The organism is Sphingomonas glacialis, assembly GCF_014653575.1.
GTDB classification, from domain to species: Bacteria; Pseudomonadota; Alphaproteobacteria; order Sphingomonadales; family Sphingomonadaceae; genus Sphingomonas; species Sphingomonas glacialis.
Genome location: NZ_BNAQ01000001.1, coordinates 735,625 through 793,295, shown reverse-complemented (window position 1 = coordinate 793,295; position 57,671 = coordinate 735,625). Strand labels below are relative to the sequence as shown.

46 protein-coding genes and 2 pseudogenes (2 of these 48 only partly in view) are annotated in these 57,671 nt (G+C 65.5%); 16 read left to right on the top strand and 32 right to left on the bottom strand.

What is annotated here, in order from left to right:
• On the top strand, nucleotides 1-160 hold the end of the coding sequence (locus IE187_RS03755) for a PilZ domain-containing protein (protein WP_189675149.1). The gene continues 179 nt to the left of window position 1, outside the view; the window shows 160 of its 339 coding nt (coding positions 180-339); the start codon falls outside the window, past its left edge; its stop codon occupies nucleotides 158-160.
• Nucleotides 161-169: 9 nt separating this feature from the next.
• On the opposite strand, the gene IE187_RS03750 is transcribed toward IE187_RS03755, so the two are convergent.
• The 5 genes from IE187_RS03750 to yaaA all read right to left on the bottom strand — a co-directional run bounded on the left by IE187_RS03750 (nucleotide 170) and on the right by yaaA (nucleotide 5,390).
• Nucleotides 170-526: a DUF952 domain-containing protein gene (locus tag IE187_RS03750; RefSeq protein ID WP_133189074.1), complete on the bottom strand. Its 357-nt coding sequence runs from the start codon at nucleotides 524-526 to the stop codon at nucleotides 170-172.
• On the bottom strand, nucleotides 523-3,294 hold the full coding sequence (gyrA, locus tag IE187_RS03745) for a DNA gyrase subunit A (RefSeq protein WP_133189073.1): 2,772 nt from the start codon (nucleotides 3,292-3,294) through the stop codon (nucleotides 523-525). Before gyrA ends, IE187_RS03750 begins: the two co-directional genes overlap by 4 nt.
• A gap of 110 nt (nucleotides 3,295-3,404) precedes the next feature.
• Nucleotides 3,405-3,722 (bottom strand): hypothetical protein, encoded by a 318-nt coding sequence (locus tag IE187_RS03740; RefSeq protein ID WP_189675148.1) that lies wholly within the window; start codon nucleotides 3,720-3,722, stop codon nucleotides 3,405-3,407.
• 220 nt (nucleotides 3,723-3,942) lie between these two features.
• Nucleotides 3,943-4,641, bottom strand: a complete 699-nt coding sequence (locus IE187_RS03735) for an SDR family NAD(P)-dependent oxidoreductase (RefSeq protein ID WP_133189071.1) — start codon at nucleotides 4,639-4,641, stop codon at nucleotides 3,943-3,945.
• Nucleotides 4,638-5,390: a peroxide stress protein YaaA gene (gene yaaA / locus IE187_RS03730; RefSeq protein ID WP_189675147.1), complete on the bottom strand. Its 753-nt coding sequence runs from the start codon at nucleotides 5,388-5,390 to the stop codon at nucleotides 4,638-4,640. Before yaaA ends, IE187_RS03735 begins: the two co-directional genes overlap by 4 nt.
• Before the next feature lie 182 nt (nucleotides 5,391-5,572).
• On the opposite strand from yaaA, the gene IE187_RS03725 reads away from it, so the two are divergent.
• Nucleotides 5,573-6,862 carry a tetratricopeptide repeat protein gene (locus IE187_RS03725; RefSeq protein ID WP_133189069.1) on the top strand — a complete coding sequence of 430 codons (1,290 nt, stop codon included), beginning with the start codon at nucleotides 5,573-5,575 and terminating at the stop codon, nucleotides 6,860-6,862.
• A 67-nt stretch (nucleotides 6,863-6,929) separates the two neighbouring features.
• On the opposite strand, the gene IE187_RS03720 is transcribed toward IE187_RS03725, so the two are convergent.
• Complete coding sequence (locus IE187_RS03720; protein ID WP_189675146.1) at nucleotides 6,930-7,838, bottom strand: LysR family transcriptional regulator; 909 nt, start codon at nucleotides 7,836-7,838, stop codon at nucleotides 6,930-6,932.
• 101 nt (nucleotides 7,839-7,939) lie between these two features.
• Between IE187_RS03720 and IE187_RS03715 the strand changes: the two genes are divergently transcribed.
• Both IE187_RS03715 and IE187_RS03710 read left to right on the top strand, forming a co-directional pair.
• A complete protein-coding gene (locus IE187_RS03715; RefSeq protein ID WP_189675145.1) occupies nucleotides 7,940-9,148 on the top strand; it encodes an MFS transporter in 1,209 nt (402 codons plus the stop codon).
• A gap of 29 nt (nucleotides 9,149-9,177) precedes the next feature.
• Nucleotides 9,178-10,095, top strand: a complete 918-nt coding sequence (locus tag IE187_RS03710; protein WP_189675144.1) for an EthD domain-containing protein — start codon at nucleotides 9,178-9,180, stop codon at nucleotides 10,093-10,095.
• A 39-nt stretch (nucleotides 10,096-10,134) separates the two neighbouring features.
• On the opposite strand, the gene IE187_RS03705 is transcribed toward IE187_RS03710, so the two are convergent.
• Both IE187_RS03705 and IE187_RS03700 read right to left on the bottom strand, forming a co-directional pair.
• Nucleotides 10,135-11,220: an alkene reductase gene (locus tag IE187_RS03705; protein ID WP_189675143.1), complete on the bottom strand. Its 1,086-nt coding sequence runs from the start codon at nucleotides 11,218-11,220 to the stop codon at nucleotides 10,135-10,137.
• 28 nt (nucleotides 11,221-11,248) lie between these two features.
• Nucleotides 11,249-11,893 (bottom strand): DsbA family oxidoreductase, encoded by a 645-nt coding sequence (locus IE187_RS03700; RefSeq protein WP_189675142.1) that lies wholly within the window; start codon nucleotides 11,891-11,893, stop codon nucleotides 11,249-11,251.
• Nucleotides 11,894-12,032: 139 nt separating this feature from the next.
• On the opposite strand from IE187_RS03700, the gene IE187_RS03695 reads away from it, so the two are divergent.
• The gene (locus IE187_RS03695) at nucleotides 12,033-12,458 is read left to right on the top strand and encodes an organic hydroperoxide resistance protein (protein WP_189675141.1); all 426 of its coding nucleotides are present in this window, start codon (nucleotides 12,033-12,035) and stop codon (nucleotides 12,456-12,458) included.
• A 17-nt stretch (nucleotides 12,459-12,475) separates the two neighbouring features.
• Nucleotides 12,476-12,931 carry a MarR family winged helix-turn-helix transcriptional regulator gene (locus tag IE187_RS03690; RefSeq protein WP_189675140.1) on the top strand — a complete coding sequence of 152 codons (456 nt, stop codon included), beginning with the start codon at nucleotides 12,476-12,478 and terminating at the stop codon, nucleotides 12,929-12,931.
• Between the two features lie 4 nt (nucleotides 12,932-12,935).
• Here IE187_RS03690 and IE187_RS03685 read toward each other — a convergent pair whose 3' ends face one another.
• The gene (locus IE187_RS03685; RefSeq protein WP_189675139.1) at nucleotides 12,936-14,978 is read right to left on the bottom strand and encodes a putative bifunctional diguanylate cyclase/phosphodiesterase; all 2,043 of its coding nucleotides are present in this window, start codon (nucleotides 14,976-14,978) and stop codon (nucleotides 12,936-12,938) included.
• A 232-nt stretch (nucleotides 14,979-15,210) separates the two neighbouring features.
• On the opposite strand from IE187_RS03685, the gene IE187_RS03680 reads away from it, so the two are divergent.
• Complete coding sequence (locus IE187_RS03680; protein WP_189675580.1) at nucleotides 15,211-15,846, top strand: SOS response-associated peptidase; 636 nt, start codon at nucleotides 15,211-15,213, stop codon at nucleotides 15,844-15,846.
• Nucleotides 15,847-15,967: 121 nt separating this feature from the next.
• Here IE187_RS03680 and IE187_RS03675 read toward each other — a convergent pair whose 3' ends face one another.
• A complete protein-coding gene (locus IE187_RS03675) occupies nucleotides 15,968-19,147 on the bottom strand; it encodes an efflux RND transporter permease subunit (protein WP_189675138.1) in 3,180 nt (1,059 codons plus the stop codon).
• The gene (locus IE187_RS03670; protein WP_189675137.1) at nucleotides 19,144-20,400 is read right to left on the bottom strand and encodes a TolC family protein; all 1,257 of its coding nucleotides are present in this window, start codon (nucleotides 20,398-20,400) and stop codon (nucleotides 19,144-19,146) included. The genes IE187_RS03675 and IE187_RS03670 overlap by 4 nt, the downstream gene beginning before the upstream one ends.
• Nucleotides 20,401-20,608: 208 nt before the next feature.
• On the opposite strand from IE187_RS03670, the gene IE187_RS03665 reads away from it, so the two are divergent.
• Complete coding sequence (locus IE187_RS03665; protein WP_189675136.1) at nucleotides 20,609-21,265, top strand: Dps family protein; 657 nt, start codon at nucleotides 20,609-20,611, stop codon at nucleotides 21,263-21,265.
• Nucleotides 21,266-21,312: 47 nt separating this feature from the next.
• On the opposite strand, the gene IE187_RS03660 is transcribed toward IE187_RS03665, so the two are convergent.
• Nucleotides 21,313-22,593 carry a DEAD/DEAH box helicase gene (locus IE187_RS03660; protein WP_189675135.1) on the bottom strand — a complete coding sequence of 427 codons (1,281 nt, stop codon included), beginning with the start codon at nucleotides 22,591-22,593 and terminating at the stop codon, nucleotides 21,313-21,315.
• A 148-nt stretch (nucleotides 22,594-22,741) separates the two neighbouring features.
• A complete protein-coding gene (locus IE187_RS03655) occupies nucleotides 22,742-22,972 on the bottom strand; it encodes a hypothetical protein (protein WP_133189044.1) in 231 nt (76 codons plus the stop codon).
• Between the two features lie 289 nt (nucleotides 22,973-23,261).
• Between IE187_RS03655 and IE187_RS03650 the strand changes: the two genes are divergently transcribed.
• The 4 genes from IE187_RS03650 to IE187_RS03635 are packed head-to-tail and all read left to right on the top strand — an operon-like array spanning nucleotide 23,262 to nucleotide 27,491.
• Nucleotides 23,262-24,326: a DUF47 family protein gene (locus IE187_RS03650; RefSeq protein WP_133191998.1), complete on the top strand. Its 1,065-nt coding sequence runs from the start codon at nucleotides 23,262-23,264 to the stop codon at nucleotides 24,324-24,326.
• Between the two features lie 8 nt (nucleotides 24,327-24,334).
• Complete coding sequence (locus IE187_RS03645) at nucleotides 24,335-25,348, top strand: inorganic phosphate transporter (protein ID WP_133189042.1); 1,014 nt, start codon at nucleotides 24,335-24,337, stop codon at nucleotides 25,346-25,348.
• A 53-nt stretch (nucleotides 25,349-25,401) separates the two neighbouring features.
• Nucleotides 25,402-26,973 carry a cryptochrome/photolyase family protein gene (locus IE187_RS03640; protein WP_189675134.1) on the top strand — a complete coding sequence of 524 codons (1,572 nt, stop codon included), beginning with the start codon at nucleotides 25,402-25,404 and terminating at the stop codon, nucleotides 26,971-26,973.
• On the top strand, nucleotides 26,970-27,491 hold the full coding sequence (locus IE187_RS03635; RefSeq protein WP_189675133.1) for a YdcF family protein: 522 nt from the start codon (nucleotides 26,970-26,972) through the stop codon (nucleotides 27,489-27,491). The genes IE187_RS03640 and IE187_RS03635 overlap by 4 nt, the downstream gene beginning before the upstream one ends.
• A 101-nt stretch (nucleotides 27,492-27,592) precedes the next feature.
• On the opposite strand, the gene IE187_RS03630 is transcribed toward IE187_RS03635, so the two are convergent.
• The 8 genes and pseudogenes from IE187_RS03630 to IE187_RS03595 all read right to left on the bottom strand — a co-directional run bounded on the left by IE187_RS03630 (nucleotide 27,593) and on the right by IE187_RS03595 (nucleotide 36,968).
• A complete protein-coding gene (locus IE187_RS03630; RefSeq protein ID WP_189675132.1) occupies nucleotides 27,593-28,012 on the bottom strand; it encodes a globin domain-containing protein in 420 nt (139 codons plus the stop codon).
• Between the two features lie 363 nt (nucleotides 28,013-28,375).
• Nucleotides 28,376-29,266, bottom strand: a pseudogene (locus IE187_RS03625) (integrase core domain-containing protein).
• Nucleotides 29,267-29,349: 83 nt separating this feature from the next.
• The gene (locus tag IE187_RS03620) at nucleotides 29,350-30,102 is read right to left on the bottom strand and encodes a LacI family DNA-binding transcriptional regulator (protein WP_229839212.1); all 753 of its coding nucleotides are present in this window, start codon (nucleotides 30,100-30,102) and stop codon (nucleotides 29,350-29,352) included.
• A gap of 87 nt (nucleotides 30,103-30,189) precedes the next feature.
• The gene (locus tag IE187_RS03615; RefSeq protein ID WP_189675131.1) at nucleotides 30,190-30,912 is read right to left on the bottom strand and encodes an IS6 family transposase; all 723 of its coding nucleotides are present in this window, start codon (nucleotides 30,910-30,912) and stop codon (nucleotides 30,190-30,192) included.
• A 112-nt stretch (nucleotides 30,913-31,024) separates the two neighbouring features.
• Nucleotides 31,025-31,747 (bottom strand): IS6 family transposase, encoded by a 723-nt coding sequence (locus IE187_RS03610; RefSeq protein WP_189675130.1) that lies wholly within the window; start codon nucleotides 31,745-31,747, stop codon nucleotides 31,025-31,027.
• A gap of 59 nt (nucleotides 31,748-31,806) precedes the next feature.
• A complete protein-coding gene (locus tag IE187_RS03605; protein WP_229839211.1) occupies nucleotides 31,807-34,080 on the bottom strand; it encodes a beta propeller repeat protein in 2,274 nt (757 codons plus the stop codon).
• A gap of 25 nt (nucleotides 34,081-34,105) precedes the next feature.
• Entirely contained in the window at nucleotides 34,106-35,668 is a 1,563-nt protein-coding gene (locus IE187_RS03600) for a GH39 family glycosyl hydrolase (protein WP_189675129.1), read from the bottom strand.
• A 150-nt stretch (nucleotides 35,669-35,818) separates the two neighbouring features.
• A pseudogene (locus IE187_RS03595) lies at nucleotides 35,819-36,968 on the bottom strand (L-lactate dehydrogenase).
• A gap of 404 nt (nucleotides 36,969-37,372) precedes the next feature.
• On the opposite strand from IE187_RS03595, the gene IE187_RS03590 reads away from it, so the two are divergent.
• Together IE187_RS03590 and IE187_RS03585 are read left to right on the top strand one after the other, a co-directional pair.
• Nucleotides 37,373-38,233, top strand: a complete 861-nt coding sequence (locus IE187_RS03590; RefSeq protein ID WP_189675128.1) for a 2,4-didehydro-3-deoxy-L-rhamnonate hydrolase — start codon at nucleotides 37,373-37,375, stop codon at nucleotides 38,231-38,233.
• A 171-nt stretch (nucleotides 38,234-38,404) separates the two neighbouring features.
• On the top strand, nucleotides 38,405-40,666 hold the full coding sequence (locus IE187_RS03585; RefSeq protein WP_189675127.1) for a glycoside hydrolase family 3 C-terminal domain-containing protein: 2,262 nt from the start codon (nucleotides 38,405-38,407) through the stop codon (nucleotides 40,664-40,666).
• Between the two features lie 153 nt (nucleotides 40,667-40,819).
• On the opposite strand, the gene IE187_RS03580 is transcribed toward IE187_RS03585, so the two are convergent.
• Both IE187_RS03580 and IE187_RS03575 read right to left on the bottom strand, forming a co-directional pair.
• Nucleotides 40,820-41,599 carry an IclR family transcriptional regulator gene (locus tag IE187_RS03580; protein ID WP_189675126.1) on the bottom strand — a complete coding sequence of 260 codons (780 nt, stop codon included), beginning with the start codon at nucleotides 41,597-41,599 and terminating at the stop codon, nucleotides 40,820-40,822.
• A 64-nt stretch (nucleotides 41,600-41,663) separates the two neighbouring features.
• A complete protein-coding gene (locus tag IE187_RS03575; protein WP_189675125.1) occupies nucleotides 41,664-44,000 on the bottom strand; it encodes a glycoside hydrolase family 31 protein in 2,337 nt (778 codons plus the stop codon).
• A gap of 124 nt (nucleotides 44,001-44,124) precedes the next feature.
• On the opposite strand from IE187_RS03575, the gene IE187_RS03570 reads away from it, so the two are divergent.
• Nucleotides 44,125-45,735, top strand: coding sequence for a DUF5597 domain-containing protein (locus tag IE187_RS03570; protein WP_189675124.1), 1,611 nt, complete (start codon nucleotides 44,125-44,127; stop codon nucleotides 45,733-45,735).
• A gap of 31 nt (nucleotides 45,736-45,766) precedes the next feature.
• On the opposite strand, the gene IE187_RS03565 is transcribed toward IE187_RS03570, so the two are convergent.
• Nucleotides 45,767-47,296 (bottom strand): tryptophan halogenase family protein, encoded by a 1,530-nt coding sequence (locus tag IE187_RS03565; protein WP_189675123.1) that lies wholly within the window; start codon nucleotides 47,294-47,296, stop codon nucleotides 45,767-45,769.
• A 267-nt stretch (nucleotides 47,297-47,563) separates the two neighbouring features.
• Here IE187_RS03565 and IE187_RS03560 point away from each other — a divergent pair, with 267 nt between their 5' ends.
• Complete coding sequence (locus tag IE187_RS03560) at nucleotides 47,564-50,497, top strand: TonB-dependent receptor (RefSeq protein ID WP_189675122.1); 2,934 nt, start codon at nucleotides 47,564-47,566, stop codon at nucleotides 50,495-50,497.
• Nucleotides 50,498-50,643: 146 nt separating this feature from the next.
• On the opposite strand, the gene IE187_RS03555 is transcribed toward IE187_RS03560, so the two are convergent.
• The 8 genes in view from IE187_RS03555 to IE187_RS03525 are tightly spaced (at most 14 nt apart) and all read right to left on the bottom strand, a layout consistent with a single transcriptional unit that may run on beyond the window.
• The gene (locus IE187_RS03555) at nucleotides 50,644-51,000 is read right to left on the bottom strand and encodes an L-rhamnose mutarotase (protein ID WP_189675121.1); all 357 of its coding nucleotides are present in this window, start codon (nucleotides 50,998-51,000) and stop codon (nucleotides 50,644-50,646) included.
• A 14-nt stretch (nucleotides 51,001-51,014) separates the two neighbouring features.
• Nucleotides 51,015-51,743, bottom strand: coding sequence for an SDR family oxidoreductase (locus tag IE187_RS03550; RefSeq protein ID WP_308435268.1), 729 nt, complete (start codon nucleotides 51,741-51,743; stop codon nucleotides 51,015-51,017).
• Complete coding sequence (locus tag IE187_RS21255; RefSeq protein ID WP_229839210.1) at nucleotides 51,740-52,942, bottom strand: UxaA family hydrolase; 1,203 nt, start codon at nucleotides 52,940-52,942, stop codon at nucleotides 51,740-51,742. Before IE187_RS21255 ends, IE187_RS03550 begins: the two co-directional genes overlap by 4 nt.
• Entirely contained in the window at nucleotides 52,939-53,235 is a 297-nt protein-coding gene (locus IE187_RS03545) for a UxaA family hydrolase (protein WP_189675119.1), read from the bottom strand. Before IE187_RS03545 ends, IE187_RS21255 begins: the two co-directional genes overlap by 4 nt.
• Nucleotides 53,232-54,203, bottom strand: coding sequence for an aldo/keto reductase (locus tag IE187_RS03540; protein WP_189675118.1), 972 nt, complete (start codon nucleotides 54,201-54,203; stop codon nucleotides 53,232-53,234). Before IE187_RS03540 ends, IE187_RS03545 begins: the two co-directional genes overlap by 4 nt.
• A complete protein-coding gene (locus tag IE187_RS03535) occupies nucleotides 54,200-55,003 on the bottom strand; it encodes an amidohydrolase family protein (protein WP_189675117.1) in 804 nt (267 codons plus the stop codon). Before IE187_RS03535 ends, IE187_RS03540 begins: the two co-directional genes overlap by 4 nt.
• Entirely contained in the window at nucleotides 55,000-56,241 is a 1,242-nt protein-coding gene (fucP, locus tag IE187_RS03530; protein WP_229839209.1) for an L-fucose:H+ symporter permease, read from the bottom strand. The genes IE187_RS03535 and fucP overlap by 4 nt, the downstream gene beginning before the upstream one ends.
• Nucleotides 56,238-57,671 carry the 3' portion of an alpha-L-fucosidase gene (locus IE187_RS03525; protein ID WP_189675116.1) on the bottom strand. The gene runs 195 nt beyond the window's last position, so only the last 1,434 of its 1,629 coding nucleotides appear in the window; its start codon lies off the right edge, out of view; the stop codon is at nucleotides 56,238-56,240. The genes fucP and IE187_RS03525 overlap by 4 nt, the downstream gene beginning before the upstream one ends.

The window sequence follows — 57,671 nt, the reverse complement described above, 5'->3', positions numbered from 1 at the left end:
GGCCAAGGATCTCGAAGTCGTCGGTACCGTGGTCTGGAGCGACGGCACCGCGTGCGGCGTCAACTTTCACAAGCCGATCGCGCCGCTCGCCGTCGTTCGCAGCAATCCCTATCTGCCAAACCTCAACACCTTCACCAAAGCGGTGGCGATGCGCGGTTGAGCCTTGCGCTCAGCCGGCGACGGGCAGCTTGACCTTGCCGTCGGCATCGCGCTCGAGCGGGCCGTAGGCGATTACCGTCTCGAGCAGCAGCGGACCGCCGTACAGATGCGGGAAGAGCTGGCCACCGCGCGACTCTTCCCATTTTAGGCCCGCACCGAACGATCCGAGATCGACCGCAGCAACGTGCAGATCGCTCTGCCCGGCGAAATGCTTGTCGACCGTCTCGGTCAACTGCTCGGCGGTCGAGAGGTGGATGTAGCCGTCGGCGAGATCGACCGGCGCGCCGGCGAAGGATTCCTCCTGCTCCAGCGTCGCCATTTGCTCGGCGGTGAGCACCTTGTACGCGGTCAGCGGCAAGTCGCTCATTCGCCATTCTCCGGGCCGGCGGCGAGATCGTCGCCGGTATCGGCGGTGTCGTCAGGCGCGATCTCGACCGCGGTCAGGTCGCGGACGTCGGCCTCGGCATCGCCTTCGGACTCTTCGATCCGCGCGGCCGAGACGACATGCTCGTTCTTGCCGACATCGAACAGCTTCACGCCAGCCGAGTTGCGGCCGATCACGCGCATCGAGCCGAGCGTGGTGCGGATCACCTTCGCCTGGTCGGTGACGAGCATCAGCTGATGGCCCTTGGTCGCAGCGAAGCTCGCAACGACGAGGCCGTTGCGTGGGATGTTGTCGATATTGGTGATGCCCTGGCCACCGCGGCCAGTACGACGATAGTCATAGGCCGAGGACAGCTTGCCATAGCCGTTCTCGCAAACGGTCAGCACGAACTGCTCGCGCTCCATCAACTCCTGATAGCGCGCGGCCTCCATCGTTGGCTCGCCCTCGCGCTCGCCCTTCCACGGCGCGAAACGGAGATAATCCTCGCGCTCGTCGGGCGTCGCGCCGACGCGGTGGAGGATCGACAGCGAGATCACCTTGTCGTCGCCCTTGAGCGCCATGCCGCGAACGCCGGTCGAGTTGCGGCTCTGGAACTCGCGGACCTCGTGGGCGGCAAAGCGGATCGCCTTGCCCGCGCGCGTGGCGAGCAGGACGTCGTCTTCTTCGCTCAGCAAAGCGACGCCGATCAGGCGATCGTCTTCGTCGATCCCCTCGAACTTCATCGCGATCTTGCCCGCGGTCGGGATGTTGGCGAAGGCGTCCATCGAGTTGCGGCGCACGCTGCCGTTCGCGGTCGCGAACATGACGTGGAGCTTGGCCCATTCGGCCTCGTCCTCGGGCAGCGCGAGCACGGTCGAGATGACCTCGCCCTCGGCCAGCGGAAGCAGGTTGATCATCGGCCGGCCGCGTGTCGCAGCACCCCCCTCGGGCAGCTTCCAGACCTTCATCCGGTAGACTTTGCCGAGCGTCGAGAAGAACAGCACCGGCGTGTGGGTCGACGTGACGAACAGATTCGTGATCGCGTCCTCGTCCTTGGTCGCCATACCCGCGCGGCCCTTGCCGCCGCGTGCCTGGGCGCGGAATGTGTCGAGCGTGGTGCGCTTGATGTACCCCTGCATCGTGACGGTGACGACCATGTCCTCGCGCTCGATCAGATCCTCGTCGTCGATGCCGTCGGCGGCAGCGGCGATCTCGGTCTTGCGCGGCGTCGCGAACTCGGCGCGGACCGCGACCAGCTCTTCGCGCATGACGGCGTAGAGCTTCGCGCGGTTGGCGAGGATCTCGAGCAGCTCGGCGATCGAATCGGCCAAACCCTGGAGCTCGTTGCCGATCTCGTCGCGCCCGAGCGCGGTCAGGCGATGTAGGCGCAGGTCGAGGATCGCGCGGACTTGCAGCTCGGACAGGCGATAGGTCGCGCCAGTGACCTCGGTATCGACCGCCTCGACCAGCCGGATGTACGGCGCGATGTCGGCGATCGGCCAGTCGCGCGAGAGCAACGCTTCGCGCGCGGCGGCGGGGCTCGACGAGCCGCGGATGATCTTGACGACTTCATCGAGGTTGCTGACCGCGATGACGAGGCCGAGCAACAGATGCGCCCGCTCGCGCGCCTTGGCGAGCTCGAACTTCGAGCGGCGCGTGATGACTTCCTCGCGGAAGCCGACGAACGCCTCGAGGATATCGCGCAGGTTGAGCAGTTCGGGACGGCCGCCGCGGATCGCGAGCATGTTCGCCGGGAAGCTCGACTGCGCCGGGGTGTGGCGCCACAGCTGGTTGAGCACGACGTCGGGGGTCGCGTCGCGCTTGAGGTCGATGACGATGCGCACGCCCATGCGGCTCGATTCGTCGCGAATGTCGCTGACGCCTTCGATCCGCTTGTCCTTGGCGGCTTCGGCGATCTTCTCGACCAGGCCGTTCTTGCCGGTCTGGTAGGGGATCTCGGTCAGCACGATCGAGCGGCGATCGCCGCGGCCTTCCTCGACGACGTAGCGCGAGCGGATGATCACCGAGCCGCGGCCGGTCTCATAGGCCGAGCGTGCGCCCGAGCGGCCGAGGATGATCGCGCCCGTTGGGAAATCGGGACCGGGGACGATCTCGAGCAGTTCCTCGGTGGTGAGCGCCTCGCGCGCACCGGTCTTGGCGTCGAGCATCGCGAGCGTCGCGTCGATCACTTCGCCGAGATTGTGCGGCGGGATGTTGGTCGCCATGCCGACCGCGATGCCGCCGGCGCCATTTACGAGAAGGTTGGGGAAGCGCGCGGGGAGGACCGAAGGCTCGCGCTCCGAGCCATCGTAGTTCGGCGTGAAATCGACGGTGTCCTTGTCGATGTCCTCCAGCAGCGAATTCGTCACCTTGGCGAGACGCGCCTCGGTGTAGCGCATTGCCGCGGCTTTATCCGGGTCCATCGAGCCGAAATTGCCCTGGCCGTCGATCAGCGTGACGCGCATCGACCAGTCCTGCGCCATGCGGACCAAGGCGTCGTAGATCGAGCTGTCGCCGTGCGGGTGATATTTACCCATCGCATCACCGACGATGCGCGCGCATTTGCGATACGGGCGGTTGTAGACGAAGCCGCTTTCGCTCGCCGACCACAGGATGCGGCGGTGGACGGGCTTCAGGCCGTCACGAACGTCGGGCAACGCGCGCGCGACGATCACGCTCATCGCATAGTCGAGATAGCTCGACTTCATTTCGTCGACGATCGAGATCGGCGCAATATCGGAAGGGTCGGCGAGCACGGTCTCGTCGGTCAATTTTCGGTGCCTTCGGCTGTGTTACGGGATTGCGACAACCCTAGCCCAGCACGGCGACGAATGCCACCCCTGCGCATGTCCCGGATGGGGGCGCAGGGGTGGGGAGAGCGTTATTTGCAGGCGCTCTTGGTCTTGTTGCCCGGCAGCGAGCAATTGTAGGTGACGGTCTTGCCGTTGGCGAGTTTGGCCTGGACCATCCGGCCGCCTGTCGTGGTGGTCTTGGTGGTGCGCGAATGTGCGACGGTGGTGGCCTTGACCGCCGTGGTGGGCGGCGTGGTCTTGGTGGTGGTCACCATCGTCTTGGTCGTCGGCGCGGCGGCTGGCTTGGCGACGGTGGTCTTGGTGGTCGTCTTGGTCGCGACGGGCGTCTGCGCGAGTGCGGCGCTGCCCGACAGCAGGACGATGGCGGCGAATGCGTGTCTGATCATGACGGTCCCCTCAAAAACCTTCGAGCGTTATGCGCGATGGTCGGGAGAATGCGGCCGATTTGCGACCATATCAATGGGTCGACGATGACAAGTTCGTCATGGAGCGGCGGCTCCTATACCGTTCGGGCTGAGCCCGTCGAAGCCCCGCTTGCACCGGCACTTGGGGAGCGGCGCCCTTCGACAGGCTCAGGGCGAACGGGCGGGAGAGCACCCCGTTGGCTTAGAAGGGCACTTCCTTGCCTTCGAAATCGAACAGCTTGCCGGTATCGGGCGCCTTCAATTCCTCGATCACGTCGAGCAGTTGCAGCGCGGCGCGCTCGGTGTCGAACAGCCGGCCGGGCTGGACATTGCCCTGGAACGGCTTGGACAGCGCGGTGTCGACCGTGCCCGGATGCAGCGCGACGACGATGGCTCGGTCGTTGCGGCGCTTTTCCTCGATCGCGATGGTACGCACCAGCATGTTGAGCGCGGCCTTCGACGCACGATACCCGTGCCAGCCGCCCATCTTGTTGTCCGAAATGCTCCCGACGCGCGCCGACAAGGCCGCGAAGACGTTGCGGCCGGTCTTGGGTGTAATCGGCAAGAAATGCTTGGCGACGAGTGCCGGGCCGATCGCGTTGATCGCGTGGACGCGCGCCAGCCATGCCGGATCGAGCTCGCGCAGCGCCTTTTCCGGGCCACGCGCGTCGGCGTGGAGGATACCGGTCGCGACGATCACCAGCGTGGGAGCCGGGCCCTTGGCGACGTGCGCTGCCGCTGCCGCGATGCTCGCCTCGTCGGTCAGATCGAGATGCTGCGCGCCGGTGCGCGACCGCGCGAAACCGTGGACGACGTCGTACGCGCCTTCCTCGATCAGCGCCGCTTCGAACGCTGCGCCGATCCCGCCCGAGGCGCCGATGATGACGGCCGCGCCGCTCATGACCGCGCGAACCGCCAGCGGTCGGCCGTGCTCTCGGCCTTGTCGAAACGATAGCCGTCGGTGTCGAAACCCTTCATGTCGTCGATCTCCGTGATACGATGCTCGCACAGCCAGCGCGCGACGAGTCCACGTGCCTTTTTGGCGTGGAAGCTGACGAAACGCGGGCCATCGGGGCCAGGCTCGCGGAAATCGACGTCGATGACGCGCACGCCGTCGAGCTTGCCGAGCACCGCGCCGAAATATTCCTGGCTGGCGAGATTGAGGACGACGCCCGATCCCTCGTCCGCGACCTCCTCGCGCACCGCGGCGGCAATGCGGTCGCCCCACCATTCGTACAGGCTGTGGCGGCGTGGTGCCCAGCGCGTCCCCATCTCGAGGCGATACGGCTTCATCGCGTCGAGCGGGCGGAGCAGGCCGTACAACCCCGACAGCATCCGCACATGATCCTGCGCAAAGGCGATCGCGGGCTCGTCGAGCGTCTGCGCCTCAAAGCCGGTATAGACGTCGCCGGCGAAGGCGAACAGCGCGGGGCGCTCGGGCGCATCGGCGAAACCGGCGAAGCGGTCGGCGTTGAGCTTGGCGAGCTTGGGCGAGATATGCATCAGCTCGGACAGCCGTTTCTGCGACAGGTTCGCCGCCGATTTGGCGAGCGATTCGGCCTCGGCCACGAAGCGCGGCGTCGTCGGCGTGAGGGCGGGCAGGGGACTCTCGTAATCGAGCGTCTTGGCGGGGGAGAGCAAGGCGATCATCGCCCCGCCGTTAAGCTTCCGCCGCGAATGCGTCAAAGAGTCTCGCGTCAGGGATATATCGGGTTCAAGCGGTGTTCAGTCGCGGTGACACTACTGCCGTCGCTTGACGGTATACCCCGCGGCGTTAGAGCGGCGGCAGCAATCCGCCGCGCGCGGCCGCGCGGCAAGAGGAGAGTTCGACAATGAAGATGGTCTCGAAAATCGCTTTGGCTGCCACGCTTGTCGTCGGCATGAACGGCGCGGCGCTCGTCGCCCCCGCCTTCGCCGCAAAGAAGGAAAAGGCCGCCGATGCGGCCGCGCCGAGCCTGTCGAAGGAAGCGCGCGCTGCCGCGGTCGAAGTGCAGACCGCGATGAACGCGACCCCGAAGGATCTGGTGAAGGCAGCAGCGTCGCTCGACGCGCTCGATGCCGCTGCCAAGAGCGACTATGAAAAGTACCTCGCCTCGGGTCTGCGCCTCGCGCTGATCAATGCGCAGACCGCCGGCCAGCCCGAAACCCAGCGCGTCGCCGCGCTGACCCCGCCGCTCGACGCGATCATCGCCAATCCCGCGACGCCGAAGACCGAACTCGGCATTCGCTATAACGAGCGCGCCGGTTTCGCGTTTGCGACCAAGGATTATAAGCTGGCGGCGCAAGACTATATGAAGGCACGCGAGCTCGGCGCGACCGATGCCGACCTCCAGCTCAACATCGCGCGCTCGAAGGTCGAAGCCGGCGACGTCGCTGGCGGCACCGCCGATCTCGAAGCTGCAGTGAAAGCCGAGAAGGCCGCTGGCCGCAAGGCGCCCGAGGCCTGGTATAAATATGCCTTCACGCGTCTGACCAAGGCCGGCCTGACCGAACAGGCCGATGCCTGGACCGCAGCTTGGCTGACCGAATATGGCACGGCGCCGAACTGGCGCGGTGCGATCTACACCTTCGGCTTCCAGGGCCCGGCGGCGGTCAAGTACAGCAAGAACCGGATCGATCTGTTCCGCTTGCTGTGGGCGACCAAGAGCCAGGCCGGCCAGCGCGAATATATCGACTATGCCGATGCCGCGCTGACGATCGGCCTGCCCAACGAAGCCAAGACCGTGATCGACGAGGGTCTCGCGTCGGGCGTGATCCCCAAGGGCAACATCACCGCGACCGAGCTGCAGACGCGCGCCAAGACCGGGATCGCGGGCAGTTCTTCGCTCGCCATCAAGGAAAAGAACGCGATGGGCGCCCCGAAGGGCGATCTCGCGCAGCAGGCCGGCGACGCCTATTTCGGCACGCGCAACTACGCCAAGGCGATCGAGATGTACCGCCTGTGCGAGACCAAGGGCGCACCCGACGCCGACCGCAACAACCTCCACCTCGGGATGGCGCTCGCGCTGTCGGGAGATCGTGCCGCCGCCAAGACGACGCTCGCCAAGGTCGCGGCCGAGCCCAACAAGGCAATCGCGCGGCTGTGGACGGTGTTCGTCGATGCGCCGCCGACGGCTGCATGAGGATCGTCTGAGACGTGAAGCGAAAAGGGCGGCCCTCGGGTCGCCCTTTTTTTCGCCAGGATGCCGGTCAGGCGATCTCGAGGCCGGCGGTCAGCGCCTCGATCAGCGCATCGACCTTCGGACTGAGCTGGCGGCTGCGCGGCCAGACGAGATGCAGCGGCAGCCCGATCGTCGCCAGTTCGGGGAGGATCTCGATCAGTTCGCCACGCGCGAGCTCGTCCTTGATCAGCCAGGTCGCCAGCTGCGCGACCCCGAAGCCCGCCTTGACCGCGCCGACCTGCGCCTCGGCGCTGCCGAGCACGATCCGCCCGTCCATCGTCCGCTGTTCGATCGCGCCCGCAGTATCGGCGAAGCGCCATGCGATCGTGCTGCCGTCGGCGCGGCCGTAGAGAATGCAGTCGAGCGCGGTGAGCGCCTCGACCGAAGCCGGCGTGCCGCGGCGCGCAAGATACCCGGGCGCCGCGCAGAAGATCACGCGCTCGCGCCCGAGATAGCGGTGCCCGAGATTGTCCGCCCAAACCTCCGAGCCGCCGATCCGGATCGCGACGTCGACGCTTTCCTCGATGATGTCGACCACGCGATCGGTGAAGGTGACGACCGGGCGCACGCCGGGATGCTGTTCTGCGAAGGCGAGCAAGACCGGCATCACTTGCATCCGCCCGAATGCCACCGGCACGTCGAGCTTGAGCCGCCCGACGATCTCGGAGCGCTGCGCGGCGAGCACCGCCTCGGCGTCGGCGAGGTCGCCGAGCACGCGCGCGCAGGTTTCGTAAAAGGCCGCGCCGGCGTCGGTCAAGGCGAGACGGCGCGTCGTACGGTCGAACAAGCGGCTGCCGAGCCGCGCCTCGAGCCGCGCGACGCTCTTGCTGACCGCCGAGTTGGTGAGGTTGAGGCGTGCGCCGGCGGCGGTGAAGCTGCCGGCATCGGCCGCGCAGACAAATGCTTCGATGCCCTTGAGACGTTCGGACGGGATCAAACCTAGCTCCATTCTGGAATTTCTGTCGCACCATAATGGAAAAAACGCCGTGCGACTGAACTTTCCGTCGCGCGTTAGAGGCGGCTGAACAGGAGCTGCCCATGTCGTCCGTCGTCCATCCCCATCTCGCAGCGCCGCCCGCGGTCCCATCGGCGGGGCGCGGGCTCGCGGTGCTGCTGCTTGCCGTCTCGGCGTTCGTGATCGTGACGACCGAATTCATCATCGTCGGGCTGCTGCCGAGCCTGTCGCGCGATCTCGGGATCTCGATCTCGACCGCGGGTCAACTCGTTACGCTGTTCGCTTTCACGGTGATGCTGGCGGGGCCGTTCCTGACGGCACTGCTCTCGCATTTCGAGCGCAAGCGGCTGTTCGTCACGATCCTGGTGATCTTCGCCGGCGCCAACGCGCTTGCCGCGGCCGCGCCCGACATCTGGATCCTCGGGCTCGCGCGCTTCCTTCCAGCGCTCGCACTGCCGGTGTTCTGGGGCACGGCGAGCGAGACTGCGGGCGAGCTCGCCGGGCCCGAAAAGGCCGGCAGAGCCGTCGCCAATGTCTATCTCGGGATTTCGGGCGCGATGGTGCTCGGCATTCCGATCGGCACGCTCGCCTCGACCGCGTTCGGCTGGCGCGGGACGTTCTGGGGGCTGGCGGGGCTGTCGCTGGTGATGGCGGTATTGCTGTTCGTGGTGATGCCGACGCTGGCGCGGCCGGCGCGCGTGAAACTCGCCGAGCAGGCGCGGATCCTCAAGGACCCGTATTTCCTCGGCAATGTCGTGCTGTCGGTGATCGTCTTTACCGCGATGTTCACCGCCTATACCTATCTCGCCGACACGCTCGAGCAGATCGCGAAGATCCCGGTCGGGCAAGTCGGCTGGTGGCTGATGGGCTTCGGCGTCGTCGGGCTGGGTGGCAACTGGCTGGGCGGACAATTCGTCGGGCGTGGGCCGCTGATGGTGACCGCGGTCACGGCGCTCGTGCTCGCGATCGGCATGGCGGCGACGACGCTGGTGGCGGGCTCGCATCTCTGGCTCGCGGTGGCGATTGCGGTGTGGGGGATCGCCAATACGGCGCTCTATCCCATCTGCCAGGTCCGCGTGATGCAGTCGGCGAGCCATGCGCAGGCGCTTGCGGGCACGCTCAACGTGTCGATGGCGAATGCCGGGATCGGGCTCGGCGCGATCATCGGCGGGTCGGTGATCCAGCATCTCGGGCTGGGTACGGTCGGCTATGTCGCAGCGGCCATCGCCGTGCTTGCCGCGATCGTTGCGGCGCTGGTCGGTCGGCTCAGGCCAGCGCGCGCCGCCGCATAAAGCCCCCACCGCTTTTCAGGAGTATCGTCATGCCCAAGGTTTCGATCACCACCGATTATGCCGCGCGCGATGCCGGCATCGCGATCAACAGCTACACCACCGTCCTGCGCCGCCCGCGCGTGCCGCACGACGTGTTTGCGACCTATTGGCGGGACGTCCATGGCCCGCTCTGCTCGCGTATTGCCGGGCTCGGCTGGTACGTTCAGAACCATTTCGACCGCGAGCAGGATGCGCATCTCTGGCCGGAAGTCGACGGGATCGCGCCGTTCCCCGACTATGAACTCGATGGTGGGGTCGAGATCGGCTTCTTGTCGGCGGACGATCAGGGCGTGTTCAACGCAGCGAGCTCGATCCTCTTCGCCGACGAGCAGAACATGTTCGCCGCGACCGTCGCATACGCTCTGCCGGACGGGTCGCGCACTTTGGTCGACCGCTTGCCCGACCCGGTTCCCAATGGCGATGACGGGATCGACCGGATCCACGTCCATTTCGGCGCGGCCGGGACCGACGCGAAGGCGTTCGGCGACTTCATGAGCAATTTTGCCGAAACGCTTGCGGCGGAGCCAGCGGTGCTGAAGCTGCGGCTGCATCTTCCGCAGACCTATGACAATGCCGAGCCGGCACCGCCCGCCCCCAATGTCGACCATCAGGTGCCGCCCGAGCGGACGACGATTGCCGTGGTCGAGATCGCGTTCGAGACGCCGATGACGCGGCGCGCCTTCTTCGAAACCGAAGCGTTCCGCGCGACGATGGACGCGCAGAAGGCGCATATCGCCTATGCGTCGGCGTTCGCGGTGAGCGGGGTCTACACCTATGTCCGCGACAAGACGCTGACCATTGCCGGACTGCGCGGCAGCCGCGCGGCGCAGTTGATCGAGCGGCTCGGCGCGAACAATCAAGTCGCGGACGATGTCTGCGACCTGATCCGGAGCGGCTCGCTCACCTAAATGCAAGCGGGGCCGGCACTGCGCCGGCCCCGCCACCCGTCAGGCGTTTTGCTCGGCGAGCGTCGGATAGTCGGTGTAGCCCTTCGCCCCACCGCCATAGAGCGTGGCCTGATCGATCGTGTTGAGCGGCGCATGCTGCTTGAAGCGCTCGACCAGATCGGGATTGGCGATGTACGGCTGCCCGAATGCGATCAGATCGGCAGTATTCGACTCGACTGCCTTGGTGGCGAGTTCGAGCGTGTAGCCGTTATTCGCCATATAGGTGTTGGCGAAACGGCGGCGCAGCGAGGCGTAATCGAACGGCGCGAAATCGCGATCGCCGCCCGTCGCACCCTCGATCACATGGAGATAGACCAGGTCCAGCGCGCTCAGCGCATCGACGATATAGTCGAACAGCGGCTGCGGGTTGCTGTCCGAAACGCCGCTTGCAGGCGAGACCGGCGAAATGCGGATGCCGGTGCGATCGGCACCGACCTCGGCGACGACCGCCTTGGTCACCTCGAGCATCAGCCGTGCGCGGTTCTCGATGCTGCCGCCATACGCGTCGGTCCGGTGGTTCGCGCCGTCCTTGGCGAACTGGTCGAGCAGATAGCCATTGGCGCCGTGCACCTCGGCGCCGTCGAAACCGGCACGGATCGCGTTGGCAGCCGCGCGGCGGAAGTCCTCGACAATGCCGGGCATCTCGTCGAGCTCGAGCGCGCGCGGCGTCGAGGTGTCGACAAAGGCATTGCCGACGAAGGTCTTCGCCTCCGCGCGGATCGCCGAGGGCGCGACCGGCGCACCGCCGTTGGGCTGGAGGTCGACATGCGAGATGCGCCCGACATGCCACAGCTGGAGGAAGATCTTGCCGCCCGCCGCGTGGACGCGGTCGGTCACGAAGCGCCAGCCTTCGACTTGCGCGTCGGTGTAGATGCCGGGCGTGTCCTGATAGCCCTGGCCTTGCTGCGACACCTGCGTCGCCTCGGCGATGAGCAGGCCGGCGGTGGCGCGCTGCGCATAATAGTCGGCGGCGAACGGGCCGGGGACGAAGCCCGCCGCCGCGCGGTTACGCGTGAGCGGGGCCATCACGATGCGATTGGCAAGCGGGATCGTGCCGAGCGTGTAGCTGTCGAACAGGGTAGCCATTTGTGTGTCTTTCGGTCGGTGAGGGGGATCAGGCGGCAGCGATTTCGCGGATCGCGCGCTCGAACAGTTCGGTCGGCTGGCCGCCCGAGATCAAGTGACGATCGTTGATGATGATCGCGGGGACGGAGGAGATGCCGCGCGATTGCCAGAGCTGCTCGGCGGCGCGGACTTCGCGGGCATAGGCGTCGCTCTCCAGGATTTCCGCGGCGCGTGCCCGATCGAGCCCGACCTTTTCGGCGAGCGCGACCAGGACGGCATGGTCCGAGGGATCCTGCTGATCGGTGAAATACGCTTGGAACAACGCGCGCTTGAGGTCTCCTTGCTTGCCTTCGAGCTCGGCCCAGTGGAGCAAGCGGTGGGCGTCGAAAGTATTGTAGATGCGGCTGTCAGCGCCCATCGCCATCGTGAAACCGAGATCGGCGGCGCGCTCGCGGATCGTCGCGCGGTTGGCGGCGGATTGCTCGGGCGTCGCGCCATATTTCTCGGCGATATGCTCACCGATGTTCTGGCCGTCCTTGCCCATCTGCGGATTGAGTTCGAACGGCTGGAAGGTGATTTCGGCATCGACCACGTCGCTCGTCCGCGCGAGCGCGTCCTCGAGCGCGCGCAACCCGATGATGCACCACGGGCAGGACACGTCTGAAACGAAATCGATCTTCATTGGCTTGGGCATAGGGCACCATCTGCGGTTGGAGTGTTGAAAGGCGATGTGGGGACTGGGCAACGCAAAAACAGGGGCGGAACTCACTTGTATCAAATTATATTGCACACAATATAACTGCTTCCCCGATCCTCACTTCAGGAGACCCACGATGAGCACGCTCTACAGCACCAAGGTAACCGCAGTCGGCGGCCGCAGCGGCACGATTCGCAGCGACGACGGCTTGCTCGACCTTCAGCTTGCGATGCCGGCCGCACTCGGCGGCAAGGGCGGCGCGACGAATCCCGAGCAACTGTTCGCCGCGGGCTATGCCGCTTGCTTCGAGAATGCGGTGATCCATGTCGGCCGCAGCAAGCCGCAGAAGGTCAAGGATGACGACATCTTTGTCGTCGCAGAGGTCGGCCTGTCGCCCAATGCTTCGGGTGGCTTCGTCCTGTCGGTCGCACTCGACGTGACGATCACCGGGCTCGATCAGGCCGCTGCCGAGGCGCTCGTCGCGCAAGCGCATGCGGTGTGCCCCTATTCGAACGCGGTAAAGGGCAATATCGACGTCAAGATCACCGTCACCACCAAGTGACGCACACGGAGGCGGCGATGCGCGAAGACGACGATTTCCTGCGGCTCGACCGACAGGTCTGCTTCCCGCTCTACGCCGCCTCCAATCTGTTCGGTCGGCTGTATCGCCCCGTGCTCGCCGAGCTTGGGCTCACCTATCCGCAATATCTGGTGATGCTCGTGCTGTGGGAGCAGGCGCCGCAAAGCGTCGGCGCAGTCGGCGAGCGGCTGCATCTCGATAGCGGCACGCTGACGCCGCTGCTCAAGCGAATGGAGAGCGCCGGGCTGGTGACGCGCCAGCGCGACGCCACCGACGAACGTCGCGTGTTGGTCGGCGTGACCGCACAGGGCGTGGCCTTGCGCGACGCCGCGCGCGCGGTGCCGCAGACCTTGGCGAGCGGGCTCGGCCTGTCGGCGGCCGAACTTTCCGATCTCCGCGCGACGGTGCAGCATCTCGTCGGCGTTCTCGCGACCGCCGAGGCGGAGGTCTCCTAGCGGCTCAGCCCGCGAGCCGGTGCACGCCGTCGTCGCCCGGCGCGAGCGACCGCGCCTGCGAGTCGGCGACGAAGGCGAGGCACTGCGCCATCGGCATCGGGCGCGCGAGGTGATAGCCCTGCATCATCTGGCACCCGAAAGTCCGCAACATGCGCAGATCGTCGATGCTCTCGACGCCCTCGGCGGTCACGTCGATCCGTAGCGACTGACCGAGGTTGAGCACCGCCTTGACCAGCACTTGGTCGCCCGCAGAATCGGCAAGCCCCGAGACGAAGCAGCGATCGATCTTGAGGCTGTCGACCTTGAGCGTACGCAGCAGCGACAGCGACGAATAGCCGATCCCGAAATCGTCGATCGCGATGCGGATTCCCGCATTCGACAGCGCCATCAGCTTGCGTGCGCAATCGGCGGTGTCGAGTGCGGTCTCCTCGGTGATCTCGATCTCGAGCGCGGTGGGGGGCAAGCTGCGCTCCGCCAGCGCGGACAGGATCATCCGGTCGACCGGCAATTGCGACATTTCGCGCGGCGATACGTTCATCGCGACCGTGACATGATCGACACCGCGCTCGCGAAGCGCCGCGATCATCGTGCAGACTCGGTCGAGGATCAGGTCCATCAGCGGCCGTGCGAAGCCCGCCTTGGCGGCGGTCGCCATCAAATCGGCGGGCATGATCCAGCCGAGCGTCGGATGCTGCCAGCGCACCAGTGCCTCCAGCCCGAAGACCCGGGTGCCGCCATCGCCGAACATCGGCTGGAACCACACGTCCACTTCAGCCCGGATCAGCGCCGCGGGCAGATCGCGCTCGATGTCGCGGCGCAAGTCGAGCGTGCTGCGCAGATCGTCGCCGAACACGTGGCAGCGATTCCGCCCCGCCGCCTTGGCTGCATACAGCGCGAGATCGGCGCACGACAACATCTCGGGCATCTCGCTGTCGTGCGTCAAATGCAGCCCGCCGCTCAGCCCGACACGCGCCACCGTGCCGAAGGTCGGGTAGGGCGCCGCCACCGCGCCGATCAGCCGGTCGGCGAGATCGAGCGGCGGGGTGAGCGCGGCATCGGCCGCGAGCAGGACGGCGAACTCGTCGCCACCCCAGCGGCTGATGAGGACATCCTCAGGCAATTCGCGACACAGCCGTTGCGCCACCTCGACCAGGACCTCGTCGCCGATCTTGTGACCGAACACGTCGTTGATCGCCTTGAAGCCGTCGAGATCGAGCAGCATCAGGCAGAAGGGCGGCTTGGCCCGCTCCATCTGCGCCGCAGCAGCGCGCAGGAAACCGGCCCGATTGAGCAAGCCAGTTAGATGGTCATGGTCGGCGCGGTGGCGCATCTCGCTCGCGGTGCTCTGCGCGCTGGCATTCGCGGATTCGAGCGAGCTGTTGAGCGTCGCCATGCAGTGCGTCAGCGCGCTGGCGCGGCGGAAGGTCGCCTCGGCCTGCCGCGCGGTGGCGACCAACGCCGCCCAATAGAGCACCATCGTCGCCGCGAGCATCGTGCGATCGAACCCGCCGACCGCGAGCAGCGCGATCGCGGTCGAAACGATCGGCGGCGTGATGAAGGCGATCGGCACGCGCGCGCACGCGCCGCCATGCGACACCGCGCCCGCGGTTATGCCGCAGCCGACCGCGAGAAAGAACAACGATTGCTGCGTCGTGTAGAGCGCGCACAGCCACGGCAGCGTCGCCCACGCGCACCCCGACGCGAGCGTGACGACCCACAAGGCGCGGAGCTGGCGTTCGACGGCCGCGGGGGTGACGGGCGGTGTTGCCGCGCTGCGCCGACCTCGCGTGCGCCACTGCAAGACACCGCGTGCGATGTTGACGCTCAACGATGCAGCGAGCCAGAGCAGCGCCATGCGCGTGGCGCCGGCGTGCCACGCGACGGCGGCGCAGAGCAGGGTGAGCAGGACGTTGATCGGCAGCGCGATCGCCACGCTGCGCTGCGCCTCGACCAGCTGATCGACCCGGACGCGCCAGTCCGAGCACGACGCTTCCCCAAAGGCTGACGATGCGCCGGGAGATTCGCCGGATAGAGTGGTATCGACCATGACTGCCCCTTGCACGCTATCCGTAACGATCGGGTAAAAATGGCGGCTGGCTGCGGGATGTTCCGGAAGCGATACCACTGCCGACCGCATGAGATCGGAGTGGAGACGTGGCGTGTGGGTGGATTGATCGCCGCCAGGCGGTTGCTTAGATGACGGGAGGCGGTAGCCTATGGCGCGCTCCTCCAGGGGCGAGGTGTCGGCCCTTCAGCCCGATCCACCGGAGCGACCGACGATGTGCAACCGCGCCCGCCTCAGCTACGAGCCCGAAACGCTCCACACACACCTCGCGACGGTATTCGAACCCGAGCGCCCGCTCGACAATCGTTTCAACCCGCGCGAGCTGATGCCGCGCGGACGCGCGTATGTCGTGCGCGAAGAGGCCGGGCGACGCGGGCTCGATATCATGGCGTGGGACGTGCTCGGCGGCGCGGCGGCGTGGCCGATGACCAACGTCCGCAATCTCGGCCTGTCGCAGTGGCGTGCGCTCGCCGCCAGCCCCGAGAACCGCTGCCTCGTCCCGCTCAGCGAATTTTGCGAATGGACGCCCGACGCGCAGGATCTCGGCGACGGCAAGAAGCCGCTCAAGGGCGAGATGTGGTTCCAGGTGACCGACCAGCCGCTGTTCTGCGTCGCTGGGTTCTGGCAGCGTACCGCCAAGGGCAACGGCTTCACGATGGTGACCTGCGACCCCAATCCGCTGGTCGCGCCGATCCATCCCAAGGCGATGGTCACGATCCTCGCGCCCGAGGATCACGAGCGCTGGCTGCGGGGCAGCTATGACGATGTGGTCGCGCTGCAGCGCCCGTATCCGGCGGAGCGGATGACGGTGCGCGGGCCGGTGTTCCCGACGCGGCGGAACGAGACGTAGCCATCCCCCCGCCGTCACCCCGGCCTTGTGCCGGGGTCCACCGTGATCCACATACTGCCGGTTCAGCGTACGCGGCACGCTGGACCCCGGCACGAGGCCGGGGTGACGGCGGGGGGTGGGATCAGTCGGCCGCCACCTCGTCCTTGGGCTTCGGCGCCCCAGCGTCGCGGATCAACCACCGATACAGGCTCGGCAGCAGCACCAGCGTCAGCAGCGTCGAAGTGACGATCCCGCCGATCACCACCGTCGCCAGCGGCCGCTGAACCTCCGCACCTGCCCCACTCGCGATCGCCATCGGCACGAAGCCGATCGAGGCGACAAAAGCAGTCGACAGCACCGGCCGCAATCGATCACGCGCGCCTTGACGCACCGCGTCGTCGACCGGAAGCGCATCGCCGTCGCGGCCGTCGCGCAGGCTGTTGATATGGTCAATCAGCACCAGCCCGTTGAGCATCGCGATCCCCGACAGCGCGATGAAACCGATCGCCGCGGTGATCGAGAACGGCATCCCGCGTAGCCAAAGCGCCAGCACGCCGCCCGTCACCGCGAACGGAATGCCGGTATAGACGATCGCCGCCTCCTTCACGCTGCCAAGTGCTGCATAGACCAGCAGGAAGATCAGGATCAGCGCGGCGGGCACGACGATCGACAACCGCTTCTGCGCCGCCTCGAGCTGATGGAACTGCCCGCCGAATTCGATGCGATAGCCTGGCGGCAGCTTGACCTGCTGCTCGACCTCGGCGCGCGCCTTTTTGACATAGCCTGCAAGATCGCTGGTCTTGAGATTGACCATCAACGCTGCACGGCGCTTGCCGCCGTCGTGCAGGATCGGCTCGACCGCGCGGATCGTCCGCAAGTGCGCGACGCGTGACAGCGGCACCATGCCGTATTCGCCGACGCGCAGCGGCAGCGCGAGGATCGAAGCGGGATCCGCACGCAGATCCTCCTTCATCCGCACGACGATCATGTGGCGTGCTTCTTCGTGCGGGATGAAACCTTCCTCGGTCCCCGCGATCGCATCGGTGATCGCCTTGTTGACCTCGGCGGTGCCGAGCCCGAGCCGGTTGAGCGCCGCATGATCGAGCTCGACGACGATGCTCTTCGGCCGCCCGGCGGTCTCGAACTCGACGCCGGCCGTGCCGGGCTGCTTCTCGAGAATCGCCTTGGCCTGCTTGGCCGCCTTTTCGAGCACGTCGTAATCCTCGCCGAACACCTTGACCGAGACGTCGGCGCGGACGCCCTCGAGCATCTCGTTGAAGCGCATCTCGATCGGCTGGGCGAATTCGAAGGTCTGGCCCTTGTAGACCTTCCGCCCGATCTTCTCGATGCCTGCGACCAGCTCTTCCTTGGTCTTGGGCTTGCCGTCGCCGGTCGGCCAGTCCTTGAGCGGCGCGTAGAAGATGTAGAGATCGTTCTCGTTCGGCGGCATCGGATCGGTCGCGACTTCGCTCGTGCCGATCCGTGAGAAAGTGTGCGTCACTTGCGGGAACTGGCGCTTGATCTGACGCTCGGTTTCCTTCTCGATCGCGAGGCTGCGGTCGAGCGACATGCCGACCGGACGATAGACCATCGCGGTGATCGCGCCCTCGTCGAGCTGCGGGGTGAATTGCGAGCCGAGCGTGCGGAAGACGAGGAACGTCCCCGCCAGCAGGATGAGCGCGCCGAGCACGAGCAGCTTGGGATGCGCGAGCGCGCGCTCGAGCACGGGGAAATAGCCGCGTTCGGCATAGCCGATCAGCCCCGTCTTGCCGCCGTCGCCGGCTTCGCCAGCGGGCGCGCGCAGCAGCCAGGCGGCGAGCGCGGGGACGATCGTGAAGGTCCAGATCAGCCCGGCGAAGATCGCGAGCATCACCGCTTGCGCCATCGGCTGGAACAGCTTGCCCTCGACCCCGCCGAGGCTGAGCACGGGCACATAGACCAGCGCGATGATCACGATCCCGAACAGCGTCGGCCGCGCGACCATCTTGGCCGCATCGGCGACGGTCTGGCGGCGTTCCTCAGGCGTCAGATCCTCGCCCTTGTCGCGCCGTCGCTCGGCGAGCAGCCGCAGGCTGTTCTCGATCACGACGATCGACCCGTCAACGATCAGTCCGAAATCGAGCGCGCCGAGACTCATCAAATTGCCCGACACGCCGATCGCGGTCATGCCCGAGACGGTTACGAGGAAGGCGAGGGGGATGACCAGCGCGACGATCAGCGCCGCGCGCCAATTGCCCATCACGACGAGCAAGACGAGCGCGACGAGCAGCGCGCCTTCGCCGAGATTGTGTTCGACGGTCGAGATCGCGCGATCGACCAGATCGGCGCGGCTATATTGCCGGTCGAGCACCATGCCCTTGGGCAGCGCCGCCTGGATGTCGGGCAACGCATCCTGTACGCGCAATGCGACTTCGCGGCTGTTCTGCCCGACGAGCATCATCACCGTGCCGAGGACGGTCTCGCGCCCGTTTTGCGTTGCCGCCCCCTGGCGCGGGGCCGAGCCGATCACGACGTTCGCCAGATCGCGGACTTGCAGCGGCAGCACGCCGGCGGCGAACTTGACCGGGATCGAGCCGATCTCGGTCGCATTCGTGACGCGTGCCTTGGTCAGCACGGTGAAGCGCTCGGGCCCGCGCACGATGATCCCGCCGCCGGCATTCTCGACATTCTTGCCGACCGCATCGGCGAGTTCGCCCGCGGTTACGCCGTGCAGCGTGAGGCGTGCGGGATCGGGCTGGACGACGAACTGCTGCTCCATCCCGCCGTTCGAATTGACGTCGGCGACGCCGGTGACCGCGCGCAGCATCGGGCGGACGGTATATTCCTGCGCCTCGTAGAGCTCCATCAACTGGCGCTGCGCGTCATAATCCTTGGGCGGATTCTTCCATTCGAGCGTGTAGTAGTAGATTTCGCCCAAGCCCGTCGTGATCGGCGCCATTTGTGGCGTCGCACCCGGCGGAAGCTGATCGCGCACCGCCTGGATTCGCTCGGCGACGAGCTGGCGCGCGCGCAGCTGGTCGGTCCCGTCCTTGTAGAGCAAAGTGACCTGGCTCAGCCCGGTCTTGGTCAGCGAGCGCGTTTCCTGCAGGCCCGGCTGGCCCGCCATCGCCCGCTCGATCGGCAGCGTCGCGAGCCGCTCGATCTCCTCGGGCGCGAGCGAGGGGACCATTGTGTTGATCTGGACCTGGACGCCGGTGATGTCGGGAATCGCGTCGATCTTGAGCGCAGAATAGGCGCCCATGCCGAGCATCGCGACGATCGCGGTGACGATCGTCACCGCCAGCCGGTGACGCGTCACCAGCGCGAGCAACCAGCCGATCATCGCGCGAGCGCGGTCCCGCCGTTGAGCGCGCGCAACTGGAGCAACGCCTCGAGCGCCTCGCGCCGCGTATCGAGCACGGCGTTGGTCGCCTCGATATAGGATTGCTGCATCTGCATATAGACCTGCAGCGGGATCGCGCCGAGGCGATAGTTGCGGTCGGCGTCGGCGGCGGCATCGGCAAAGCCCTGCGGCGTGCTGCCCGACCATTGGCCGAGCGCCTTGCGCTTGGCCTCATATTGCGCGGCCTGGTCGAACACGTCGCGCTCGATCCGGCGCTCGGCGTTGATCAGCGTGGCATTGGCCTGCGCCTGGCGGCCTTGTTGCGCGGCGACGTCGCCCGCCTGGCGGTTCCATACCGGCAGCGTGGTCGACAGCCGCACACCGTAATTTGTCTCGCGAATGTCGGAGCGGGCGCGGTCGTAATACGGGCCGACGCCGACGATCGGGATGCGCGACTTGCGCGCAAGACCGACGCGCAGGCCCTGCTGCTCGAACTGCGCGCGCAGCGACTTCAATTCGAAATTGTTGGCGGCGGCACTCGCCGCGAGCGCTGCGCCCGAGGGGAGATCGGGTAGACGCATGTCGGGGCGGATGACCCGGATCCGCGCCGCGAACGGTGCACCGCGCAACTGATTGAGCTCGTACAGCGCCGAATTCGCCTCGGCATCAGCCATCGCCGCGGTGCGCTCGGCGGTGATTGCGCCGGCTTGGAGCGATGCCGCTTCGAGCCGTGGGGCAGGGCCGGCGGGATCGCGTGCGACGAGAACGCGCGAAAGGTCGCGCATCCGTGCGGCTACGGTTCGTGCGGTGGCGGCCTTTTCGTCGGCGGCAAACAGTCCGTACCCGAGCGAGCGGGCCCGCGCGGCGAGCGTCGCGTCGAACTGCTGGAGACCGATCTTGGCAAGGTCGATCTGCCGCTCGGCGATCGCGCGACGCAGCGCGATCCGCCCGCCGAATTCGATTGGCTGGACGATCGACACGGCATAGGTCTGCCCGTCGCCGAGCAGCGCGCCGGTGGTGCGGTCGTTCGCACTTCGCTGGCCGAATTCGACCACGGCCTCGGGGTCGGCCCAGCGCCCGGCGGCGGCGCGTTCGACGCCGGCGGTCTCGATCTGGCGCTGATAGAATTGCCGCTCGGGATTGTTGGCGATCACATCCTGCGCGAGCCGGTCGAGCGACATCCCCGTCGTCTCCTGCGCTGCCGCCAGCGCTGGCGTAGCGGCGAGCACCACCGCGAGGACAAGATTCCGCATGCTACTTCCTTAAGACCGAGCTGCACCCGTTAGCGGCGCGAGCGCTCGCGTCGACTAAACACGAGTTCAGACAGAAGGGTCCGCTGTGGTCCAGTGTCGCCTCGCAGCAAAGCTGAAAGCGAATTTAGACAACCCTTCGACCGAACGACCGTTGAGCGTGTCGAGCGAGACGCGGTGGCGTCTCGAGTGCTCGATCGAAAGGACTTCCATGCGTTCCATCCTACTCGCCACGGCGGCGCTCCTGTGTGCGTCGCCCGCGCTTGCCCAGACCCAGCCGCAGACCGACCCGTTCCCGCTCAACAGCGTCACCGACCGCGTTCATGCGGGTCCGCAGGGCGAGGGGCTGCGCGCTTCGACCCAAGCGCTCCAGCAGACGCTGACCGAACTCCAGCAGCTCCAACTCGAGACCAAGCAAGCGCATTGGAACGTCTCGGGTACCTTGTTCTACCCGCTGCACGAATTGCTGCAGGAGCATTACGAAGGCGTGGCAAAATATGCCGATGAAGTCGCCGAGCGACTGCAGGGGATCGGCGTCTCGTCGGACGGTCGCGCCAACACGATCATCCGCACAAGCCGCATCCCTGAATTCCCGGGCGGCTTTGTCGACGATGCACAGGTCATCCAGTGGTTCGCGCAATATTACCGGGTGACCAGCGACGAGATCGCGCAGGGGATCAAGGCGACCAACGACACCGATCCGACCACGTCGAACCTGCTGCAGGAAGTCCAGCACGCGATCGACAAATATCAGTGGCAGATGCGTGCGATGATCCAGTCGACACCGACCGACTCGAACACCGGCGCCGATCTCAACGGCGGCCGCCCGCTCGCGCCCACCGGACGCCCGAGCGCACCGGTTCAATAAGCGCAAAGGGGCGGGAGCGCGTCTGGCGCTGCCGCCCCAAACACGGCTCAGGCAGCCTTCGCCGCCATCCGCGCGGCGGCCTTTTCCTCTTCGGTCCAGACCTTGCGCTCGCGCTCCTTGGGTGCCTTGACTTGCTTGACCGGGCCGCCGCCGAGCACCGGCGCGCGCTTGGTGGAGTGGCGCGCGAGTTCGCAATGCCACGCATGGTCGTCATGGACGGTCAGCGTCTGGCCGATCTCGCGTTCGACATCGTGGAGCCAGGCGCGCTGCTCGGCATCGCACAGCGTGATGGCGTAGCCGCTGCGCCCGGCGCGGCCGGTGCGGCCGATGCGGTGGACATAGCTTTCGGGCAAGCTCGGCAGATCGTGGTTGAAGACGTGCGTCACGGTGTCGACGTCGATCCCGCGCGCGGCGATATCGGTCGCCACCAGGACTTGCACCGTGCCCGCGCGGAACGCGTCGAGCGCGCGTTCGCGCTGGCCTTGCGACTTGTTGCCGTGGAGCGCCTCGGCGGTGATGCCGCCTTCGCTGATGAACGCGCACACTTCGTTGGCGATGTTCTTCTGTAGCGTGAAGACGACCGCCTGGCCCATGTCGGGGGTCCGCAGCAAGTCGAGCAATGCCGCCTTCTTGTTGGCGGCATCGAGGAACATCACCGACTGTTCGATCCGCTCGACCGTGGTCGAGGGCGGGGCGATCTCGACCTTTGCCGGATCGCGCAGCAAGCTATCGGCGAGCGCTGTGATCGACTTGGGCATCGTCGCCGAGAACAGGAGGGTGTGGCGCTCGGTCGGCACGGTCGCGACGATCTGCGCGATCGGCTTGGCAAAGCCCATGTCGAGCATCTGGTCGGCCTCATCGAGCACCAGCGCCTCGAGCGTGGACAGGTCGCATTCGCCCTGCTCGATCAGATCGAGCAAGCGCCCCGGTGTCGCCACGATGATGTCGACGCCGGCCTCGAGCGCCTTGACCTGGTGGAACGCGCTGACGCCGCCGAAGATCGTCGTGACGCGCGGCTTCAGATCGCGACCGAAAGTCTCGAACCCCGCCGCGATCTGCGACACGAGCTCGCGCGTCGGCGCCAGCACGAGGACGCGAGCGCCGCGCGCAGGTGTGGGGCGGGGATCGGCGGCGAGGCGATGGAGCAGCGGCAGCGCGAAGGCTGCGGTCTTGCCGGTGCCGGTCTGCGCCATGCCGAGCATGTCGCGGCCCTGCAGCAGCAGCGGGATCGCGCCGGCCTGGATCGGGGTCGGCTTGGCATAGCCGAGGTCGGCGAGGCTGCGCAGCAGGAAGGGCGCGAGTGCGAGATCGGCGAAAGTCATGGTCATGGGCACGCGGCGCCTCCGGCGCTGAGCAAAGCTGCGCCTGATCGGGCTTAGCGAGGTTGGGAGCGCGGGCTGGTAGGTGCGATGCTGCACTGCGTCAATCTCGAACATCTCAGGCGGGGACGCTCAAGGCCGCGTTGTAGTGGCCGCTTTATTGAAGCTCCAAAGCGCGGATCGCTTTCCCCGCGATCGTCTGTCCCGACACGCTGATCGAATAGCGCCACAGCTCTTCATCGGGATCGGTCATCGCGATGCGGATCATCTTGGCCAGAGGGCCGTCGCCAATCTGCTCGAGCACGGCCCGCTCGATCTCGTCGGGCCATTCGGCGCGCGAGCGAAACAGGACGGCAGGCTCGGACGGCGACAGGGACCGCGCAGTCATGGGATTCGCATCTTTTGCTGCTCTGCTCCTGTACCGTTTCCAACGAACGGCTTGGCCCGACATCGCCGGAGCGCACGCGAGACGCAAGTCTGCGGTGGAATATGCGTCGATTCGGCGGTAGCGAGCGATCGTCGTGCGACCCATCCAACCGCAGCGACGATGCCGCCCATGGGATTGGCGGCGTCGTGGCGGTCCGATACGGGGGTGCAACAAAGGGAGCCTGATCATCCGCCAGATTGCAGCACTGCCCTATCGCACCGAAGGGACCAGAATCGACGCGCCCGTGCGCGTGTTGCTGGTCACCTCGCGCGAAAGCAAGCGATGGGTCATTCCGAAGGGAAATCCGATGACCGGGATGGCGTCCCACCGGGCCGCCGCAGTCGAGGCCGAGGAGGAGGCCGGCGTCAGCGGTCTCGTCTGCCCGACCCCGCTCGGATCGTACCGCTATCGCAAGCGCAAGGGCAACGGCGCCTCGCTGATGCTCGATGTCGACGTCTTCCCGTTGGCGGTGACGCGCGAGCACGACGTGTGGAAGGAACAGTCGCAGCGCGAACGCCGCTGGTTCTCGCTCCCCGACGCCGCGGACGCGGTCGATGAAAGCGATCTGCGCGATCTCATCCGCTCGTTCGGCCCCGCCGAATTCAAGACCGCCGCAGAGCGCAAGGGTGTGCTTGCGGCCGTTGCCAAAACTACGAAAGTCCGTCCGATGTTCGCTTGGTTCCAACGCCTCCTGCCGCGCACCGGCAATTTCTTCGAGCTGTTCGAAGCGCACGCCGTCGCGATCGGCGCCGCGGCCGACGCGGTCGCGCGGTTGCTGCGCAACGGCACCGGCGGCGCCGCCGACCATATCCGCGAAGTGATCGAGCGTGAGCACGACGCCGACGACATCACGCGCGAGATGCTGCTGACGGTGCGGCGGACCTTCCTCACGCCGTTCGATCGCGGCGCGATCACCAGCCTGATCGGCGCGATGGACGATTCGATCGACGAGATGCAGGCCGCGGTGCAAGCGATCGACCTGTACGAGGTCGCGCACTTCACTCAGGAAATGACCGACATGGCCGCGATCATCGTCGATGCCGCGCGGCTCACCGCCGAGGCGATGCCGCTGCTGCGCGACGTTGGGAGGAATGGCGGGCGGCTGCACGAACTGACCGAGCGGATGGTCCGCATGGAGAGCCAGGCCGACGCGATCCACGCCAACGGCGTAAAGCGCGCGTTCAAGGAACTCGGCGCGAGCGACACGCTCGGCTTCATCGTGCAACGCGAGGTGTACAAGCATCTCGAACGGATCGTCGCCGCCTTCAAACACGTCGCCAACGAAATCGATGGCATCGTCATCGATCACGCCTGACCAGATCGATGTACACCTTAGCCTTGCCCTTGCTGATCGGCCTGATCGCCGTCGCGCTCGCGTTCGACTTCCTCAACGGGTTGCACGACGCGGCGAATTCGATCGCGACGGTCGTGTCGACGCGGTTGCTCAAACCCGTCCACGCCGTGCTGTTCGCAGGCTTCTTCAACTTCGCCGCCTATTTCCTGACGATCACCTTTCCGAGCCTGCACGCGGTCGCCTCGACGATCGGCAAGGGGCTGATCGCGCAGGAACTGGTGACCCCGGCGGTGGTGTTCGGCGCGCTGGTCGGCGCGATGTTCTGGAACGTCGTGACCTGGCTCAAGGGCATTCCCTCGTCGTCGAGCCACGCGCTGGTCGGCGGGATGATCGGGTCGGGAGTCGCGCATGCGGGCATCACCGGGGTGCAGTGGAGCGGACTCAACAAGACGCTGATCGCGATCGTGCTGTCGCCGGTGCTCGGCATGATCCTGTCGATGCTGATCATGCTGGTGTCGAGCTGGCTGTTCAGCCGCGCCACGCATCGCACTGCGGAGCGCTCGTTCCGCGCGCTGCACTTGATCTCGTCGGGCACCTATTCGCTCAGCCACGGGCTCAACGATGCGCAGAAGACGATGGGGATCATCACCGTCCTGCTGTTCTCGACCGGCTATCTCCACGGCGATTTCGAAGTGCCGCATTGGGTGGCGATCAGCTGCTACGTCGCGATGGGGCTCGGCACGCTGACCGGCGGGTGGAAGATCATCGAGACGATGGGCTCGCGCATCACCAAATTGTCGCAGCACCAGGGGTTCAGCGCCTCGCTCGGCGGGTCCGTGATGGTGTTCGCGGCGTCGCTGCTCGGGATTCCCGTCTCGACGACGCATACGATCACGGGCTGCATCATCGGTGCCGGCGTCGCCAGGCGCGCGTCGGCGGTGCGGTGGGGCGTGGCGCAGAACGTGCTGGTCGCGTGGATCATCACGATCCCCGCCTCGGCGGCGGTCGGCGCGGCCTTCTACATGCTGACGACGCTGTTCTGAGCGTCCAATCGCGGCGTGGTGCATCCCGGCGCGATTCCGGACGTTGGAGTGCGATGACCATCCTCGTTCCGATCCTCGGCGACCAGCTGTCGCACACCATCGCCTCGCTGCACGGCGTGCCGAAAGACGGCACCGTCGTGCTGCTGATGGAGGTCGCCGACGAGACGACCTATGTCCGCCACCACAAGCGCAAGATCGCGCTGATCTTTTCGGCGATGCGGCACTTTGCCGACGAACTGCGCGCGGCGGGATGGAGCGTCGATTACATCCGGCTCGACGATCCCGCCAACAGTGGGAGTTTCTCGGGCGAAGTCGCGCGCGCGGTCGATCGGCATCGGCCGAGCGCGATCCGGGTCGTCGAGCCCGGCGAATGGCGCGTGCGCACCATGATCGACGGCTGGGCCGAGCGGTTCGGGCTTCGCGTCGACGTGCTGATCGACGATCGTTTCATCTGCGGCATCCTCGAATTCCAGACCTGGGCACAGGCGCGCAGCGAGCTCGTGATGGAATATTTCTATCGCGAGATGCGCCGCAAGACCGGCCTGCTGATGACGCCCGACGACAAGCCCGAGGGCGGCCGCTGGAACCTCGACAAGGACAATCGCGCACCGCCCAAGCGCGGGCTCAATTATCCCGAGCCAATGCATTTCGCGCCCGACGAGACGACGCAGGCGGTGATGGCGCTGGTCGCCGATCGCTTTGCCGAGCATTTCGGGCGGCTGGAGCAGTTCGCCTTGCCGGTGACCGCCGCGCAGGCGCGCGAGGCGCTCGCGCATTTCGTCAAGACCGCGCTCCCCGATTTCGGCACGTATCAGGACGCGATGGTGACGGGGCAGGACTGGCTCTACCATAGTTGGCTCAGCCCCGCGCTAAATATCGGGCTGCTGACCCCGCTCGAGGTCGCGCAGGCCGCCGCCGACGCCTATGCCGCGGGGAGCGTTCCGCTCAACGCGGCGGAGGGTTTCATTCGCCAGATCATCGGCTGGCGCGAATATGTCCGCGGCTATTACTGGCTCGAGATGCCCGACGTCGCAGCCGCGAACGCGCTCGAGGCGACGCGGCCGCTGCCCGATTTCTACTGGACCGGCGACACGCAGATGCTGTGCCTTGCCGAGGCGGTGCGCAACACGCGCGACAATGCCTATGCGCATCATATCCAGCGGCTGATGGTGCTCGGCAATTTCGCGATGCTCGCCGGCGTGCGGCCGCAGGACGTCGCCGACTGGTTCCTCGTCGTCTATGCCGATGCCTATGAATGGGTCGAACTGCCCAACGTCATCGGCATGAGCCAGCACGCCGATGGAGGCCGGCTCGCGACCAAGCCCTATGCCGGGGGCGGCGCGTATATCGACCGGATGTCCGACCATTGCGGCAAATGCCGCTACGATGTGAAAAAGAAAGTCGGGCCCGACGCTTGCCCGTTCAATGCGCTGTATTGGGATTTTCTCGCGCGGCACGAACGTCTGTTCGGGCGCAATCACCGCATGGCGAACATGTACGCGACGTGGAACCGGATGAAGCCCGAGGTGCGCGACGCGTATCGGGCGAGCGCGCAGGCTTTCCTCGCGACGCTCGTACCGGCGGCGAAAGGGTGGGCGCGGGGTAGCGGATCGAACGCGCGATGACGATCGACAGACCTGAGGCGCCCGCGCGCACCCTCGTTGTGGTGTTCGGGGCTGCCGTGCGGGCCGATGGGACGGCTAGCCCCGCACTCGCGCGCCGCGTCGGTTATGCCGCTGCGGTTGCCGAAGCGGATCCGCGCACCGACCTGTTCCTCTCGGGCGGGGTGGGCACCTATCCACCGTCCGAGGCGGCGGTGATGGCCGAGCTGCTGCACGGCACCGTCGCGCGCGATCGGCTGATCCTCGATGACGTGAGCATGGACACGCTCCAGACGGTTCGCGCGGCTGCGGGCTATGCGAGGCGTCACGGCTATACGGCGATCCGGACTTGTACCGATGCGTACCACCAGCCCCGCGTGCGGATGCTGTTTGCGTTGCTGGGCCTTGCCAGCCGTCCAGTGCGGATGGTCGCGCGCGGGCCAAGGCCGTTGCAGGCCAAGATGTGGATGCGCGAGGCCGCGGCGATCCCCTACGATATGGTCGCAGGCGTGTATGCGGCCTGGCGCCATCGCCGTCGATGAGGGGAAGGCTATCGCGGTCGGTGTCCCGCCCGCGATCGTGTCGGTCTACGCGCCGGGCAGGATGGCCGATGCAGGCGTGCGAGCGACCCTGGCGTTCTGCGCTAATGTCCCGTGCTGGACTCCGATATCATGATGGCCGCAGTCTCCGCATAGAGCGCTTCCCAAGCTTTACGGGCCTCCGAAGTGAAACGGCTCTCCAGAATTTCTGCGAACGTATCGATCAGCACGGCTCCGACGATCGCATATTGGTATGTGTCGACACCGTACTGAACATGCTGTCTGGCCAAGGTCGCCAAGGTCGGACGCATGCGGGCAAGGTCAGCGATGTTTTCGACCAAGACATCGATGGTTTGCTTGAATACACTCGTTTGGTGCGCCAATTCGTCAGGAAATAGCGCGCGTACGAACGGATGCTTCAGGAATAGCTGGTGATAGAAGAGGATAGAATACGGTTCGGAATGCTTGCAAATCAGCGAGTAGCTGTCCTTCACGAGCTGAACCTGCTCTGGAGTTAAAGCCACCTTCGCTGCTCCTCTCGGATTATATCGTTCGATATTCCATCATTTCAGTGTCCGATTACCCCGCTGCCATCTTGACCCGCCAAGCTCGCAGCCTGGCAGAAAATCATGATACAGAACAATCTTGCGCGTCAATGATCTAGATCAAGTTCAACCCGATAGAGTGCCGATGCTTTGGGGGTATTTTTGGGTAACAGGCAGCGATCGGTAGCCATAATAGACGGGCGGTGAGAGCACATGCGCGCGCACGATTATCCCCAGTGTGGCGATCAATGAGATGGCGTTCGTGATTGAAGTTGTTGTGGACGTTGGCATGGACCGAAGCGAACTTCTGTAGGGTCCTCATCTGCCCCGTGCTCCCCATTCTCAGGCCGCTGATACCTTAGCTTTGGTGTCCGTATGCCCTTGGCTGGGGCGGTTGGTAAACTCGGCGAGTGCCAACCCGCCAAGGCTGCGGTGCGGACCCACATTGTTTTGGTCCGTCCGCCATGCCGCAATGATCCGTCTCGCCGCAGCCAGCGATGAGAACCGGTGCTCGTTCAAGCACCCGTCGCGCAAGCGACCATTAAAGCTCTCGACCAAGCCGTTCTGCTGCGGCTTGCCCGGCGCAATGTAATGCCATTCGACCCCTGTCTCCTGGCACCAGGGGAGGACGGTGTGACGGGTGAGCTCGGGGCCATTGTCGCTGAACACCGCGCACGGCAGCCCACGACGTTCGGCGATGGCGCCCAGCTCGCGAACGACCCGCCGGCCCGACAAAGAGGTATCGACGCCCTCACGCTTGAGCAGGATCGCCAGCCGCCGATAGCCGAACCGGCGGCGCTCATTGGCGATCTCGCGCATCCGCTCGCGGACAACGTCGTCCCTTCCGCGCAGCGGCTCTTATTGCCATGCCGACCGATTGACCCCGACCAGCCTGCAGGCGCGACGCTTACGAGAAGCCGTGGTCGGCCATCAGCTTCTCCACCGCAACGTAGCGCGCCGCAGACCGGGTCAGTTTTTTCCCAGCAGATCCTTCAACGCCGACACGTTCAGCATCGACTCCGCCAGCAGCTTCTTCAGCCGTCGGTTCTCTTCCTCGCGCGCACGCAATCGCGCAGCATCGGACACCGTCAGCCCGCCATACTTCGACTTCCAGGTGTGAAACGTCGCATCGCTGATCCCGTGCTTGCGGCACAGGTCGGCGGTCTTCACGCCAGCCTCATGCTCGCGTAGCACGGCAATGATCTGATCCTCGGTAAATCGGCCTCGCTGCATCACTCGTCTCCATCTGACGAGCTAACGTACCAATGGCATGATTTCTGGGGAGCATGTCACACGGGACCTTGGTCTATTGACCGTCAGGAGATGTTGTGCGGCGCCGGCGGCGGCGTATCGGCAGTACCGCTGATCGTGCTCGCACGCTGCCTGATCTGCGGCGCAACCCAGCGAATCCCGGTGTCGTTCCCCCCGGCGAGAATCGCCGCCGCGCGCGACACCGCCTCGGCGCCGATCTCCGCAATCCCCACACGCATCGTGGTGAGGGCCGGAGTGACGAAGCGGGCGAGCGGGATATCGTCGAACCCCGCGACGGCGATGTCGTCGGGCACGTTAAGCCCGGCGCGCTGAAAAACGACGAGCGCGCCGATCGCCATCATGTCGTTCGCCGCGAACAGCGCATCGGGCCCCTCGACGTCTCCGAGCAGCGCCTGTGCGGCAGCTGTCCCCGATTCCTCGTCGAAATCGCCCGTCAGGACGCGCGGGTTGAGGCCGTGGCGGGTCATCGCAGCCCGATAGCCGACGATGCGCTCCTCGGCATCGCGGTTGCCGCGCGGGCCAGAGAGGTGGACGATGCGCCGCCGCCCGGACGCGACCAAATGCTCGACCATCGCATCGGCGGCGGCGACATTATCGATGCGGAACTGCGGATGGTCCGCCGCGACGTCGGGACAGCTGATGAGGACCGTCGGCAAACTCGCCGGGATATGCGCGAGCAGGCGCTCGGGGTCGATATCGGGCGCCATGATGATCAGGGCGTCGACACGCCCGCGCATGAAGCGCAAAGTCTCAGTCCCGCGGTGATCGCCGTGCATGTTCGACAGCAGCAGCTGCAACCCGCGCGCGGAAGCCTCGGCGTGGTGCTGTCAGTCTAACGCGAACCGCTCTCTCCACGATGCATGTCGGACTTTTGCGCGCGGGCCTTATCCCATAACTGACTGCCACTCGGCCTGTGCGGCTGAGCGGCGTTGTTTGTAGGTTTTGCGGTCAACGAGATGGCGTTCGAGATTGAAATGGTTGTGCACGTTTGCATGTACGCTGGCGAACTTTTGTAGGGTCTTCATCTGCCTGAACCTAAGCATCGCCCGCTCTCGTCGTCGGAAGGGCAGGTGGCTGTTTTCCACCCGGTTATTGGCCCAGCGAGCGACCTCCTGCTTCTCCTCGTTCCCAAGGTCCCTCATCGCTGCGCGATAGGAGCGAAGGCCATCGGTCCTGATCGCCTCCGGCGAGCCATGGCGCTTAAGGGTCTTTTTCATGAAAGTCAGCGCTGCGGCTTTGTCGCGCGTCCTGGTGACAAAGCTTTCGAGGATCTCGCCTTCGTGATCGACCGCGCGCCAGAGGTAAACCATCTCGCCATTGAGCTTCACGTACATCTCGTCGAGATGCCAGCGCCAGTGTCGGAAGCCGCGCATCCGGTTGACCCGCTGCCGCCGGATGTCGCCGGCGAAGATCGGGCCGAACCGCCCCCACCATTGCCGCACTGTCTCATGGCAAATGTCGATTCCGCGCTCGAACAGCAGATCCTCGACGTTTCGAAGCGATAGCGGGAACCGCACATACATCATCACCACCAGCCGGATCACCTCGGGTGACGAGTTAAACCGGCGGAACGGGCTGGGGGGCAGGGCTCTCGATTTGCGGCTCATTGGGCCACGGTAGCGAACGCCTCGTTGGTCTGACAGAGCCCACGTGCCGGTTCTGTCAGTCTAACGCGAACCGATCTCGCCACGATGCAGGTCGGGCTTATGTAATGGGAGTCTAACCCATGACCGACTGCCACTCGGCCTCGGCGGCTGAGCGGCGTTGTTTGTAGGTTTTGCGGTCAACGAGATTGCGTTCGAGATTGAAGTGATTGTGCACGTTTGCATGTACGCTGGCGAACTTTTGTAGGGTCTTCATCTGCCTGAACCTAAGCATCGCCCGCTCTCGTCGTCGGAAGGGCAGGTGGCTGTTTTCCACCCGGTTATTGGCCCAGCGAGCGACCTCCTGCTTCTCCTCGTTCCCAAGGTCCTTCATCGCTGCGTGATAGGAGCGAAGGCCATCGGTCCTGATCGCCTCCGGCGAACCATGGCGCTTCAGCGTCTCTTTCATGAAAGTCAGCGCCGCGGCTTTGTCGCGCGTCCTGGTGACAAAGCTTTCGAGGATCTCGCCTTCGTGATCGACCGCGCGCCAGAGGTGAACCATCTCGCCATTGAGCTTCACGTACATCTCGTCGAGATGCCAGCGCCAGTGTCGGAAGCCGCGCATCCGGTTGACCCGCTGCCGCCGGATGTCGGCGGCGAAGATCGGGCCGAACCGCCCCCACCATTGCCGCACTGTCTCATGGCAAATGTCGATTCCGCGCTCGAACAGCAGATCCTCGACGTTTCGAAGCGATAGCGGGAACCGCACATACATCATCACCACCAGCCGGATCACCTCGGGTGACGAGTTAAACCGGCGGAACGGGCTGGGGGGCAGGGCTCTCGATTTGCGGCTCATTGGGCCTCGGTAGCGAACGCCTCGCTAATCTGACAGAGCCGGTTAGCAGGGACCCGGCTCTATCGCGGTAACACGCCTCGCGGGTCGCCATAGACGATCCCACGTCCGTCAGTTGCGACATACACGCGTCCGAAACGGCGCGGGTCGCCGGTGATGGCGCGAAAGCGTAAGCCCCATTGGTGGCCGGCATCGTTGATCCGGGTCCAGCGCGCGCCGCCATCGACCGAGCGCCACACGCCGGCCTGTCCGGCGTTTCGACCGAGCGCGTACAGCGCCGGGAAGGCCGCGCCGGGAAGGGGCTTGCCGAGGCCGAAGCCATCGATCGCGATGGTTCCGGTCGTATGGGCCCAGGTCTCTCCCGCATCGCGGCTGCGATACAGCCCGCCGTTCAGCAGCAGCCACAGCGCGCCGGCGCGATCGGGGGTGGCGATTAACGCGCTCGGGACTTCGCGGCTGGTCGCGTGCGCGCTCGACAGATCGGCCAACAGACCATGGGCTGCCAGTGCGTGGAAGCTGGCGCCGCCATCGTCGCTGCGGGCGAAGCGCGCAGTGGCGAAATCGAGCGCATAGAATAGGTTCGGATCGGCCTTGTCTGCGACGATCCGGCTGCCGCTCGACAGCCCGGCCACAGGATGCCAGGTCCTGCCGCGGTCGCGTGTCCATTGCGGCCCCGCGGTGCCGGCGACGAAGGTCGCGCCATTCGCCGACACCGTGATCGCGGCGTCACCGGTCACTTCGGGCGCGGGATGTCCAGCGGCGGGCGCCTCGCTGTGCGGCGCGAGCGGCTGCCAGTTCTCGCCGCCGTCCGCCGACCAGGCCAATGTCGGTCCGTCGCCGATGCGGCCGTGCGCCGTGCCGCTACGCACCACGATCGCCGGCGCCTGGCCGGCATAATCGAGCGTATTGGTGTTGCTGAGAAACGGATCGCGATGCACGTGCGTCGGCGAGACGGTGAGATCGGCATGGCGAAAGCCCCCAATGTCGCCAAAGCCCGAGATCAAAGGCGCGCCGCCGGTCGGGCTGGTCATGGTGATGATCGCGGTCTGCTCGATCCCGCGCGTCCAGGTCGCCCAGGGCATCGTTCCGCTGACGGCAAACGCCTTGGTATCGTAGACGGTCGCCCCGGTGGAATAAGCGACATGACCGTCGTCGAACGGATCGATCGCGAGCGCGGCGATCCAGTGGCCGAAATTCGCCGTGCCGCCATCGAGCGCGAGGAAGGGCGATGCCGAGATATCGCGCGTCGAGCGGCGATACAGTTCGTCCCAATGCGCCCCGGCATCGATCGAGCGCCAAACCGTGTCGACCGGGCGATAGCGATCGACCGTGCTGACCGCGATCACGCGGGGATCGCGCGCCGAAACGGCCACACCCATATAGCCGCCGACCGGAGCATCGGGGCGCCTGTCGGGGGTCACGTCCTGCCAGTGCGCGCCTGTCGCATCGACGCGCCAGACTGCGCCGCGGCTTATCCCGTTGGGGCCGATCGCATCGCTATACGTGATGGTGAGCACTCCGTCGCCGCCCAGCACTGCCTTGACCGGCAGGAGCGCGGGATCGGGCCCGCCGTCGACGACCTGCCAGTGCTCGCCGCGATCCTCTGAGCGAAACAGGTGCTGCGCGCCTGGGTCGGCGCTCGCCACGAACAGGCGACCGGCCTTTGTCGGGTCGAACAGCACGAAGCTCAAGCCGCCATGTGTCGTCCGGCGCGCGGCGGGCAGGCCGAGCCCGGGGAGCGGGAAGCGCTCGGCTTTGCGCCAGTGCGTGCCGCGGTCGCTGCTGTGCCACAGCCCGTCGTGGCGCGACCCGAACCACAGGCTGGTGGTGTCGAACGGATCGATCGCCAGCCGCTCGCCCAGCCCACGCCCGTCCTCGTTGCCGCCCATCGCGAACGGAACGGGTGTGATCGTCCAATGCGTACCGCGATCGACTGAGCGCAGGATCGCGGCATCGGCGCGCGCTCCGACACCCGCGGCGAGATAGACGACATTGGCGTCGTGTGGGTCCGCCGCGACGCTTTCAACGCCCATATAGCTCGCATCGGCGATGCCGTCCTCGAGCGCGATCCAGCGCCTGGCACGCCCATCCCAGCGATACGCGCCACCCATGTCGGTGCGGAGATAAGCGAGCCCGCGTTCTACCGTGCTGAACACGATTCCTGGTGCGAACCCGCCGCCGCCAACCACGACGTTGTGCCAGTCATACTGCGTCGCCGGTACGACCTCAGCCGCGACGATTGGCACACTCGTCGAAAGCGCGAGGGCGCCCCATGCGCCATTTCGTCGCAAGGTGCGGGCCGCGAGGATGCTGGCGATGGCGGAACGAACTATCATCGGGGAACTCCTGGCCGCAGCCGGTCTATGGCTTGAGCGGGTCCAACGTCACCGATACGACGTCGTTGGTCCGCAACGTGACCGTGCGCGAGAAGCGTCCCTCGGCCGCGATCGTCACGACGCGCGTTTCCTCGGGCGTGTCGGCGGTGAGCGCCTGCATCTGCTGGACCTGCGTGCTGCTGAAGCGGTCGGGCAGACCCATGTCGATATAGGCCGAGAGCGGATCGTTGTGACGATAGCCGGTGCGATTGATCCGCAACGTATATCGACCAGGCGCGAGATGGCGCAGTGTCATCGCGACCGGCGCCTGATCCGTCGACGGCTGGAGCCGGGTATAAAAGGGCTTGTTGCTTAGAGCCTGCACCGGCTGGTGCCAGTCCCACAGCAGAATCGCGACACGCTTTCCCGCGATGCTGACAACCGTGTGCGCGTCGGCGACCGGGACGGTGCGGCCGCGCAAGGCATGGAGGTATTTGTAGGCGAAATATGCGGGTTTGCGGATGCCTTCGCGGTTCGTCAGGCCGAAGCCGCCATGAAATGGCGTTGGCGGCGGCCCCGGTTCCTCGAACAGGTCGGTGTAGGTCCAGTAGCTCATGCACTGCGCCAGTCCCTGGCTCTGCTTGAGCTTGGTCAGAATGTAGGGCGCGCTCACATAGCTGTCATGGACGAAATCGCGCGGGGTGTAGCTGGTGCTCCACTCGCTGAAGAAGAGCGGCAGGCCGCGATACGGCGACACGTCGATCTGAGTGCGGACTTTGCGCACGTCGCCGACGATCGCATCGGGCGAGGCGGACAATTTGGTGTCCTGCTTGCCCTTCTCGTCGAGGAAACCGCCATCGACGCCGTAGGTATGCGTGGTGACAAAATCGACCGGCACGGCATTGGCGTGCGCGAAAGCGAGAAACTCCGGAACCCATGCCGCACCCGCGGTCGACGGCCCGCCGACGCGCAGCGCCGGGTCGATCGCCTTCAGCTTGCGCGCGGTCTGGGCATAGAGGTCGAAATACGCCTTTTGATCGGCGCCTTCCCAGAAGCCGGCAAGGTTAGGTTCGTTCCACACCTCGAAATACCAGCTGCGCACTTCGGCCGCGCCGTAGCGCTGGCGGAGATGGCGCGCGAAGGCGTCGATCAAATGTACCCAACCGTCGGGCTTGGGGTGCGATGTGTTGCCCTTCCAATAGAAGATCGTCTGCTCGGAACTGCGCAGCGCATCCGGGGTGAACCCCAGTTCGACAAACGGCCTGATGCCCTTGGCGAGCAACGCGTCGTACAGCATGTCGATCTTGCTCCAGTCATAGACAGTGCGGCCGTCGACGATCTTCACCGTGCCGAGCACGTCGTGGAAGATCGCGTGGAATCGGATGTAGCGGAAGCCGAGTTCGCGCTGGGTCGTCTGGAGTTGCGCCTGGCTGTCGGCGCGGATCAGCGTGCCGGGATAATCCGATCCGACCGACAGGTCGAAGAAGCGGTCGATCGGCGCGCCGGGCTGTGCGAGATCGGCATCGACATGCCGCGGCGGCTGCTGGGCAAACGCGCCACTCCCCAACGAAGATGCGAAGGCCAAACCTGCAACCAAGATCGCCCGCATCGCCGCGCCCATTCCTCACCATTCGCCCGTATGGACGTCTAGTAGCGCAGGCATTCAAAGCGCGAAAGCGACAAGTGTCTATCTGTGAAACCGCAGTTTACCGGTGACAATCAAGCGACGCGGTTCGGGGCGACCTAGGCCGCCGCGAAATCATCCGCCTTCGGACAGCACGGTCCGGTCGATCGCGGCGATTGTCGTGCGCGCGGTGAGCGCTATCGCGACGCGCATCTCCGCTTCCATCAGGCGCAGCATGTGCGCGACGCCCTCCTGTTCGCCGCCGGCGAGCGCTTAGACCCAGGCGCGACCGGGCAGGACGCCCTTGGCGCCCAGCGCCAGCATGCGCACCACGTCGAGCCCGGAGCGTACCCCACCATCGGCCAGAACGGTGAGCCGATCGCCCACTGCATCGGCGATCGGCGACAGAACGCGGGCGGGCGAGGGTACGCCGTCGAGCTGCCGTCCGCCATGGTTGGAAACGACGATCCTGTCCGCGCCGATGTCGGCCGCGGCGCGCACATCTTCGGTGTCGAGAATGCCCTTGATGATCAGCGTGCCATCCCAGACCTCACGAATGAACTGCAGGTCGCGCCAACTGATCGTATCGTCGAAATTGTTCCGCATCCACGCGAAAAAATCCTCGAGCCCGCTCTTGTCGCCGAGCATCGGCGCGACGTTGCCGAGCTTGTGCGGGCGGCCGTGTATCCCGACATCCCATGCCCAACTCGGGTTCATCGCGCCTTGCCAGCTGCGGCGCAGTGCCCCCGCCAGCCCAGGCGCGCCGGCCAGCCCCGAATGATAGTTGCGGTAGCGCGAACCCGGCACCGGCATGTCGACGGTGAAGATCAGCGTGGTGCAGCCGGCCGCTTTCGCTTGCAGCATCAGGTCGCGCATGAAGCGCGATCGCGGATCATGTAGCGCTCAAACCAGAACGGCTTGGTCGTGCCTTTGGCGACCTCGGCGATCGGACAGGCCGAGACCGTCGACAGGCGGAAGGGGATCCCGGCCGCCTCGGCAGCGCGCGCGGCCTGCACCTCGCCGCGCCGCGCATTCATGCCCGCCAGGCCGATCGGTGCGAGCGCGACGGGGAGGGCGAAGCGTTCGCCGAACAGCGTCGTCGAGACGTCGATAGCCTAGACGTCGCGCAGCACGCGCTGGCGCAGCGCCACCGCTTCGAGATCGGCGACGTTGCGGCGCAAAGTCACCTCGGCATACGAGCCGCCGTCGATATATCCGAACAGCAACCGGGCAGGCGCCGCCGCGCAAGCTCGCGATAGTCGAGTGCACTGGCCGCCCGCCTCATCGCAGGGTCACGAATGCGTCGCCGACGACCGCCAGTACGGCGCTGGTGACACGGGGGGAAGCGCGGCAAGGACGAACGTCGATACGCGGATCGCGTCAGCGATTTCTCTTCCGGCCGAAGCTCCAGTCACCGGGATCATTCTGCCAGCGGGCAACATGCACTTTCTCCTGTTCGCCCGTCGCTTCACTGTCCCACCGTTAGATCACGAAGCGAGCCCCGCATCGGGAAAAAGTGGACTACGGCACAGCTGAGATGGTGCCGATCTTCGCTTAACGGTTGCCCGGCGAGATCAAGCCGGTCAGTGGGCAAATGAAGACCATCGCGCTCGACATGGCCGACTTCCATGTCGCATTACGGCCTGAAGTTTCGTTGCATTCGCTCCCGTCAAGATTGAGTATTTCCCTATGAAGCTCTGCCGCTATGGTCCCGTTGGCGCGGAAAAGCTCGGCCTGGTCGATGCCGATGGCGTCTCGCGCGACGTCTCCGGAATCGTCGACGACATCACGCCGGCGACGCTTGACGTGATCGAGCGGCTGCGCGCGACCGATCTCGCCAGCCTGCGGGAGGTCGAAGGCGAGCCGCGCTTCGGCGTGCCCGTGGCTGGCATTGGCAAGTTCATCGCGGTCGGTCTCAACTATGCGGACCATGCCGCGGAGGCGAACCTGCCGGTGCCGCCCGAGCCGATATTCTTCACCAAGGCGATCTCCTGCCTGGTCGGAGCGAACGACGACGTGATGATTCCGAAGGGCGCATTGAAGACCGATTGGGAAGTCGAACTCGGCGTCATTATCGGCAAGACCTGCCGCTATGTCGAACAGGCCGATGCGCTCGATCATGTCGCCGGGTACGTACTGGTCAACGACGTGTCGGAGCGCGCCTTCCAAAAGGAACTCGGCAGCCAGTGGGACAAGGGCAAGGGGTGCGACACGTTCGGCCCGACCGGTCCGTGGCTGGTAACGCCCGACGAGATCGGCGATCCGCAGGCGCTCGAAATGTTCCTCGATGTCAACGGCCAGCGGATGCAGATCGGCAACACCAAGACGATGATCTTTCCCGTTGTAGAATGCATCGCCTATGTCAGCCGCTTCATAACCTTGCTGCCCGGCGACCTGCTGATCACGGGCACGCCGCCGGGCGTGGGCGAGGGTCAAAAGCCCAACCCGGTTTTCCTCAAGGCCGGCGATACCATGCGCCTCGGCATCGACAAGCTCGGTGAACAGCGTCAGCGCGTGGTCGCCTTCGATCTCTCTGCCAGTCGCGCATGAGCGCGCCAGCCGGGCGCTGATCGCGGCGCGATGCGATCGACGGCTGCTGGGCTTCGGAAGTGCCGGACGGCGATTGCGGGTGTTTACCTGTCAAATATGTGCGCATATACGGATAGGTAACGACGCCGCCTTCGCAATGGACGGCAAGGCGCGCTGGTAGAGGATTTCATCATGACGCTTCGTATCGCGGCAGTGCCACTGCTGCTGGTCGGCGCGGCCGCTTCCGCCCAGGTGGCCGCTCCGCCGCCGCCCGCGAAGGTTGCACCCGTCGCCGGCACGCCCGTGCTCCCCGCCTGGAACAAGCCGGCGATACGCGGCGCATGGAACGACACCCGCCTTACGCCCGACCTGCGCGCCAAGGCGCTGGTCGCGGCGATGACGCGCGACGAGAAACTGACCTTGGTGTTCGGCTATTTCGGCACCGATTTCCCGGTGTCGCTCTACCACGCGCCTGTCGAGGCGCATGCCGGATCCGCGGGCTACGTACCGGCGATCGCCCGCCTCGGCATCCCGGCACAGCACCAGACCGATGCCGGTGTCGGTGTCGCGACGCAGGGCGGCGCTGCGGTCAAGCGCGAGCGTACCGCTTTGCCGTCGAACGTGGCGATCGCGGCGAGCTGGGATGTCGCGGTCGCGCATGCCGGCGGCGCGATGATCGGCGACGAAGCGCATCGCTCGGGTTTCAACGTCATGCTCGCCGGCGGGGTCGATCTGTTGCGTGAACCGCGCAACGGCCGCAACTTCGAATATGGCGGCGAGGATCCCTTGCTCGCCGGCACGATGGTGGCCGAGCAAGTCCGCGGCATCCAGTCGAACCACGTCATCTCGACGATCAAGCATTATGCCTTCAACGATCAGGAGACCGACCGCAACACCGGCAATTCGGTGATCGAACACGGCGCGGCGCGCGTGTCCGATTTGCTCGCCTTCCAGCTTGCGATCGAGCGCGCCGATCCGGGCTCGATCATGTGCTCGTACAACCGCGTCGACGGCACGCATGCCTGCGAAAATAGCTGGCTGTTGACCGACGTGCTGCGCACCGATTGGGGCTTCAAGGGCTATGTGATGAGCGACTGGGGCGCGACGCACAGCACCGCCATTGCGGCCAATGCCGGGCTCGACCAGGATTCGGGCTTCCCGTTCGACACGCAGCCGTTTTTCGCGGCGCCTCTGCGCGAGGCGGTCGAGCGCGGAGAGGTGACGCCGGCGCGGCTCGATTTGATGACGACGCGGATCGTGCGATCGATGTTCGGGCATGGCGTGTTTGAGGATCCGGCGATCGAGCGGCCGATCGATTATGCCGCGCACGTCGCGGTGACGCGTGCTGCGGCAGAGGCGGGCGCGGTCTTGCTCAAGAATCAGGACGATCTGCTCCCGCTGGCCGCCAGCGCCAAACGCATCGCGGTGATCGGCGGACATGCCGACAAGGGCGTGCTTGCCGGTGGAGGCTCGTCGCTGGTCTATCCGATCGGCGGCAATGCGGTGCCGGGATTGCTACCGACGGGCTGGCCGGGGCCGATCATGTATCATCCCTCGTCGCCGCTCGACGAGATCAAGCGTCACGCCCCGGGAGCGACCGTGACCTTCGCCGATGGCAGCGATCCCGTCGCTGCCGCGGCGCTGGCGCGCGACGCCGATATCGTCATCGTGTTCGCGACGCAGTGGCAGGGCGAATCGTTCGACACGCCGATGACGCTCGACGGTACGCAGGATGCGCTGATCGACGCGGTCGGCGCCGCCAATTCCAAAACCGTGGTGGTGCTCGAGACCGGCAGCCAGGTGGCGATGCCGTGGCTCGACCATGTCGGCGCGGTGCTCGAAGCCTGGTATCCCGGTACGCAGGGCGGTGCGGCGATCGCGAACCTGCTGTTCGGCAAGGTCAACCCGTCGGGGCGCCTGCCGATGACCTTTGCCAAGAGCGTCGATCAACTGGCCGATCCCGCCACGCCGCATGTCGGCAACGTGGCGTATAGCGAGGGCGCGACGGTCGGGTACAAATGGTTCGACGCCAAGGCGATCGCGCCGCTGTTCGCGTTCGGGCACGGCCTCTCCTATACGCGGTTCACCGTCGGCGGCCTCACCGCGGTGGCGGCGAACGGTGCGCTGACCGCGCGCTTCACCGTGCGCAACACCGGCGCACGCGCCGGCGCGAGCGTGCCGCAAATCTATGTCTCGCCGGATGCTGGCGGCTGGGAGGCGCCCAAGCGCCTCGGCGGTTTCGCCAAGGTCGCGCTGGCACCGGGCGCGAGCCAGACCGTGTCGATGTCGGTCGATCGGCGCTTGCTCGCGACGTGGGACGAAGCGGGGCATCAGTGGAAGGTCGCGGGCGGTGCCTATAAGGTGATGCTGGCGGATTCGGCGCGCGACATCCGCCAGACGGTGACGGTCACGCTGCCCGCGCAGACGATGCCGGCGACTTGGCGCGCTAAGTAGTCCCTTCTTCAACTATTTTTCCCGGCGAAGGCCGGGGTCCAGTAGCGATGGCCGAGGATAATATGCGCTACGCTTGCGCATTGGACGCTGCGCTACTGGGCCCCGGCCTTCGCCGGGGCAGCGACAGCTTGCACAAGGGGCAACTCAAAAGTGCTAAAGCCGCTCGTCGCTTTGCACCAATTGCTCTGCGATCCGCTCGGCTGCGGCGAGCACCATGACCGATACTTGCTCGGCGCTATGCACGGGTTCGCGCCTTTCGAGATACGGCACGGTCAGCGCCGCCGCGGCCGCGCCGCCGCGCATGATCGGTGCGGAGATGTCGGTGACGCCACCCACCAGCGGGCTTTGCGTCAATTCGACCTGGCGCGTGCGCACGGTATCGGCATGTGCGCGAAATTCCTTTAGTGCCGCCGGGCTGAGCGCCGGCGCGAACAGGCTCTCCCAACGCTGCCGCACCGCGTCCGATTGAAACGCGTAGAGCACTGCGCCCGACGCGGTGCTGGGGATCGGCCGGCGATAGCCGACGCGCACCGAAAATCCGACCTGTTCGCCCGATTCGACCCGCGCGACGACGACCATCTCACCGCGGCTGTGAAAGGCGAGGTGGCATGACTCGCCCGAATCCTGCACCAACTGCCGCATCACCGGCAGCGACAGTTCGACCAGGTTGCGCGTGCGCGGTTGGCGCATGCCGAGCGCGAACAGCCGGTCGGTCAGGCGATAGCCTTCCGAGCCGGCATCCTGGTCGATATAGCCACGAAACTGCAGCACCTGCACCATGCGGTGCAGTTCGCCGCGCGAGCGATCGAGCTGGTCGGCGATCGCCGCTAAGGGGAGCGGCTCGGCCGCGTCGGCGAGCAGCTCGAGAATGTCGAGCCCCTTTTCAAGCGCGGGCGCCTTGTAGCGGCGGTCCTCGTCTTCAATGTCGTCCATCGTTTCCCCCGGTATGCAGCGCCGATCATAGAAGGTCGCGACCAAAGCGCACAAGCGCTGTGCGTTAGCGGCCGACGACCTTGACCAACGCTGCGACATCCTGCCCGCTCGGCAGCTTGCCCGATGCGGTCAGCCGCCCGCTGGCATCGTCCCAGCGCAGCGTCGCAGTGCCGCCGCCCTTACGATAGGCGTTGCTCACCCCGTCATCGTCGTACAGCGTGAAGCTCGTCGAACGGCCTGGATAGACGCGAATGCTCTCGAGCGGCTGGCGTGTCGCGGTACTCGGCACTTGCGCCCCCATCGGCACGATCGATCCGGCGCGCACGAACAGCGGGATCTTGTCGATTGGCGCTTGCGCCGTGATCGTCTGGCCACCGGCATGCTTCTCGTTGGTCCAGTAATCGTACCAGTCGGCGCCGGCAGGAAGATAGACCGAGCGGCTGGTCGCACCTTGCTCGGTCACCGGCGCGACGAGGAAGGCGAGGCCGAACATATATTCGTCGCCCATGTCGGTGATCTTTGGGTCGTTCGGGAAATCCATGAACAGCCCGCGCATGAACGGCGCGCCGCTCTCATACGTGTGATGCGCCGCTGCGTAGAGATACGGTACCAGTGCGTAACGCAGCTTCAGATACTGCGCGAGCACCGGCTCGGCCGCCTTGCCGTAATCCCAGATCGCGGTCGCCGGACGCTGGCCATGGATGCGCAGCGTGGGCGTGAAGGTGTTGTACTGGAACCAGCGGACGAACAGTTCGGGATAATCGGCATAGCTCGGCGGCATCGCATCGGCGCCGGCGGGATCGAGCAGCACGGGATGCTCGGCCTTGGGGCCGTTGGGATACTGCCAGCCGCCAGTGTCGCTGCTCCAGTAAGCAAGGCCCGATGCGGTGAAATTGAGCCCGGTCGGCACCTGGCGCTTGAGCGCTTCCCACGTCGACTGGACGTCGGACGACCAGAACAGGCAACCGTTGCGCTGCGTGCCGAGATAGGCGGCGCGGCACAGGATCAGATTGCGGAAATCGGGGCGGTCCTTGGCCGATCCATCGGCGACGCTCGCCGTGTGCACCAGCGGGAAGAGGTTGTGATAGCGGTCGCCGGAACCGATTGCGAACTCATGACCATCGGGGACCAGATCGGGCTCGGTCTCGTCGAGCCAGAACCAGTCGAAACCCTGACTGGCGATGTTGTCGCGGATCTTACTCCAGTACCAGGCGCGCGCATCGGGATTCGTGCTGTCGATCAGCGCGCCCGCGCGGTCCGAACGGACCGGGAGGCCGTCGACGACCGAGCCGTCCTGGTCGTGCAGCAGCCAGCCCTTGGCCGACAGCATGTCGTAATAGCGCGATTCCTTCTCGAAGCGCGGCCACACGCTGACGATGCTGTGCATGCCGAGCCCCTTGAGCTTGGCGTTCATGCCCGCGGGGTCGGGGAAGAAGGTGTGGTCGATATCGAGCTGGCCCATCCGGCTCCAGTAGAACCAGTCGAGCACCATTACGTCGAGCGGATAGTTGCGGCTGCGATACCCTTCCGCCACGCCGAGCAGTTCGGCCTGCGTCTCGTAACGCGCCTTGCTCTGGATGAGCCCGAACGCGGCTTTCGGCGGGAGCGGGGTCTTGCCGGTCAGCTTGGCAAAGCCCGCATAAAGGTCGTCAGTCGTGTCGCCGGTGATGACGAAGAAGGACACGCGCTCGCCGACCTCGGACTGCCAGTGCGTGCTGTTGTGCAGCCCCGGCGACACGGTGGTGGTCGAGGGATTGTCCCAGACGATCCCATAGCCCTTGTTGGTGACCATGAACGGCACGCAGACCGTTTCGCCGGCGGGGGCGTCGTAATTGTGGCGGCAATCGATCGTGCGGCCACGCAGATCGAGTTTGCCCTCCTGGTTCTGGCCGAGCCCGTAATAATGCTCGTCGAGCGGCGCGGCGAAGCTCGCTCCGATCTTGAAGGTCTTTTCGCCCGCGACGGTGTGCGGCGCCATTTCCCAGCCGTTCATCTGCGTGATGAGGTGGCCGTCGGTGCCCTTCACCGTGATCGACACGGGGGGAAGCGACGGCGCGAAATAGCGCTCCATCTGCGTCGGCGCCTTTGGCCAAGGCTGAGCATTGACCGTCAGCGACAGTGCGGACGAGGCGAACACGTCGCCCGAGGCATCGCTGCGATGCGACCAGCCGCTGGCATCCGACTTGGCGTTCGGCCCCGGTCCGGGCGCGGCATCGGCGAGATCGCGGTCGAGCGCGATCGTCACGCGGACGATGTTGGGCGCATAGGGTTCGATCGCGACGCGGCTGCCATTACGGTCGAGCGAGGCGAGCGGCTCGGCCTGTGCGGAAAGCGGGATCAGAGCGATGGCGGCGGCGCCTGCCCATTTCGCGAGCGCGCGCTTTCGGGATACCATTGCCATGTCGCTCATCCTCTTCTGTGTTGCCGCTGGTTGACGCACTCGCGGTCGCCGGTCACTGCTGTTCACCTATGAGCATTCGTTTCACTGGCGCAAGCAAGAATGCCAAGTACGGGAGAGGATCATCATGAAAACGATATTACATATCTGGACGGTATTCACAGCGCTCGCTGCGGCCGCCCCGGCGCTCGCGCAATCCGGCGAAGTCCCGCAAATCGTCTCGCGCAACGGCCATCATGCGCTGATCGTCGACGGCGCGCCGTTCCTGATGCTCGGCGCGCAAGTCAACAATTCGAGCAATTATGCTGCGGCGCTCACGTCGGTATGGCCGATGCTCGACCGGCTTCACGCCAATACCGTCGAAGTGCCGATTGCGTGGCAGCAGCTCGAGCCGACCGAAGGCCGCTTCGATTACAGTTTCCTCCAGACGCTGCTCGATCAAGCGCGCGAGCACGACAAGCGGCTCGTCCTGCTCTGGTTCGGCACGTACAAGAATACCGGGCCGAGCTACGCGCCCGACTGGGTCAAGCAGGACAATCGCCGCTTTCCGCGGATGAAGCTGCGCGACGGCACCGATCATTACGTCCTCTCGCCCAACGCGCGCACCACGCTCGAGGCCGACAAGCGCGCGTTCCTCAAGCTGATCACCTATCTGCGCGACCATGACCGCCAGAACACCACGATCCTGGTGCAAGTCGAGAACGAGACCGGCAGCTATCGCAGCCCCCGCGATTACGGCCCCGAGGCGCAGAAACTCTTCGTCGGCCCGGTTCCCGCAGCGCTCGGGAAGGCGGGGACGTGGACCCAGGCATACGGCGCGCAAGCCGATCGTGCTTTCAATACGTGGTACACCGCGGCGTATTGCGGAGAGCTCGCCGCGGCGGGCAAGGCGATCAAGCCGCTGCCGATGTACGTCAACGCCTCGCTTGCCGATGCCTTCAAGATTCCGGAGCCAACCGCCGTCTCGAGCGGCGGACCACAACAGGACGTGCTCGACATCTGGAAGGCGGCGGCGCCTGCGATCGATTATCAGGCGCCCGATATCTACGACCGCAAGAGCGCCGACGTATTCGCCTATCTCGATGCGTTTCGCCGACCCGACAATGCGCTAGCGGTGCCCGAGATCGGCAACGCCGCCGAATATGCGCGCTTCTTCTGGGCGGCGCTTGGGCGCGGCGCGATCGGCTTCGCGCCGTTCGGCATGGATGCGACGGGCTATTACAACTACCCGCTCGGCGCCAAGACGCTCGACGATCACACGATCGAGACGTTCGCCGCGCCCTATCGTCTGTTCGCCGACATGCAGCGCGAGTGGGCGAAGATCGCGTTCGAGCGTCCGACCTGGGGCACCGCCAAGGGCGACGACGGCAAGCCGCAATCGACCACGTTGGGGGATTGGACGATCACTGCGAGTTACGGCGAATGGCAGTTCGGCCACCGCGTCGACACTTGGATCAAGTCCCAGCCGCCATCCTGGGCGAACGAGGCCGTCGGTGGCGCGGTCGCCGCACAAATCGCGCCCGATCAATATCTGGTCGCGGGTGACCATGTCCGGCTCGACTTCGCGCCGGCAGCCGGCGCTCCGAAAAACGCGATGATCCTCCGGGTCGAGGAGGGGCGGTTAGTCAAGGGCGCGTTCGTCGTCGATCGCGTGTGGAACGGCGACCAGACCGATTACGGGCTGAACTTCATCGATAACCCGGTGTTGCTGCGCGTGACGACGGGGCGGTACGGGTAACCCCCCCCGCTCGATGCCAAGTGCACCTTGATTATCGGTCAGCCGCCGGCGCTGCGCAGGTGGTACGGATGAAGTCGGCATGCGTCGGCATCGCCTTTACGGCCTGCGCCACTGCGCCACGGATGCGCGGCAAAAGCGCCGCCATCGTGTCGAACTGAAGTCCCGCCATCGGGTCGCTCTGCCCCGGCGTCACGCCTTGACCTTCCATCACCGCGACCCAGCTCGGCTCGAGGAACAGGTCGAGTGCGACTGGGAAGAAGCGCCCGCGACTGCGATACAGTGCGAGCCTTTCAGCCAGTGTATCGGGGATCGGCATCTCTGCGCAATGACGCCAGAAGGGCGAGTCGTCGCGCGTCGTTGCATGATAGTGTAGCACCAGGAAATCGCGGATCCGCTCGTATTCGGTAGCGGTGGTCGCGTTGTAATAGTCAATATCGGGCTGGGCGAACGATCGATCCGGGAACAGAGCGAGCAGTCGGGTGATCGCCGACTGGACAAGATGCAGGCTGGTCGATTCGAGCGGCTCAAGGAAACCGGCGGCGAGACCGACCGCGAGCACATTGCGGTTCCACACCTTCTTGCGCTTGCCCGTAGTGAAGCGCAGCAACCGAGCGTCCGCCAAGGGCTTGCCTTCGACGCCGGCGCGCAGCTCCGCCTCGGCTTGGTCGGCGCCGAGGAACTCGCTGCAGAACACATGGCCGTTGCCCGAGCGATGCTGCAATGGAATGCGCCACTGCCATCCTGCGCTCCCCGCGATTGAGCGCGTATAGGGCAGGGGGGAGCCGACGCGCTCAGTCGGGAGTGCGACTGCTCTGTCGCACGGCAACCAGTGTCGCCAGTCGTCATAACCGGTGCCGAGCGCGCCCTCGATCAGCATGCCGCGAAAGCCCGAGCAATCAACGAAAAAGTCGGCGTCGATCCGCCGCCCGTCGGCGAGCATCACGCCCGCAACATCGCCGCTCGCGTCGATTGGCACTTCGACCACACGCCCCTCGATGCGCACGACGCCATCGTCTTCCGCGCGTCCCCGCAGAAAGCGTGCGTAGCGCCCGGCGTCGAAATGAAAGGCGTAGCTGATGTTGTTGAGCGTGTTCCGCGGATCCGGACTCGGCCGACAGAATTTGCCCGACGCTGCTGCCATTGCGGGTAGGCTGTATTCGCTCAGCGACCCGGCCGCCGCCGGATTTGCGCGGGCCAGCGCGTGCCAATAGCTTGGGAATGGCAGCGGCCCGATATCGGCACCGAAGCGGCCGAAGGGATGCAGATAGCGACTGCCCAACGCGCTCCAATTCTCGAACGCGATACCCAATTTGAAGGTTGCCTGCGTCGCGCGCACAAAGTCATTTTCGTCGACACCAAGCAGCGTATTGAACTGGCGAATCGGCGGGATCGTTGCCTCGCCGACACCGACCGTCCCGATCTCGTCCGACTCTAGGAGCGTGATCCGGCATTGCTCACGCGGGAGCGAACGCGCCAATGCCGCAGCGGTCATCCACCCCGCCGACCCGCCCCCGACGATCAGAATTTTGCGAACTGGTTTCGCCTGCTGGCCTTCCGTCATCACGCTCTCCTCGATGTCGCAATAGCGCGGTCTTGTTAGCCAGACCAGCGTTCACCTATGAAACATGAAATCACCTATCCACAAATCTGTTGACCGGCAGACACTGTGCGAGTAGCGATGCGTCCAACGCGGACCTCCCCTGCATCGAGCAATGAATCGAGGGAGGCCGTAGGGGGAGGCGCAGTGGGCATGACCGCAACCTTCTCGAACGAACTGACGTCCCGCGCGCGAGCACGGGGCGTGGATGCTTTTGAAAAGGGAATACGAATGTCTGCTGTTGAAGGCGCCAATCGTTCGGGCATCGCGAAGTCGCTGCTATTGAGTGCGTCGCTGCTTCCGTTCTTAGCGATTGCTAGTCCCGCGCTAGCGCAGGACAGCCAGACACCGGCACTGTCCACCACCCGGCCGACTGCGCCGACCCCCGAAAATCGGTCGTTGCCGCGCAGCGCCGACAACAAAGATACGGCGGCGCCGGCAGCCGATGCGGCGGATCAGGACATCGTCGTAACCGGCTTCCGCAAGAGCTTGGCGACAGCGCAGGCAATCAAATTCAACGCCGATCAGTTCGTCGATTCGATCACAGCGACCGACATCGGGAAGCTTCCCGACAAGAACGTTGCTGAAGCGCTGCAGCGTATCTCGGGTGTTCAGATCACCCGTAATTATGGCGAAGGCTCGTCGGTTGCGATCCGCGGCCTGACGCAGGTTAAGACCGAACTCAACGGTCGTGACGTGTTCGGCGGTAGCGGTGGGCGCTCGCTTGGTTTCGAGGACGTTCCGTCCGAACTGCTCGGCGGCGTCGACGTCTACAAGGATCCGTCCGCCAAGGAGATCGAGGGCGGCATCGGCGGCATGATCAACCTGCGCACGCGTATGCCGTTCGACGAGAAGGGCTTCGTCGTCTCGACAACCATGGGCGCGAACTATTTCGATCTGTCGAAGCAGGCACGTTTCAACGGTTCGATCCTTGCCAGCAAGACTTGGCAGAACACCCCGATCGGCGAGATCGGCGTGCTGGTAGATTTGTCCTATTACGAGTCCTCGTTCCGCCGCGATCAAGCGACGATCGAGCCGTACGTGCCGACCACGACGGTCCCCGGCTATGTCGGCAAGACCATGTACGTTCCCGACGGTGCAGGTATCCAGGTCACTCAAGGCGACCGCGCGCGCAAAGGCATCTATGCTGCGCTCCAGTGGAAGCCCGCGAGCAACGTCGAAGTCTATGGCACCTATTTCCGGTCGCAATACGACATCTCGACACCGAACTATTCGGCGTTTGTGACCAACGGCACGAGCACCGATCAGCTGCGCTATCTTTCGCCGAACCCCGCCAGCAGATTCAAGTTCGCGTCCGATGGCACGTTCGTCTCGGGCGGCTATAACGGCTTCATTCCAGCCTATTCTGGCATCACTCCGGGCTTCCCTGATTTTACGCAGTATCAGAACACTGCGCTGAACCTGGCGACGAACACTCAGGTCAGCTTCACGCGCACCGTCACCACCGATTATGCCGGCGGCGTGAAGTGGTCGATTTCACCGCGGCTGCATGCCACGCTCGACGGGCAGTATGAGCGCGCGACGGCAACCAACAATAGCTACACCGCGTTCGCCCAAAAGGCGCTGGCCGGCTATCAGATCGATCTGAGTGGCAGTCTGCCGACGATCAGCTTCCAGAGCGCACCCGGCGGGGCGTCCAACACCGATTTGTCGTCCTATGTAGTCAATGCCGTGATGGATCATCTTGAGGACAGCGTCGCTACGCAGAAAGCGGGGCGCCTCGACCTCACCTGGGACTTCGACAACAGCATCCTACAGTCAATCCAGGGCGGTATTCGCTATACCGATCGCAGCGCGATCAACCGCAGTACGCCGTACAATTGGACCTATGCCGGCGGCCAGAATCTGACGCTCGCCAGCCCGGCGTCCTCAGGCGTGCTGGCGCCGTACGGAACGCTGTTCGGCGGGCAGGGTACCAACATTGTTGGTGCGGTTCCCTATGTCGATGCCGCCGTCTTCAACAATCCTGCTGCTACTTTTCAGACGCTGGGAGGGCGTTCGCTCATCCACTTCGGCCCGCTGGACGTCAACACGCAGCGAGAGAAGACCTATGCCGGCTATCTTACCGCGTATTTCAAGGTTCAGGCCGGGCTGCCGATCGACGGCAACATCGCCGTGCGCGTGGTCAAGACCACCAACGACGCGATCGGCACGACCCAGTTGAGCTATCGTACCAGCCTGATCGGGACCACGCCCGACGTCGGCGCGGTCACCATCTTCACGCCCTATTCGGCAAGCCAGAACTACACCAAGGTCCTGCCGAGCCTGAACCTGCGTGCGCACATTACGAGCAAGTTGCAGTTGCGCGCCGCGGCTTCGGAAGGGCTGTCGCGTCCCAACTTCGCCGATCTTCGTGCCATCCGCTCGGTATCGATCAATTATAATGCGGTCCGCGATCCGGTGACCAACCAGATCCTCAGCTATGTACCGAATGGTGGCACCGGTAACGGCGGCAATCCATTGCTCAAGCCGCTGACCACCGACCAGGCGGATCTCGCGCTCGAATGGAACGCCGGGCGTACCACCTTCCTGTACGGCACGATCTTCTACAAGAAGCTCAAGAACTTCACGACGACCCAAGTCTTCAACCAGTCCGTCACGCCGCCGGGCGGCACCGCGCAGACCGTGTCCTACACCGCGCTCGTCAACGGCACCGACGGCAAGGTCAAGGGCGCCGAACTCGGCGGTAACACCTTCTTCGATTTCCTACCCGGACCGCTCGCTGGTTTCGGCGTCCAGGCCAACGTGACGTATGTCGACAGCAGCGCGCCGGGTTCCGCGGGCACGCTGTTCGACGGCACGGCTGCGCCGACCCAGCTGCAGGGCCTGTCGAAGTGGAGCTACAACGTGGTCGGCCTGTACGAAAAGTACGGCGTCAGTGCCCGCGCTGCCTACAATTGGCGCAGCAGCTATGTCGACTCGATCTCGAGCAATGGCACCGGTGCCGTACCGATCCTGTACCGTCCCTACGGTCAGCTTGACACTTCGATCGCGTTCAACTTCACCCCGAAGGTTTCAATGACGATCGACGCGACAAACCTGCTTCGTGCGAAGTACAACAGCTATCAGTATTTTGCGCAGGACCCGCGTAACTACGAGCTGAACGATCGTCGTTTCGGCATCACCTTCCGGATGCGCAACTGATCTGACATCAACCGGCAACGGGCGGCCCTCCCTCGTTTCCTCCCCCTGACCGCCCGGATGGCATCGCTTTGGCATTGTCGTTCGGGCGGATTTTTGCTTGTGACACGGATATGCGCTGCAAGCGGCGACGCGGGGACGGGCGGTCGTCAGGGCTGTTCGGAAAGTCCGAAAATCCGAGTCGCGGCGGTCCATTTCGCAGTCGGGTCGCCGCCGGGAATCGGTTGCTGGAAGCCGTCCATCATCCGCTCCCACGCCTGGATTTCGGGGTCGGCCGAATCGCTCGCCGCCTTGGCGGCAGGATCGAAGCCGGCATCGGTGTCGAGCAGCATCACCAACCGGGCGCCGGCGCGGAAGATGCGCATGTCGCGGATCCCCGCAGCACGAATGCTGGCGACGACCGCAGCAGGCACCGCGCCCGCCGCGTGCCAGCCATCATAGGCTGCGATCGCCGCAGGCTCGTCCTTCAGATCGAGCAACAGCACCTGCGTCGCGGAACCGGTCATGCGTAGGCCGTTCTTCAGTTGATCCAGCCGCCATCGATGATATGCGCCTGGCCGGTCGTAAAGGCGGATTCGTCGCTCGCCAGATACAGCGCCAGCGCGGCAATCTCTTCGGGCCGGCCGAGCCGTCCCATCGGTTGGCGCGCGGTGAAATCCCGGCGAGCCTGCTCGTAATCCCCCGTATCGCGCAGCCGCTGCTGCAGCGAGGGCGAATCGACCGTGCCCGGGCAGATCGCGTTACAGCGCACGCCCTGCGCCACGAAGTCGGCCGCGACCGCCTTGGTCAGGCCGATCACAGCCGCCTTGGTCGCGCCGTACGCAAAGCGGTTGGGCACACCCTTGATCGAACTGGCGACCGATGCGACATTGACGATGCTGCCGCCGCCGGCCGTGAGCATTCCCGGCAAATAGGCGCGGATCGTGCGATAGATCGCAGTGACGTTAAGGTCGTTAGAAAAAGACCAGGCCTGTTCGTCGCAGTCGAGGATCGTGCCGCTATACACAGCGCCCGCGCAGTTCATCAGCACGTCGATCGGCCCGGTCCGCGCCGGAATGGACGCGACCGCAGCCGGATCGCACACGTCGAGCGCCAGCATGTCGCAGGCAAGACCGTCAAGTTTCACTGCATCGATGTCCGTCGCGATGACGCGCGCTCCTTCGGCGACGAAGAGCTCGGCACATGCGCGACCGATGCCCTGACCGGCGGCCGTGACGAGTACGGTCTTGCCGCTGAGACGGCCGCTCACGCTGCGTGGCTCCGCGGCAAGCAGGCAGGGCCTACTGGCTCGAACGTCTTGTACGTCAGGATGAATTCGCGGTGGCCAAGTTCTTCCGACACGCTGCGCTCGCCCCCCGCGACCGCGAGAGTGCGTTCGTAAATTTCGTCGCCAACGGCCCCGATTGTCGCATTGCCCTCGAGAATGCGTCCTGCATTGATGTCCATATCTCCCGCCAGTTTGCGCGCCGTCTCGGGATTGGCGCAGATCTTGATGACCGGCGAGATCGCCGATCCGACCACAGATCCGCGCCCGGTGGTGAATAGGTTGATGTGCGCGCCGCATGCGATCAGCTCGACGATCTCGGCATTGTCCGAGATGTTTGGGAAGCCGAAGCGCGGCTCGCCGTCCGGAACGACGTCAAGCAAATACAGGCCGGGCGAGGGGGGCAGGTCGCCGGGTTTGACGATCCCCGAAATCGGAGAGCTCCCCGACTTGGAATAGGCGCCCATCGATTTTTCCTCCTGAGTGGTAAGTCCGCCCTCGGCATTACCCGGCGCGAAGCTGCCGAAGCCGAGGATGGTATAATAGCGTTCGGCCTTCTCGATGCTGGCGACGAGTTCGGCGCCGAGCTCGGGAGTGAGCGCACGGTCGGCGATGATGTTCTCGCAGCCGACCAGTTCGCCGGTCTCCTCGAAGATGCAGGTCGCGCCCTCGGCGACGAAGCGATCGAACGCACGGCCGACCGCGGGGTTGGCGGTGATCCCGCTGGTCCCGTCCGATCCGCCGCAGATCGTGCCGATGACCAGTTCGCTCGGCGCCATCGCCACGCGCGCGCCGGCATCGGCGATCGCCTTGGAGCGCGCGACGGCTTCCATGCCTGCGGCGATCGTCGCCGCGGTGCCGCCATTCTCCTGGATCACCAGTGTCTCGACCGGACGGCCGCTGGCTTTGACTACAGCGGCAAGGCCTTCGCGGTTGAAGCTCTCACAGCCGAGCGACAGGATCACCAGCCCGCCGACATTCGGGTGCGTGGCGATCGCCTTCATCACTTTGTCGGCGTAGCTATTGGGATAGCAGCCGGGAAAGCCGATCAGATGGACGTCGGGGTCGTCGGTCTTATCGACGATCTTGCGCGCCACGTGATGTGCGCATTCGACGAGATAGGCGACGGCGATGACGTTGCGGATGCCCTTGCGGCCATCGGCGCGAGCCCAGGCGGAAATCATGATGTGCTCCGTTCGAGCGTATCGCGCATGTGCGTCGCGATATAGTCGCTCTTCATATTGTGCAGGTGAACGTGTTCGCCCCGGTCGGCAGGCGCGGTAATCGATCCGATCGGCGCGCCGTATTTGATTACGGTGTCGCCTGCGACCAGGGCTGCCCGCGCGATCTTGTGCCCGACTTCGACGCGCGACCGCATCGCGATCGGGGCACCGTCGATCGCGACGAGATCGCCCGGCGCGACGGCAGCGGTGACAACGAGGATGTTGTCGTCGGGGTGGAGGAGGATCGCGCTCATGCGGCGTGCTCATGTGGGGAGGGCACGCCGACGGCGTCCCACAATGCGTCCGGTATCGGCCATTCGGCATATTGCAGCGTAGCGGCGACCTGCTCCGCACCGACCAGACCCGGAATCACGCAGGCGACCGCCGCCTCGCGCAGCGGGAATTGCAGCGCGGCGGCGGGAAGCGGTACGTCGAACCGCGCGCACGCGCGCTCGAGCTCGGCGACGCGCGCCACGACCGAGGCGGGCGGGGGCGCATAGTCGAAGTGGCTGGCGGTGCGGCTGCCCTCGACCAGGATGCCGCTATTATAGGGTCCGCCGATCACCAACCGCGTGCCAGTCGCGCGGCAGCGTTCGATCAGCGCCGCCGCCGCATCCTGTTCGAGCAGGGTATAGCGCCCGGCAAGCAGGATGACGTCGAGTTCGACCCGGTCGAGCAACACGTGACACACCGCGATCTCGTTGACCCCGACGCCGATCCCGGCAACCTCGCCCGCGTCGCGCAACCGGCGCAGTGCGAGATACCCGCCGGCGAGAAAGTCGGCCATGTGCCGTGCAGCGTCGTTACCGTGTACCATCGCGCCCAGATCGTGCGCGAACAGCAGGTCGATCCGCTCGCGCCGCAACCGCGCCCGGCTGGCGTCGATGCTGCGCAGCACCGCATCGTACGTATAGTCGAACACCGGCTCGAGGGGCGGCGCATCGACGAAGCCATGGCGCTCTGCCGCGTCACTGTCGGTCGGCTCGAGCAAGCGGCCGACCTTGGTCGAAATCAGCGCGCGCGCCTGTGGATCGTGCTCGGCGAGCGCAGCGCCCAGGCGCGTTTCGCCGAGGCCGAAGCCGTAATGTGGCGCGACGTCGAAATAGCCGATGCCCGCGGCCAGCGCTGCAGCAACGGTCTCGCCGGCGACACGATCGTCGACCGGGCGATACAGATTGCCGATTCCGGCACAGCCCATGCCGAGCGTGGGAAGCGCGATCATGCGGCTAATCCATAAACGAAAGCAGCCGTCTCGCGGAACACCGCCCGATGTTGCACGACTGGAACCAGGTCGCGCGCCTTGGCGAGCCATTCGGCGTGGCTGGCGGCGAGGTGCAGTACCGGCCAGTCGCTGCCCCATAGGATGCGATCGGGCCCAAAGGCCGCTTGCACCGCGGCGACGATCTCGGCGATGCGCGCATCCTCTTGGCCGGCGACGACCTCGTTCAGCAGGCCCGAGAGCTTGCACCATGTTTTCGGAAACGCCGCGAGTGTCCGTAGCGCTTCGCTCCATGCACCGAGCGCGCCTAGGTCCGGCTTGCCGGCATGATCGACGACGATCCGCAAATCGGGATGACGCTGCGCCAGCCGGGCGAGCGCCGGCAGATGCTGCGGGCGGACGAGCGCTTCGAGCACCAGCCCCGCCGTCGTCATCACCGCGAACGCGGCATCCAGCGCCGGGTCGTCATACCAGTCCGCCGCACGATCCTGCACCATCGGCCGGAGCCCGCGCAGCTTGGGCCGGGCGGAGAGTTCGGTGATGCGCTCAGCCGCATTGGATGCATGCAGGTCGCACCATCCGACGACGCCCGCGACAAAGGCGTCCTGCGCCGCGAGGTCGAGCAGCCAGTCGGTATCGATCGCGTTTTCCTGGCTCTGCACCAGGATCACGCCGTCGATTCCGCGCGCGATTGCGCGATAGTCGTCGAGGTCGAAATCGCGATGGATTGCGGTCAGCTCTGCGGTCGGCCATGTGCAGCCATTGGCGCCGATCCGCCAGACATGGACGTGCGCGTCGATCATGCCGACCGCCGCGCGCTAAACAGGCCGAACAAAAGGACGACAAGGAAGCACACCGCCGGCACCAGCATCGCGCGCACGATCGAGCCAGTCGAATCCGACACAGATCCCATCACCGCCGGGAACACTGCGCCGCCGATGATCGCCATTACGAGCAAGGCCGAAGCCGCCTTGGTGCGCGTGCCGAGACCATCGACCGCTTCGGCGAAGATCGTCGGGTACATGATCGACATGAAGAAGCTGCTGGCAACCAGCGCAACCACGCCCGCCATGCCTCCGGCCAACGCGGCGAAGCCGCAACAGGCTGCACCAGCCGCGGCGAACACCGATAAAAGCGGGAGCGGACGAATTCGGCCCATCAGGCCGGCACCGACGAAGCGGCCGACCATGAACACCACCAGAGAGGCGGTGAGATAGCCCGCCGCCTGCGTCGCGGGCGTGCCGGGAAGCGCGACGATGGTGTAGCGGATCATGAAGCTCCACACGCCGACTTGCGCGCCGACATAGAAAAACTGAGCGAGCACGCCGACCAGGAAGCGCGGCATGCGCGCCAGCTCAGCGAAGTCCGCGGCAACGCCCACGCCCTCGTCAGCATCGGGCGCGGTCGCGATCGCGGGGAAGGGGGCGAGCCGGATCAGCAACGCCCAGAATAGTACGCCAAGCCCGATCACCAGATACGGGATCTGCACCGCCGCGGCCTGGCCTGCGCGATCGATCCCCGGCGGCGCATCGGACAGGATGAAGGCGCGTCCGATCAGCACCCCGGTAATCGATCCGAGCGGATTGAACGCCTGCGCAAAGTTCAGCCGGCGCGATGCGGTCGCCGCGCTGCCGAGCCGCGCTATTAGCGGATTGGCCGAGGTTTCGAGAAAGGCGAGGCCGCTCGCGATGACGAACAAGGCGGTGAGGAACGCGGGATAGCTGAGCGCGCTCGCCGCCGGCCAGAACAGCAAGGCTCCCGCGCCGTACAGCCCGAGCCCGAGCAGCACCGCAGCGCGATAGCCATAAGCGCGCATGAACAATGCCGCCGGAATCGCGAGGCAGAAATAGCCGAGATAGAAAGCGGATTGCACCAGCCCGGCGCCGAAGTCGCCCAGGCTGAACAGACCCTTGAAGTGCGTGATCAGCACGTCGTTGAGATTGTTCGCCACGCCCCACAGGAAGAACAAAGCGACAATCAGGACTGTCGGCACGACGCGCGCGGCGCTCATGCCGCGCGGCGGTGCGAGGGGCGCGTTCATACCAGCCCTCGCCCATCGAGCCGGATCACCGGCACGAACCCGCCATCGGGCTTGCGCGGCAGATCGAAATGCAGCCCCGCCGCATCCTGGCGATACGGCACCGGCCCGCCGCCGAGCAAGGTCGCGCATTCGATCACGCCGTCCAAGCGTCCGCGCGCGAGCGACGCGACCGAGGCGGTCCCGCTCGGCCAGCCGAGAAACAGGACGTATAGCGCGCCCTTGTTGGTGGTGAAGCGCACGTCGCGTGGCGTGAACGCGCCAGCGCCCGCCTCGTTCTGCATCCCGGGGGTGAGTTTCGTCGGACCCTCGCCATAGCTGCGCCACGGGCGCGAACCGAAGATCGCTTCGTCGTTGATCGCGGTCCATTCGCCCAGCCGGTCGAGGATCTTCTCCTCCTCGCTGTCAATCGCGCCATGCCCCGGTTGCGGCACCGACAGCAGCAAATTGCCGTTCTTCGACACGACGTCCGCCAGGCGCTGCGTGACCTGTTCGGCGGTCTTATAGCTTTTGTCGTTTAGCCGCGCGACATTGTAGAACCAGTCGCCGAGGCACGTGTCAGTCTGCCACGGCTCCTCCCACAGATGGTCCGTGAAACCGCGCTCGACATCCTGCACCACGCCGAAGCGCTCGTTGGGCTTCAACTGCTTGGCGAACAGCGCGACGTCGATCTTGCCCGACCATTGGATCGAGCGGTTGTAATAATCGGCCGCCGCTTCGAGTCCGATCGGGCCGAACGGTAGGCCGTAATTGTCGAAATAGATCAGGTCCGGCTTGTACTTTTCGACCAGGTCGGTCTGGCGCAACAGCCAGCGGGTGACATAGGCCGGATCGTCGGTCGGGCCGGTCTCGATCCACTGGCCGTCATGTTTGTCGTGCCAGGCGTTCATGCCCGCAATGTTGTCGATCCCGTCGGGCATCACCATATGACCGCCGGTATAGAGTTCGCGTGGATCGAGCCCGTCCCACCATTGGCCGCGACCATCCGCCTTGGTCAGCTTGAACGCATCGTAGCGCTCGCCTTTATTCGGACCGGTCGGGTCATAGCCATATCCGGTCTGATACCAGTGCCAGCTGTGCGCCGAATGGTTCGACACGCCGAACTTGAGGCCCGCCTTGCGCGCCACCTTCTCCCAGGTGCCAACCACGTCGCGCCTCGGCCCGACGCGCAGCGAGTTCCACGCATGATAGCGGCTGTCGAAACAATCGAGGTTGTCGTGATGGTTGGCCAGCGCCATGAAATAGCGCGCGCCGACCTTCTTGTAGCGTGCGATTAGCGCGTCGGGATCCCAGCGTTCGGCGGTCCATAGGTTCTGGACGTCCTTCATCCCCGCCACGGTCGGATGGCCGTAGGTCTTGCAGTGATGCTCGTACATCGGGTGGCCCTGCATATACAGGAAGCGGCCGTACCAATCGCCTCGCTCGGGCACCGA

Bases quoted from the DNA above. Each gene is read 5' to 3' on its own strand.
- IE187_RS03665 (WP_189675136.1), top strand. From the start codon at position 20,609: ATGCGTTCCATCCTACTCGCCACGGCGGCGCTCCTGTGTGCGTCGCCC.
- IE187_RS03690 (WP_189675140.1), top strand. From the start codon at position 12,476: ATGCGCGAAGACGACGATTTCCTGCGGCTCGACCGACAGGTCTGCTTC.
- yaaA (WP_189675147.1), bottom strand. From the start codon at position 5,390: ATGATCGCCTTGCTCTCCCCCGCCAAGACGCTCGATTACGAGAGTCCC.
- IE187_RS03715 (WP_189675145.1), top strand. From the start codon at position 7,940: ATGTCGTCCGTCGTCCATCCCCATCTCGCAGCGCCGCCCGCGGTCCCA.
- IE187_RS03605 (WP_229839211.1), bottom strand. From the start codon at position 34,080: ATGATAGTTCGTTCCGCCATCGCCAGCATCCTCGCGGCCCGCACCTTG.
- IE187_RS03565 (WP_189675123.1), bottom strand. From the start codon at position 47,296: ATGACGGAAGGCCAGCAGGCGAAACCAGTTCGCAAAATTCTGATCGTC.
- IE187_RS03635 (WP_189675133.1), top strand. From the start codon at position 26,970: ATGACGATCGACAGACCTGAGGCGCCCGCGCGCACCCTCGTTGTGGTG.
- IE187_RS03540 (WP_189675118.1), bottom strand. From the start codon at position 54,203: ATGATCGCGCTTCCCACGCTCGGCATGGGCTGTGCCGGAATCGGCAAT.
- IE187_RS03560 (WP_189675122.1), top strand. From the start codon at position 47,564: ATGTCTGCTGTTGAAGGCGCCAATCGTTCGGGCATCGCGAAGTCGCTG.
- IE187_RS03575 (WP_189675125.1), bottom strand. From the start codon at position 44,000: ATGGCAATGGTATCCCGAAAGCGCGCGCTCGCGAAATGGGCAGGCGCC.
- IE187_RS03570 (WP_189675124.1), top strand. From the start codon at position 44,125: ATGAAAACGATATTACATATCTGGACGGTATTCACAGCGCTCGCTGCG.
- IE187_RS03585 (WP_189675127.1), top strand. From the start codon at position 38,405: ATGACGCTTCGTATCGCGGCAGTGCCACTGCTGCTGGTCGGCGCGGCC.
- IE187_RS03640 (WP_189675134.1), top strand. From the start codon at position 25,402: ATGACCATCCTCGTTCCGATCCTCGGCGACCAGCTGTCGCACACCATC.
- IE187_RS03680 (WP_189675580.1), top strand. From the start codon at position 15,211: ATGTGCAACCGCGCCCGCCTCAGCTACGAGCCCGAAACGCTCCACACA.
- IE187_RS03535 (WP_189675117.1), bottom strand. From the start codon at position 55,003: ATGATCGACGCGCACGTCCATGTCTGGCGGATCGGCGCCAATGGCTGC.
- IE187_RS03660 (WP_189675135.1), bottom strand. From the start codon at position 22,593: ATGACCATGACTTTCGCCGATCTCGCACTCGCGCCCTTCCTGCTGCGC.
- IE187_RS03705 (WP_189675143.1), bottom strand. From the start codon at position 11,220: ATGGCTACCCTGTTCGACAGCTACACGCTCGGCACGATCCCGCTTGCC.
- IE187_RS03700 (WP_189675142.1), bottom strand. From the start codon at position 11,893: ATGCCCAAGCCAATGAAGATCGATTTCGTTTCAGACGTGTCCTGCCCG.
- IE187_RS03670 (WP_189675137.1), bottom strand. From the start codon at position 20,400: ATGCGGAATCTTGTCCTCGCGGTGGTGCTCGCCGCTACGCCAGCGCTG.
- IE187_RS03675 (WP_189675138.1), bottom strand. From the start codon at position 19,147: ATGATCGGCTGGTTGCTCGCGCTGGTGACGCGTCACCGGCTGGCGGTG.
- fucP (WP_229839209.1), bottom strand. From the start codon at position 56,241: ATGAACGCGCCCCTCGCACCGCCGCGCGGCATGAGCGCCGCGCGCGTC.
- IE187_RS03685 (WP_189675139.1), bottom strand. From the start codon at position 14,978: ATGGTCGATACCACTCTATCCGGCGAATCTCCCGGCGCATCGTCAGCC.
- IE187_RS03580 (WP_189675126.1), bottom strand. From the start codon at position 41,599: ATGGACGACATTGAAGACGAGGACCGCCGCTACAAGGCGCCCGCGCTT.
- IE187_RS03615 (WP_189675131.1), bottom strand. From the start codon at position 30,912: ATGAGCCGCAAATCGAGAGCCCTGCCCCCCAGCCCGTTCCGCCGGTTT.
- IE187_RS03590 (WP_189675128.1), top strand. From the start codon at position 37,373: ATGAAGCTCTGCCGCTATGGTCCCGTTGGCGCGGAAAAGCTCGGCCTG.
- IE187_RS03695 (WP_189675141.1), top strand. From the start codon at position 12,033: ATGAGCACGCTCTACAGCACCAAGGTAACCGCAGTCGGCGGCCGCAGC.
- IE187_RS03750 (WP_133189074.1), bottom strand. From the start codon at position 526: ATGAGCGACTTGCCGCTGACCGCGTACAAGGTGCTCACCGCCGAGCAA.
- IE187_RS03735 (WP_133189071.1), bottom strand. From the start codon at position 4,641: ATGAGCGGCGCGGCCGTCATCATCGGCGCCTCGGGCGGGATCGGCGCA.
- IE187_RS03610 (WP_189675130.1), bottom strand. From the start codon at position 31,747: ATGAGCCGCAAATCGAGAGCCCTGCCCCCCAGCCCGTTCCGCCGGTTT.
- IE187_RS03600 (WP_189675129.1), bottom strand. From the start codon at position 35,668: ATGCGGGCGATCTTGGTTGCAGGTTTGGCCTTCGCATCTTCGTTGGGG.
- IE187_RS03725 (WP_133189069.1), top strand. From the start codon at position 5,573: ATGAAGATGGTCTCGAAAATCGCTTTGGCTGCCACGCTTGTCGTCGGC.
- IE187_RS03710 (WP_189675144.1), top strand. From the start codon at position 9,178: ATGCCCAAGGTTTCGATCACCACCGATTATGCCGCGCGCGATGCCGGC.
- IE187_RS21255 (WP_229839210.1), bottom strand. From the start codon at position 52,942: ATGATTTCCGCCTGGGCTCGCGCCGATGGCCGCAAGGGCATCCGCAAC.
- IE187_RS03545 (WP_189675119.1), bottom strand. From the start codon at position 53,235: ATGAGCGCGATCCTCCTCCACCCCGACGACAACATCCTCGTTGTCACC.
- IE187_RS03740 (WP_189675148.1), bottom strand. From the start codon at position 3,722: ATGATCAGACACGCATTCGCCGCCATCGTCCTGCTGTCGGGCAGCGCC.
- IE187_RS03645 (WP_133189042.1), top strand. From the start codon at position 24,335: ATGTACACCTTAGCCTTGCCCTTGCTGATCGGCCTGATCGCCGTCGCG.
- IE187_RS03655 (WP_133189044.1), bottom strand. From the start codon at position 22,972: ATGACTGCGCGGTCCCTGTCGCCGTCCGAGCCTGCCGTCCTGTTTCGC.
- IE187_RS03555 (WP_189675121.1), bottom strand. From the start codon at position 51,000: ATGACCGGTTCCGCGACGCAGGTGCTGTTGCTCGATCTGAAGGACGAG.